This is a genomic window from Gordonia effusa NBRC 100432, from assembly GCF_000241305.1.
GTDB lineage: Bacteria > Actinomycetota > Actinomycetes > Mycobacteriales > Mycobacteriaceae > Gordonia > Gordonia effusa.
Genome location: NZ_BAEH01000094.1, coordinates 1 through 57202 on the forward strand (window position 1 = coordinate 1; position 57202 = coordinate 57202).

Sequence of the window (57202 nt, forward strand, 5' to 3'; positions counted from 1 at the left end):
ATCGTCATCGCCGAATCGGACGACGCCGCGGCCGCCGCGGTCGCCGACCATCTGATCCCGATACCCAAGACGCCAACCCTATTGCAGCCGTTGGTATCTACGGTGCCGCTGCAGATTTTCGCGGCAACCGTTGCCGCGACTCGTGGGTACGACGTCGACAAGCCGCGCAACCTCGCCAAGTCGGTCACCGTCGAGTAGGCAGCTGCCATGTCCGTCGGCTTTTTCTCCGCGTCGGCTGTCCGAGCCGCCGAGGTGGCGACCGGTGACCTGTTGCGTTCCGGTGTACTGATGCAGCGCGCCGCCGCAGGAGTAGCCAATGTCGTTGCGGCACATCTAGTTTCCTCTGGCGGCTGCTATGGCAGTCGGGTGGGGCTGGTGGTTGGCTCTGGGGACAACGGCGGTGACGCGCTATTCGCCGGTGCGCGCCTGTCCCGGCGCGGGGTGATGGTGTATGCCGTACTGCTCAACCCTTCTCGTGTGCATGCCGCCGGACTGGCCGCGCTGCGGCGTAGCGGTGGCCGGGTGGTAGACACGCTGCCTACGCGCCTCGACGCGGTCGTCGACGGTGTGGTGGGAATTGGCGGCACCGGGCCGTTACGGGCCAGTGCCGCAACGATTTTCGCTGAGGTGAGCGCGCCGATATTCGCCGTCGATCTGCCGTCGGGTGTCGATGCCGACACGGGTGTGGTGCATGACCCGGCAGTTGCCGCCGACGTCACCGTTACTTTCGGCATCCGGCGCAGGGCACATCTACTGGCCGCGGCGCAGTGCGGACGTGTCGAGGTGATCGACATCGGGCTCGGCGACATCGGTGGCGCCGAACTGCTGAGTTGGACCGACGACGAGGTCGGCCGCCGCTGGCCGGTTCCCGGCCCAACCGACGACAAGTACACCCAGGGTGTTGTCGGCGTTGTTGCCGGCTCCCCGCATTATCCGGGAGCCGCCGTCTTGTGCACCGGCGCGGCGATCCACGCGACGTCGGGAATGACGCGATACGCGGGATCAGTTGGTGCAGAGGTACTTTCGCGATTCTCCGAAGTGGTTGTCAGTCCGACACCGCAGGAGGCCGGACGGGTGCAAGCCTGGGTGGTCGGGCCAGGCCTCGGCACCGACCACGACGCGCGTGACCGGCTACGCACCGTACTGGCCACCGATGTCCCGGTTCTCATCGACGCCGACGGTCTGACCTTGGTCGCGCAGTCGCCGGATCTGCTGTCTTCGCGCACCGCGCCGACATTGCTCACCCCGCACGCGGGCGAATTCGAGCGACTTGCCGGGCATCCGGTCGGGGACGACCGGGCTAGGGCGGTCCGCGAACTCGCACAGCGCCTCGGGGTCACCGTGTTGTTGAAGGGCCGCACGACGTTGATCGCCGGACCTGACTCAGGGGCACCTGTCGTCGGCAATGACGCGGGCTCGTCCTGGGCGGCGACCGCAGGTTCGGGTGATGTGCTCGCCGGCGTCGCCGGCGCCCTGCTCGCCACCGGTTTGAGCACGGTTGACGCCGCCGCGATGGCGGCTCGCGCACACGCGGTAGCCGCGCGGGTCGGAGCCGAGGATGCGCCCCTCGGTGCATCGCGGCTGCTCGACTCGATTTCCCCGGCGATCGCGCGGCTGCGCCGGTCGGCTGGTGTAGCGGTAGTGAGACAATGCGATTGATGAATTCGCCCGATCTGACCGCCACCATCGACCTCGCCGCGATAGCGCATAACGTCGGTGTGCTTCGCGACACCTCCGGCGCCGACGTACTGGCCGTGGTCAAGGCGGACGCCTACGGCCACGGCGCGGTGCCGGTGGCGCGAACGATGCTCGCGGCCGGTGCGGCCGGACTGGGCGTCGCGCGGTTGCCCGAGGCGCTGGTGCTGCGCGAGTCCGGCATTGACGCCCCGATCACCGCGTGGCTGCATACCGGTTCCACGGACTTCGCCGCGGGCGTCGCGGCCGGGATCGACATCGCGGTGTCGTCACCGCGTCAACTCGACGCCGTGGTGGCCGCCGCCCGCGCGGTGGGGACCACCGCCACCGTGACGATCAAGGTCGACACCGGCCTTCGGCGCAGCGGTGTCGCCGTTGAAGAGTGGTCGGACTTTGTCGACGTGTGTGCGAAGGCCTTGGCGGACAACTCGATCCGCCTGCAGGGGATGATGACTCATCTGGCGTGCGGGGACGAGCCATCTAATCCACTGAACTCGGCACAGGCCGCTGAACTCGACGCCGCGGTCGCTGACCTGGCCCGGTTGGGTATTACGCCACAGGCTGTCCATATTTCGAATTCCCCTGCGGCGCTTAGTCGTAGAGATCTGTCTCGCGATATCGTGCGTCCGGGCATCGCGCTCTACGGTCGTACGCCACTGCCCGCGATCGGCGACTTCGGGCTGATTCCGGCGATGACGCTGTCGGCTGAGGTGGCGTTGGTCAAGAAAGTCCGGACCGGCGAGGGAGTTTCGTACGGTCAGACCTGGATAGCTCAGCGAGACAGCATGATTGCGGTCATTCCGGCCGGCTACGCCGACGGTGTTCCGCGGACGTTGTCCGGCCAACTCCGGGTTTTCATCAACGGGCAGCCGTTCGCCGGGGTCGGACGGGTATGTATGGATCAGTTTGTCGTCGACCTCGGCCCCGACGGCGGGGGCGTTGTCGAGGGGGACCGGGCCGTGCTCTTCGGCACCGGAGCCGATGGCGGGCCGACGGCGCGGGAGTGGGCGGATGCCACCGGCACCATTGACTACGAAATAGTGTCCGGGATCGGCACTCGAGTGGTTCGCCAGTATGTCGGTGGCGCACGATCGGAAGTGATCGACGATGGCCGCGCGTGAACGTAAGAGGATGTGGCGTGCCGGCACCGGCAGCGTGGGATCGCTAGGTGCCGCAACCGCTTCCGGGGTGACACGTCGTGCGTCCAACTGGCGGCGAGCCCGCCGCGATCCCCTTGTTGCCGATCCGCAAGCCGGTGAGAACTTCCGCGCGATATACGACGGAGAGTCGTTGTCGGTGCGTACCGACGACGGTCTGCGACTGGAGGTTCGTCGGATCGGACCGAAAAACCCCGACCTGACCCTGGTGTTCGTGCATGGGTTCAGCTTGCGGATGGCCAGCTGGCATTTCCAACGCTTCGCGCTCGAAAAGCGTTGGGCGCAGGAGGGATTGTCGGTTGCGATGGTCTTCTACGACCATCGTGGCCACGGCAAGAGTGATCCAGCACCCGATGAGACTTGCACGATTTCTCAGTTGGGCGACGACGTCGCGGCGGTCGTCAGACAGATGGTGCCGTCCGGACCGGTTGTGCTGCTAGGTCATTCGATGGGCGGGATGGCCATCATGGGCGCTGCTCGACGACATCCGAAGCTATTCGCCCCCCGCGGCAGGATTGTCGGCGTGGGACTGATCGCAACCGCCGCACGGGGATTGACCGAAGCCGGACTTGGCGAGGGGTTGTCGAATCCGGTTGTCGACGGCTTTCGGCTCGCGGTGCGTCGCGCGCCGCGATTGGTGCAGGCGGGCCGCGGCAGTACTCGCAAACTTCTTGAGCCGGTCCTCTTGGCTGCCAGTTGGGGCTCCGACTTCTACAGTCCGGCAACCGATCGCGCGGTCGAGTCGATGCTGCAGAACACCCCGATTCACACCATCGTCAATTTCTTGCACGCGTTGGAGTCTCACGACGAGTCGGAGGCGCTGGCCGTGCTCGCCAAACTCCCGACCATCGTCGTGTGCGGCGATGAGGATCGGATGACACCGTTCTACAACTCCTACGATCTGTACGGCGAACTTGGCTCCACGACGCGGTTGACGATCGTGCAGGCCGCCGGGCATATGGTTTTGATGGAACAACCCGATTCGGTGACCGAGCCGATCGTCGAACTGGTTCATCGAGTGTTCGCACAGCTACCCGCGACCAAGCGTAAAGTTCGAGTCGGGCGGTGGATGTGATGGGGCAGACTCGCATATTGCCCGATGTGGTCGACACCGAAGCCCTTGGCGCCGAACTGGCTTCGACGCTCGAGGCCGGCGATGTGGTGATCCTCGACGGACCCCTTGGTGCTGGCAAGACGGCGTTGACCCGGGGAATCGCCGCCGGGTTGGGAGTGCAAGGCCGAGTATCCTCGCCGACTTTCATCATCGCGCGCGTTCACCGGCCCGGAGCAGCGGGGCGTCCCGGGCTGGTGCATGTTGACGCGTACCGACTGACGGATTCGGCGGTGCCACTCGATGAAGAACTCGACGCACTGGACCTCGACACCGACCTTGCCGATTCGGTCGTCGTTGTCGAATGGGGTGAGGGTGTTGCCGAACGGCTTGTATCGCGATATCTCCTGGTTCACCTTCGGCGCCAGCCTGATTCGGATGTGCGAGAGGTGTCCTGGGAGTGGCGTGAGGCGCCGCAATGACTAGCAGGGAGTCCCGGTGAGGGTTTTGGCAATCGACACCGCAACCGACGCGGTGGTCACCGGCATTGCCGAGGTGTCGGCCGATGGTCGCGTGGCCATTCTCGCCGATCGCACCATCACCGATCATCGCCGGCACGCGGAAATGCTCACCACCCTGATCGCCGAATCACTAACCGAGGCAGGGGTAGTCGGCGCTGAACTCGACGCGGTCGTTGTTGGCTGCGGCCCCGGTCCCTTCACCGGGTTGCGTGTTGGGCTCGCGACCGCGGCCGCATACGGAGATGCACTCGCCCTACCGGTGTATGGAATATGTTCACTCGATGCCCTGGTGGCCTCCGAACTTTCCGACGGCGCGACCGGGATGTCGAGGGTATTGGCGGTAACTGACGCGCGTCGGCGCGAGGTGTACTGGGCGTTGTACAGCGGGCGCGAGCGTATCGCGGGACCGGATGTACTTGCGCCACAAGCATTAGCCGATGATCTGGCCGAGAAGCCAATCGATCTCGCCGTGGGCGCGAAGGGGTTTGCCGATCGATTCGGCGCTCCGGTCGGCAACACCCAGCGTCCGTCGGTCGCCGGACTCGTCGCAGTGGCCGCCGATGCCATCTTGGCGAGGTCGGTACCCGATCCCCTTGTCCCGCTATATCTTCGGCGGCCCGATGCCGTGGAACTCAAAGATCAGAAGAAGCGTCGATGATTCGTATCGATGCGTTGCGGCTAGCCGACGTCGATCGGTGCGCGGCACTGGAGGAGCAGATCTTCGCCGGGGATTCTCCTTGGCCCGCAGCGGCTTTCCGAGCTGAGCTCAATGCGCCGTATAACCGCTACTTCGCCGCCCGGGAGTCGGCGGGCGGCGAGGTCATCGGCTATGCGGGCGTGTCGATTCTCGGCCCCGAAGGCGCGCAAGAGTGCGAGATCCATACGATCGCGGTCGCGCCCACTCACCGCGGCATCGGATTGGGGTGGGCGTTACTCGCCGAAATGCTGGCGGTAGCCGATCATCTTGCGGCACCGGTGTTTCTGGAGGTTCGGGTCGACAACGACGCGGCTATCGCGCTTTACGAGCGGAACGGGTTTGTGACCTCCGGGCTGCGGAAGGGGTACTACCAGCCGTCGGGAGCCGACGCGTACACAATGATCCGCCAGGCTGCTGGGATGGCCGCGGTGGTAGTCGGCGGTGAGGAGTCATCATGATCGTATTGGGAATCGAAAGCTCTTGTGACGAAACCGGAGTCGGCATCGTGCGCTGGAACAGCGACCAGACGACGAGCCTGCTGGCCGACGAGGTGGCGTCGAGTGTCGAGGAACATGCCCGCTATGGAGGTGTAGTTCCCGAAGTGGCGTCCCGCGCGCATCTGGAGGAAATGGTGCCCACGATGCGGCGCGCGCTGGCAGCGGCGGGGATCGACAAACCGGATGCGATCGCTGTAACCATCGGGCCGGGCCTAGCTGGAGCCCTGCTAGTTGGGGTGGCGGCGGCGAAAGCCTATGCACTGGCGTGGGATGTGCCGCTATATGCGGTCAATCATCTTGGCGGACATGTCGCGGTGGACACGCTGGAACACGGTCCGATGCCCGAATGTGTTGCGCTGCTTGTCTCCGGCGGACATACGCACCTGCTGCATGTCACGGACTTGGCGCAACCGATCGTCGAGCTGGGGACCACCGTCGATGACGCGGCAGGTGAGGCGTTCGACAAGGTCGCGCGACTGCTGGGGCTGGGCTATCCCGGTGGCCCCGTGCTCGATACCCTTGCGCGCGAAGGTGATCCGACGGCGATCGCGTTTCCGCGCGGGATGACGGGCCCGCGCGATGCCCGTTACGATTTCTCGTTTAGCGGGCTGAAGACGGCGGTCGCGCGCTATGTGGAGAGATGCGATCGTGACGGCGTCCCGGTGCCGACTGCCGACGTGGCGGCGTCGTTTCAAGAGGCCGTTGCCGATGTGCTGACTATGAAAGCCGTCCGCGCGTGCACCGATCTCGACGTCGACACCTTGGTACTTGGCGGTGGCGCGACGGCGAACTCGCGGCTCCGCAGCCTCGCCGAAGAACGTTGTGCCGCAAAGGGAATCACATTGCGCGTGCCTAAACCGCGGCTGTGTACCGACAACGGGGTGATGATCGCCACGCTCGGTGCGCATGTGATCGCGGGTGGTGCTCGGCCATCGGCGCTGACGGTGCCGACCGACCCGGGGATGTCGGTTCAGGTGAGCGTGGCTTAGGCAACTGCTGACGGGGAGAATTCCAGGGAGACTAGAGCTTTGCCGTCACCAATAGTTGCTGGCAGCCAACGGACTGTTCGTTCAGCACTCGACGTTGCGTAGGCCGTGCTTCGGAATATCGCCGCACGCCCGCATCGGTCAGCGCGGCGAAGACCGACCGGCGGTCCTTGTCGCACATGCTGCGAGTGACCAGGCCGTCGGCTTCCAGTCGGGCGACAACTCGTGACGTCGCGCTTTGGCTCAGGTGAACATGATCGGCCAGATCGCTCATTCGGACGCAGCCGTCTTCGCCGCGAATCAGCAGTTCCAGAACCTCGAACTCGCTAGAGGTGAGCTGGTGATTCGCCTGTAGTTCCCGGTCGAGCGTGCACTGAATGCGGTGGTAGCGGACGGAAAGGTCTTGCCATGCGGCAGCCAGTTCGTCGTCTTTGACTTCGTCCGCCTTGGAACCCATGCCCGCATACTATCACATGCAAGCGCAATATATCCATCGGAATTAAATGTAGACGCATTAGATGCGAACGCATATAGTTGCCGACGTGACTTCAACACAGGTTGTCTCCGCGGAACTGTCCACCGTCGAGACGCAGACGCGTCTCGACCAGAGAATGCACATCACCAGCGGTTCGGGATGGTCGCCGAAGGTCTGGCTCCTGCTGGTCGTGTTGGCCGGCGCGCTATTCCTCGACGGTCTCGACATCTCCATGGTCGGTGTCGCTTTACCGTCGATCGGCGACGACCTCGGCATGACCTCGTCGCAACTGCAGTGGATCGTCAGTGCCTATGTTCTTGGTTACGGCGGCTTGTTGCTGCTGGGCGGGCGCGCCAGTGATCTCTTCGGTCGGCGGCGCGTATTCCTGTCCGCGCTAGGGGTGTTCGGCGTCGCGTCGGTGATCAGTGCGGTCGTCGACATCAACGGACTGATCATCGCCCTGCGTTTCGTTAAAGGCATCGCCGCGGCGTTCACCGTTCCGGCCGGGCTATCGATCATCACTACTACGTTCGCCGAAGGGCCAGCGCGCAACCGGGCCCTAAGTATCTACACGGTCTGCGGCGCGAGTGGTTTCTCGCTCGGCCTTGTCTTCGGCGGTCTGCTTACCGAATTATCCTGGCGCGCAACGCTGTTGTTCCCCGGGCCGGTGGCATTGCTGTTGTTTGTCGTCGGTATGCGCGTGATCCCCGCGGTTGCCGCACCGTCGTTCCGATGGGCGCAGTTCGACGTCGTCGGCGCGCTGACGAGTACCGGATCGCTTCTGCTACTGGTGTTCGGCGTGGTTCGCGCACCCGACATCGGCTGGGGCGCACCGGCTTCCATCGTCACCCTGGCCGCCGCCGCGGTCTTGATGGTGGTGTTCATCGTCGTGGAGATGCGGCATCGACATCCGTTGCTGCGCTTGGGGATTCTGCGCTCGGTGTCGCTGGTCCAGGCGAATATCTCGGCCGCGTTGATGTTCGGTGGCTACGTCGCCTTCCAGTTCGTGGTAACGCTATACCTCCAAAAATCGCTTGGCTGGTCACCGTTGGCGATGGCGCTTGGCTTCCTGCCCGCCGGGCTGATCGTCGCATTGAGCGCGACCAAGATGGACAAGGTACTCGACCGAGTTCCCACCCAGCTACTGCTGGTCGTGGGATTCGCGGCCTTCCTCGGTGCGTACGTGTGGTTCGAACAATCACATGAGAGCGGGGATTCGTATGCGAGCTTCCTGCTGCCGACGATAATCCTGCTCGGTATCGGATTCGCGGTGACGTTCCCGTCGGTCATGTCGCAGGGGACCGCTGGCGTCGATGACGACGAGCAAGGGCTTGCCTCCGGGCTGGTCAACACTTTCGCGCAGGTCGGCGGTGCGGTCATGATGGCGGTCGTGACAGCCATTTTGGCGTCGTCACACGAAGCGGTCGTGCCCGGACAACCGTTGCCGGGTATGTCGACGGCGATCTGGGTGGTCAGCGGACTCTCGCTGGTCGGACTCGTCGGTGCGCTCGTAGTCGGCGCGAAGACGCGGGCTCTGCGCGCGCTGAAGCCGTAGGGTTCGTGGCTGTCACCCGTCGCCCTTGAGTGCTGGCACTCTCCTGTATAGAGTGCTAGGTGGCACTGTGAGAAATCCTCGTTCACCCGCGACGACGAGGCGATCACATCAGGGCCGCAAACTTTACTTCTCCAACGAAAGAAGAGGACTCACATCGTGGCGAGCGTGAACATCAAGCCGCTTGAGGACAAGATCCTGGTGCAGGCCGTCGAGGCTGAGACCACCACCGCGTCGGGCCTGGTTATCCCCGATACGGCCAAGGAAAAGCCCCAGGAGGGCAAGGTCATCGCTGTTGGTCCCGGCCGCTGGGACGAGGATGGCGACAAGCGCATCCCGCTCGACGTCGCTGAGGGCGATGTCGTGATCTACAGCAAGTACGGTGGCACCGAGATCAAGTACGGCGGCGAGGATTACCTGATCCTTTCGGCCCGCGACGTGCTCGCTGTCGTCAGCTAGCACCCGCGGTACAACCAAATCCGCCCCGGCCTCCATCAAGGAGGCCGGGGCGGATTTTTGTCTAGCAGCGCTGGGCCGCTCGATGACGTTCGGTGGGTTTACGCTAGCTGACCATTCGGCGACGGCCGCGTTTGATCAGCATCGCGCGCTCTGCTTCGGACAAGCCGCCCCAAATGCCGTAAGGTTCGGCCACGGCCAGGGCGTGTTCCCGGCAAGATGCGAGCACCGGGCATTGGTTGCATAGTTGTTTGGCACGCCGCTCACGCTGCGCGCGGGCGCGACCACGCTCCCCATCGGGATGGAAGAACACCGACGACTCGACGCCGCGGCACATCCCCTGCATCTGCCAATCCCAGATATCGGCATTGGGACCGGGTAGCTCATGTGGCAACGGCATGGCGTGCTCCTCTTCGGAAAGGGCTGCTGTCTCAGCGACTATCGAGTGCAATGCACACATTAGGCAGCGTCGAGAAATAGAGTCAATTCGGCTAATTCGTATCGAAAAATGTGTTTGTTTCCCGATTGTTAACGGTTTTGTCGACTTTCGATCAAATGCCTTCCAGGGGTTTCCTGCTGCTTCCTTAGGTTGATCTGAGCTGCGAAAATAGAGCTGACCAGCGTTGACGGGCGAGTCTAGGCAGACGAATCACGATGGTGTCTACGCGATCTTCGGGTACGTGGATTAACATCAGGGAAATAGTCGTGCCATCCTCTGGTGACTAGTGTGACGAATATCGGCGAGAATTCGGCAGGTTAAATTCATGCAAACTCCAAACCCCGCATTTGTGCACCAGTGGTGGGATGGCCCCGTGTCGCTCGGTGCGCAAGGTTATGTATGCGCAGGTGAGGGGAGATTGCGGCAATTGTCGGATGCGGGCAGTGGTGCCGATTCGACGGCTCTGTCACTGTGCGCCAGCACACGTGCGTCGTGGATTCGGCAGGCTGGCGGACACTCGATTGCCGCGGCCGTCGACGGTGCGGCGGCGACACTGGCGTTCGCGGCCGTGGATGCCGATCCGTCGGAACTGGCCGTCGCAGCGCTCGGGGACGCGCTTACCGGGCTAGCGGCCGACAACCTCGGCGTCGGCAGATTTGACGTCTCTGAGCGGCTTCTCGACCGAGTCGCCATAGAAATACTGCCGGCGGCCCACGTCGAAGCGGGATTCATCCTCGCCGAGCGCATCGGCTTGCGTTGGCACTGGGTCAGCACCGAGCTGGCGCTGTATCGCGGCGATGCGGCGGCGGCAGCCGTCCTTAGTTCGCACGGAATCGAGGCTGCGCGTTCGGTTACATCCGAACGCCATCGGATCAAGACTGACTTAATCGCCGCGGCGGCCGCGGCAGCGGTCGGCGATAGAGATACCGCACACACTTTGGCGTCGGCATGTGCGCGACGCTGTGCGGCCGCGGGGCTATTGCCGCTGCGATGGGCGGCCCTGACCATGTTGTCCGGGCTCGTTCGTGACGCTGACGGGCGACAACGAATCGCTGACGATCTCGCCAATGTCGTGATCGAGTTGCGGCGTCGGGGCATGTATATCTGATGGATTTGCGTTACGGATGTGACCTGCGTTTTCGCTGTGGCGTAATCATTCGACTGAACGGGCGATTCGGGTCGCCTGCACCGACGCCGCTAGAGTAAGTCCCGGGTCGGACCCGGTGGACGACCGTAACCGAGCAGCCGATGGCCGCGACGTGCAGAAGTCCGCCACAGCTAAGCCCTTCGACCTGCTCGTTTGACACCGACCGCAACAGCCGATGTAACACAGGGGTCTTCCTTACCGATGAACTTGACGGGTGCTGAATTGGACGCCGCAGTCCTTGCCGCAGGGCAGGGTGATCGCGCGGCTCTGGAATCAGTGCTCGAAAGTGTGCAGGAACCGATACTTCGGTACTGCCGAGGACGCATTGGAATCGGAGAACGACACCTGTTCTCCGCGGATGACATCGCGCAGGAGGCTTTGATGGCGGTGATGACTGCTCTGCCCCGATATCGGGATCAGGGACGACCGTTCATGGCTTTCGTCTATGGCATTGCCTCCCACAAGGTTGCCGACGCCATGCGTGTGGTGGGCCGGACTAAAGCAGACCCGGTCGATCTGGTGCCCGAGACACCGTCGGTCTCCGGCGGCCCCGAGCAAATGGCTATTGCCGCCGACACCAGTGAGCGGATGAAGCAACTACTGGAGATCCTGCCGGAGAAGCAGCGCGAGGTGCTCATTCTGCGGATGGTTGTCGGGATGTCTGCCGAGGAAACCGCTCAGATGGTGGGCAGTACGCCCGGCGCCGTGCGAGTGGCCCAACATCGCGCCCTCACCAAGTTGAAAGACGAACTAAACAGGTCCGGAGGTATCGATGAGCGACGAGCTTAGCCGCCGCAGGTTGGGGTCAGTACCCAACCAGCCGTCGAATGACGCGGGTGACTCGTCGGGCTGGCAACACCACGGCACCGAAACGCCGCTGGACATGCATGCTGTCCGCGCCGACGACGAGTTTCTTGAAGCGCTCGCGCGGGACATGCCGGTCTCGACCTCCGACGACGCTGAATACCAGCTAGCTGGTCTGCTCGCCGGATGGCGACACGATCTGCTCAGTGAGCCCGCACCAGAGTTCCCCTCGATCGATGAGGTGGAACGCGCGATCATCGCGTCCCAGCCACGTCCGGCGCGCAAAGCGGCGGTCCGCCATCTGCGACTCGCTTCCGGTGCGGCAGCCGTCGTGGTGGTCGCCGCTGCCGGACTCACCGTACTTTCGCAGGGCGCCGCGCCTGGCGATCCGCTGTGGGGCGTGAAGAAGGTTGTCTTCGCCGAACAGGCCAGCCAGACGCAGGCGGCCACCAACGCGCAGCAAAACCTTGAACGTGCTGAAGAAGCGCTATCGCGCGGCGAGACGCAGCAGGCTCAATCGTTGGTCAACCAGGCAGCACAGGACCTCAAGCCCGTTCGCGACGAAAAGACGCGTAAGCAGATGGACGATTGGATCGACCGCCTGCGTTCGAGCGCGCCCAATACGGCCGCGACGTCGAAGTCGACCGCACCAACGGATACCAAGACGCAGTCACCGGAGAGCAGCGATCCGGCGACGATTCCGCCGGATATTCGCAACCAGATGCGTTCGTCGCAGACCACCGAGCCGTCAGAGACCAACGAGACCGTGCCCAGCACGGTGCCGGTAGTGCCGAGTACCACCAATCAGACCACGCTGCCGACGCCGTCTACCAAGACAGGTACTCCGACGACGCGTCCCGGCGGAGGTCCGTTACCGCCGATCAGTATCCGTCCGAACTAGAAATTTCGACGGGGTTCGACACTAAGGTGGCCGGGCTGGAACCGGCTGTTGATCTAGCCTTCTTGCGCGTCCGCGTACCCGCGGCAATAGTCCCAGGTGACATATGCGTCCGGGCGCGGATCGACGGCTGGTTCGTGCGGACGGATGGTCCCATCGATCAACAGCTGAAGTAGATTGGCGCGCAACATATCCCAGTCGTGATAGTGATCGTCGTGGCAGTCTTCGCACACGACGACGAGACCGCGGACACCGCGCCTGGCCAGCAGCGCTTCGTAAACAGCGAGGTCGGCGAGATCTTCTTCCACAGCGAGCCGCTCGGTGGGATCGAGGGGTACGCCCGGCTCGACGGAGTCGAGCGCCATGGCTGGATCGCTCGGGTCGTCGGCAAAGGGGTCCGGCGGAAGGCCGGGTGGAAAATGATCGCGCACATACCCACGGTAGCCGATGACCGCGGCGATGCACCCCTCGGTGAGTTCGCGCTGTGCGTAATTCTGTTGCCTGTTGACGCGTTAGCGGTGACCGCACTTGCGTGATACGCCACAACAGGGAACATGTCGCACCTCGGTGGTGTTGTGCGATTGCACTGGTAGGCGGGTGTATCTCGGGCGGATGCTCCGCATCTTTGACGTGTGACGCGATTCTTCGTTGAAAAGAGCAACTCGATAGGATGATCAGATGACGAACGTACGCACCGGTGGCGACGATCCCGGCAAGGTTGCGATGCTCGGCTTGACCTTCGACGACGTGTTGTTACTACCGTCAGCATCGGACGTTATTCCCAGCGAAGTCGACACTTCGACGCAGGTGACGCGCAATATCAGACTGCGCGTTCCGTTGGTGTCCTCAGCGATGGATACGGTTACCGAATCGCGGATGGCGATCGCGATGGCCCGTGCGGGTGGCATGGGCGTGCTGCACCGCAACCTCTCCATCGAGGATCAGGCCGGGCAGGTCGAAACGGTAAAGAGGTCCGAGGCCGGCATGGTCACCGATCCGGTCACCTGTTCGCCGACGGCGACACTCGCCGAGGTTGACGCGATGTGTGCTCGCTATCGCATCTCCGGACTGCCGGTGGTCGACGAGCGCAATGCCCTCGTCGGCATCATCACCAACCGCGACATGCGTTTCGAGGTCGACACCGATCGTCCGGTCGCCGAGGTGATGACCAAGGCGCCGTTGATCACCGCCCAAGAAGGCGTTTCGGCTGAGGCCGCGCTAGGACTGTTGCGCCGCAACAAGATCGAGAAACTGCCGATCGTCGACGGCAATGGCACACTGACCGGACTCATCACCGTCAAAGACTTCGTCAAAACTGAACAGCACCCGCTGGCGACCAAGGATGCCGACGGACGACTCCTGGTCGGCGCCGCGGTCGGTACCGGTGGGGAGCAGTGGACCCGCTCGATGGCGCTTGCCGATGCGGGAGTCGACGTCATCATCGTCGATACCGCCCACGCTCATAACCGACTCGTCCTCGACATGGTCTCGCGCCTGAAGAAAGAGGTCGGCGATCGGATCGACGTCGTCGGCGGCAATGTCGCCACCCGCGAAGCGGCACAAGCGTTGATCGATGCCGGTGCGGACGCTGTCAAAGTCGGTGTCGGGCCGGGGTCAATCTGCACCACGCGCGTCGTGGCCGGTGTCGGAGCCCCGCAGATCACCGCCATCCTCGAAGCGGTCACCGCTTGCCAGAAGGCTGGCGTTCCGGTCATCGCCGACGGCGGGCTCCAGTACTCCGGCGATATCGCCAAGGCGTTAGCGGCCGGTGCATCGACCGCGATGCTCGGTTCGCTGCTCGCGGGTACCGCCGAATCGCCAGGCGAACTGATCTTCGTCAACGGTAAGCAGTTCAAGAGTTACCGAGGCATGGGATCGCTCGGCGCGATGCAGGGCCGTGGCCAGGGAAAGTCGTATTCGAAGGACCGCTACTTCCAGGACGATGTCCTCAAAGAAGAAAAGCTGGTCCCGGAAGGTATCGAGGGACGCGTGCCGTTCCGTGGGCCGCTGTCGCAGGTGGTTCATCAGCTCGTCGGCGGTCTTCGAGCGGCAATGGGGTACACCGGGTCGTCGTCGATTACTGACCTGCAGCAGGCGCGGTTCGTGCAAATTACCGCGGCGGGACTCAAAGAATCGCATCCACACGACATCACCTTGACCGCAGAGGCCCCGAACTACTACACGCACTAACCGGTATCCTTCCCTGTCGGTGTACCAGCAGCTTCAACGAAAGGCGCAAAGGTGCGTGACCTCGTCGATATCGGGATGGGCCGGACGGCCCGTCGAACCTTCGAATTGGACGATATTTCGATAATCCCGTCCCGGCGGACTCGCTCCTCGAAGGATGTGTCGACCGCATGGCAGATCGATGCCTATCGATTTACCTCGCCGATCCTGTCGCATCCCACCGACGCGTTGGTCTCGCCGGACACGGCGATCGAACTCGGCAAGCTCGGTGCACTCGGCGTGCTCAATGGCGAAGGTCTGTGGGCCCGGCACCGCGACGTCGGGGACAAGTTGGCCGCGCTGGTCGATGTTGCCGAAAACGATCCGGATCCGCGGGCCGCGGTGCGTTTCCTGCAGAAACTGCATTCCGCGCCGCTGGACCCCGAGCTACTCGGTGCTGCCGTCGCTCAGGTTCGCGATGCCGGTGTCACGACCGCGGTCCGCGTCAGCCCTCAGAACGCTCAACTGCTGACACCCGCATTGCTCGCGGCCGGCATTGAACTCCTCGTGGTGCACGGCACCATCATCTCGGCGGAGCATGTTTCGGCCGACGATGATGACGAGACCGACCGCACCCCGCTCAATCTCAAGACTTTTATCGCCGAGCTAGACGTCCCGGTCATCGCCGGCGGCGTACATGATCACCGCACCGCGTTGCATTTGATGCGTACCGGTGCGGCCGGCGTCATCGTCGGCTACGGCTCGGCTGCCGGCGCTACGTCGACGAATGAGGTTCTGGGCATTGGTGTTTCGATGGCAACCGCCATCGCCGACGCCGCTGCCGCACGTCGGGAATACCTTGACGAGACCGGCGGTAGGTACGTGCACGTGCTCGCCGATGGTGATATCCACTCCTCAGGTGACCTGGCGAAGGCGATTGCCTGCGGTGCCGACGCGGCGGTGCTCGGCACGCCGCTCGCGGCGGCCAGTAGCGCTCCAGGGCGCGGCTGGTACTGGTCGTCGGCTGCGGCGCACCCGTCGACGCCGCGCGGCGCGCTGCTACAGGTCGAAGCGGGAACCGACCGCCCGAGCCTGGAGCAGATTCTCAACGGACCGTCGGATGATCCGTACGGCGAGCTGAACATCGTCGGTGCGCTACGTCGGTCGATGGCTAAGGCGGGCTACTCCGACCTCAAGGAATTCCAGAAGGTCGGGCTGAACGTCCGGGCGTGAGGTCGGTAACTGACTGATTTCTGCGCTGTGAGGCGCGGCGAGGGAAGGTCTCCCTCGGCGCGGCTGTTGGCGCAGATTGCAGCCCGGAAGAGTCCACTGCGGCGTGCGAGTGGCGTAGATATTCTCCCGACTATGTTGGCGATCCCGTTATGTCGGAATGTCAGCCGCTGACTTTCTCGGTGACACGTCACTGGCGAGCACCAGGGGAACGATGACCATGCCGAGTATCGGATTGAGAAACATCGAGATTGGGATACCTGGGTCGCTCCACGGGTAGTAAAGCGATACTTCCAGTAGTTGCCACAGCGGCAGTGCGACGACAGCTGGCCACAGGCTCACACCGAGTCGCCACGCCGCGACGGTCAAGATGCTGCCGCCGACCGCATTCAGATACGCCCACGGTGTAAGGCAATTAGTAAACATCCCGGTCAGGGATAGCGTCGCAACAGCGCAGGCAATCCCTCCGCGTATTAGCCATGGGGATAGCGATGGTGTCATGTCATCTAGTAGATAGGTGATGCGAGGCGTGAGTGATCGGTAAGTACCCGTGATCGGGGTAAGTAGAATTACGCCTTAAGTGGGCCGCTTAGCCCCAACCTCGACAACGCTCATTGTCGACTTAGGGTTGCCTGCCTTACCGGGCGACTTGCTCGTCAGTACGATGTCCCCATGTCGAACAGCCACTATGACGTCCTCATTATCGGCAGCGGTTTTGGTGGCAGTGTCACCGCGTTGCGCCTGGTAGAGAAGGGTTACCGGGTTGGCGTCATCGAGGCGGGACGTCGCTTCGAAGACCGGCAGTTCGCAAAGACGAGTTGGCGACTGCGCAAGTTTGTGTGGGCGCCCAAACTCGGACTCCTCGGCATCCAGCGGATCCATCTGCTCAAAGATGTGATGATCCTGGCCGGCGCCGGAGTGGGCGGCGGATCACTAAATTACGCGAACACTCTCTACAAGCCCCCGACGCCGTTCTTCACCGATCCGCAGTGGAACCACATCACCGACTGGGAAGACGAACTCTCCCCGTACTACGACCAGGCGCGGCGGATGCTCGGTGTCGTATCCAACCCGACCTTCACCGAATCCGATCGCGTGATGAAAGAGGTCGCCGACGAAATGGGTGCGGGCGATACCTTCGTCTCGACACCGGTCGGGGTATTTTTCGGCAAGAAGACCGGCGGTCAGGGCGCACCCGGCGAGACCGTATCCGACCCCTATTTCGGCGGCGCGGGTCCGACGCGAACGGCCTGCACCGAGTGCGGCGCGTGTATGACCGGATGCCGAGTGGGCGCCAAGAACACTCTGATGAAGAACTACCTCGGCCTCGCGGAGTCGAAGGGGGCAACCATCCACCCGCGGACCACGGTGACGCAGGTTCGTCAAACATCAAGTGGCGGTTGGGAAGTCGACACCGTTGGGTCATCGGCGTGGGGGCCACTTGGCAAGCGGCCGCAGACGTTCACGGCCGATCATGTCGTGATGGCCGCCGGCACGTTCAATACTCAGAAGCTGATGCACGCGGCAAAGGAATCGACGTTGCCGATGATTTCCGATGCCATGGGAGTGCTGACGCGGACCAATTCCGAATCGATTCTCGGTGCGATGTCACGCAAAGCCGATCCAGCACATGACTTTTCGCGCGGCATCGCGATCACGTCGTCGTTCCATCCCGAACCCAATACCCACATCGAGCCGGTGCGCTACGGCAAGGGGTCCAACGCGATGGCGTATTTGCAGACCGCGCTCACCGACGGTGGATCGCGGCGGGAACGGTTCGGTCAGTTGGTGCGCCAGATCGTCCAGAATCCGTTCCTACTTGTTCGACTGATCCTTGTACGCAAGTGGAGTGAACGGACCGTCATCGCGCTGGTGATGCAGTCGACGAATAATTCGCTGACCACGTTCGTTCGCAAACGAGGTCCGTTCAAATACGTCACATCCAAGCAGGGGCATGGCGAACCGAACCCGACGTGGATTCCGGCTGGCAACGAGGCGACACGTCGTATCGCGGACAAGCTCGACGGCGGGATCGCCGGCGGAACCTGGGGCGACATCTTCAATATCCCGCTTACCGCGCATTACCTGGGCGGCTGCGTGATCTCCGACGATCCGACGTCGGGTGTCATCGATCCGTATCACCGAGTGTGGAACTACCCGACGCTTTACGTCGTCGATGGTGCGTCGATCACCGCGAATCTCGGTGTGAATCCCTCACTTTCGATCTGCGCGCAGGCCGAGCGGGCGGCGGCGATGTGGCCGAACAAGGGTGAGGCCGACACCCGGCCGCAGCAGGGCGTGGAATATCAGCGGATCGCGCCGGTCGAGCCGAAATCGCCAGTGGTACCGGCCGATGCCCCCGGTGCGCTGATTCTGCCGATGCCAACGGTCCCGGCGAAGACCGCGGTCCGTAAGGCAGCATCCGAAGACAAGGCGCAAGAGTCGAAAGACGTTCGCGCCACCGGCTAGCTACGCGACGTCGTCGCGAAACCTGCGGGTCGTCATCGCCGCGCAATCTAGCCCCACTAGACTTGCCACTGTGACAGACACTTTCGCCGCTGACCTGTCCGGCGCGCCCCGTCCAGTCCTGGTCGTCGACTTTGGTGCGCAGTACGCGCAACTCATCGCGCGAAGGGTGCGCGAGGCGCGGATTTTCTCCGAAGTTATCGCGCATGACGCGCCGATCGAGGAGTTCCGGGCTAAGAATCCGGTGGCGCTGGTTTTGTCGGGTGGCCCCGCGTCGGTCTTCGCCGACGACGCCGCGACGCTCAATCCCGCGATCCTCGACCTCGACATCCCCGTTTTCGGTATCTGCTACGGATTCCAGGCGATGGCGCAGGCGCTCGGTGGCACGGTCGCCAACACCGGCGGTCGTGAATTCGGGCGAACGACGTTGACGCCCAACGGTTCTGGCGTCCTACATGAAGGTCTGCCCGACGAACAGCCGGTGTGGATGAGTCACAACGACGCCGTGCAGTCAGCCCCAGAGGGGTTCACCGTCACCGGGTCGACGCCGGGCGCGCCGGTCGCGTCGTTCGAGAATCTGGATCGTCGGATGGCGGGCGTGCAGTATCACCCCGAGGTCTTGCACAGCCCACACGGCCAGCAAGTCCTGACGCGGTTCCTCTACGAGGTGGCTGGGTTGGAGGCGAGTTGGACGCCGGCGAATATCGCCGATGCGCTGATCGACGCGGTGTCCGACCAGGTCGGTAATGGCCGAGCGATCTGCGGTCTGTCCGGCGGTGTGGATTCCGCGGTTGCGGCCGCACTGGTGCAACGAGCTATCGGCGATCGTCTGACCTGTGTATTTGTCGATCACGGTCTGTTGCGGGCGGGGGAGCGCGAGCAAGTGCAGCACGACTTCGTCGGGTCGACCGGTGCGCGGCTGGTGACCGTTGACGCCGAGGAGAAGTTCCTTTCCGAATTGGCCGGAGTCAGCGATCCGGAGGAGAAGCGCAAGATCATCGGTCGCGAATTCATCCGCTCCTTCGAGGGCGCGGTGAGTGATGTACTCGGCGAAAGTGCCGAGTCAGGTGAGAAGATCGACTTCTTGGTGCAGGGCACCCTGTACCCCGACGTCGTGGAGTCCGGCGGCGGGGCGGGTACCGCCAATATCAAGAGCCACCACAATGTGGGCGGGTTGCCCGATGATTTGGAATTCACCCTCGTCGAACCGCTGCGTCTGCTGTTCAAGGATGAAGTGCGGGCGGTGGGACGTGAACTTGGCTTGCCCGAGGAAATCGTTGGGCGCCAACCTTTCCCAGGTCCCGGGTTGGCTATTCGCATCGTTGGTGAGGTCACCGCTGACCGCCTCGCCCTGCTACGCAAGGCCGATCTCATCGCTCGCGAGGAATTGACGGCGGCCGGGCTCGACGGTCAGATCTGGCAGTGCCCGGTGGTGCTACTCGCCGACGTGCGCAGTGTCGGAGTGCAGGGTGACGGTCGTACTTATGGCCACCCGATCGTGCTGCGGCCGGTGTCGTCGGAAGATGCGATGACCGCGGACTGGACTCGGGTCCCCTACGAGACGCTGGAGCGTATTTCGACGCGGATCACCAACGAAGTGCCCGACGTCAACCGCGTGGTACTCGACGTGACGAGCAAGCCGCCAGGCACCATCGAGTGGGAATAACCCGGTCGACGACCCGGTGTCACCTCTCGACGGCGTATCCATCGTCGAGGACAATCGCTCGATCCAGCGCCGCGATCGTCGAATCGCGGTGCGACACAACGAGAACTGTCGTGTCTAAGAACTGATCGGCGATCAGGGCTTCGATGCCGGCGGCCGAGACCGGGTCCATCCCCGCGGTCGGCTCGTCCATCAGTACCAGGCCCGGCGACCCGGCAATGGCCCGGGCGATCCCGATCAGGCGGCGGGCGTTGCCCGGAAGTTCGCGACCGTCGGCCGACACCACGGTGTCGTAACCGGCCGGCAACGCCGCGACATAGACGTCGAGGCCGCATCGGGTACCGACCTCTCGAACGCGTTCGACCGATACGTCCGGGCGCATACATCTGATGTTCTCGGTTACCGTTCCGGTGAATACCCACGGCACCTGTGGCACCACAGCGACCCGCGCCGCGAGACTGTCGCGGTCCACACCGCTGATACTCTGCCCCGATATTTGAATCGTCCCGGTGGTGGGGTGCAGCAGTCCGAGCAGTAGCCGGATCGCCGTGCTCTTGCCCGCACCGCTTGGTCCCACGAGCGCGGTGTGCGATCCGGCGGCGAGACGCATCGAGAATCCCTCGAGTACGGGTGCGTCGTCGCCATAGCTGAAGAAGACCTCGTCGAACGAAACTGGCAGGGCGCCGGGCGTCAATTCGACTGCGCCCGAAGCGATCTCGGTCGGTGCTGAGTCACCGGCGCGCAGGACCGCGAGTACGCGGCGCGCGGAAGTGGCCGCTTGCTGTAGTGAATGGAGCAGGTCGGTGAGGACTCCAACCGGGTTGGTGGCCTGCCGGTAGTACTGAATCGTGGCCTGTACTTCGCCGACGGTCAGGGACCCCGACGCGATCCGGAACGCGCCGATCACCACGACGAACACAAACCCGATGCTTTCGAGTATCGATGATGCGGGACCGGCGGCACCCGCGAGCCGGGTGGAATGGAAAGTACTCGCCGATAGCCCCTCGTCGACGTCGGCGAGTTGGGTGAGCAGCCCCGCCGAGTTGTGTCCGGAGCGATAGACATCCCGCCCGATGTAGGCGTCGAGGACCACGCCTGTGAGGCTTCCGTATTCCTGCATCTGTTGCTCGAAATAGGGTCGCGCCCGCTTCGCCAACAGTCGGCCGACGGCGGCGACCGCGATAAGCGTTCCGATCGCCACGAGTGGGAACCAAACGTCGAACCACAGCATGACGGCCAGCGATCCGAGAATCGAGACGATGGCCGTTGCCGCTGCTGACAACGACATGGATGCGGTACGCGTGAGTGCGTCGAGATCGTTGACGCAGCGCGACAAGAGGTCGCCCGGCACCATCTCGTCGAGGCCACCCGGTGATCGGTTGAGGATCGCGACAATTCGTGCTCGCACCGAACTGTCCCAATCCTCGGTCAGCTTAATAAGTTGCCGATCGCGCGTGTAGCTGATGGCGGCACTGATAAGCGCTACCACCGCAACTCCGCTGAGCGGGACGGCGAGGTCGCGACCCCTCAGCTCGCCCGTCGAGAGACTACGAATGACCGCGTCAGTGGCGGTGCCGAGTAGATACGGAACGACGACCGAGGAGCCGACGAGACTCACCGACAGTGTGAGGACCAGCGTGACACGCCATCGAAAGCCGCGGACACCGGGACCGGTGATGGCGAGCAGCGTTCTGATGCCAGCGTCGTCCGGCTTCTCGGCTGGAGTACTCATCCGGGTGTCACCCCTTCGGCGTTGTCGGTTTCGTGGTCGTCGGCCACCAAAAGGCGATAGTCGTAGTGCCTTTCCATCAGCGCTCGGTGTGGGCCGACGTCGATGAGCAGGCCGTACCGCAAATACACGACGTGGTCGCATCGCGAGAGGATGTCGGTGTCGGTCGTGGTGATAATGACCGTGCCGTGGTCCTCGGTGAACAGTCCGTCAAGAATCTGTGTGCGGGTAGTGGGATCGACAGCCGAGATGGGATCGTCGAGCACCACCAGACCTCGCGAATGCAACAACGCCACGGCCAGGGCGAGACGTTGGCGTTCACCAACCGAGAACTCCTCGCCACCGCCGGTGACCGGTGAGTCGAGTCCGCGTCGACGAACCAGGCCGTCGATCGCGGCGACACGCAGTGCCTTCGCCATTCCCCCGAACGTCTGCTCGGCATCACCATCGCGAAATAGATTCGATCGGATCGTTCCGGTCGCGAGGTATGGATCTTGTCCTTGATAACCGCAGACGGACAGCGGCTCTATGGATTCGGTTGCGGCACTTTGTGTTATGGCGATCCGTCCGTCGTCAGGTGAGATAAGTCCGGCGATTGCCCGCGCCAACACAGACTTTCCAGCGCCGGTCGGACCGGTAACTCCCACGCGGCTGCCCGCCTCGACCCGCAGGGTGGGAATGTCGAGGACCCGCCGGCCACTAGCGCGGTCGATGACAGCGAGGTTTTTGACAGACAATGAACAGTCGTGCCCTTGGCCCAGGGGCCGGGCTTCGGTTGGTGGCCCGGCGGTGGCGGCGCCCAGCACGTCGTGAAGACGGTCGACGCTTGCCAGGTTCAGGGGCAATGACAGTGCGCTCAGAAGCAGTAGCGTGAGGCCGACAGCGGCCTGGAAGAAGATGGTGAGTGCCGCCGACAGTTGACCAATCTGCATCGCGCCGCTGTCGACGGAGATGGCTCCGACCGAGACGATGGCGATAGCGCCGGTCGTGGTGATGATGGTCGTCGTCGGTGCCATCATCGCCATCGTCTTACCCAGGTTCACTTCGATGTCGCGCAGCGAGCGGTTGGTTCCGGTGAACGGGTCGGTGACGGCCTTGACATGAGGCATCGCCCGGAGACTCTCACTACCGCGGATCCGGTCGGAATAGATGGTGTTTATCCGGTCCTTCAACGCCATAATCCGCACGACACCAGGGCCGAGTCGCCGCACGTAGACGAATCCGAGAACTGCGTATCCGACCAGGATGGCGAGGGCATACGGTGCTGCCGCCGGCGCGATGACGAATAGTGTCGACAGGCCGAAAACGGTGATCGCGATGGATAGGTACCAGGGGCCAAGAGCAGTCGACAGTAACGCCTGGATCTGCATAACGTCGCGGGTCGTTCGCGTCACTATTCCACCGGCTTCGATATCGGCGACGTCCTCGCTGCCCGCGACGACCACTTCGATCAGTCTGCGCCGCAGAGTAGTGCCGATTGCGATGGTGACTTGCGCGATGAGCCGGATGGCAAGATAGGCGAGTAGCGCCTGAGCGCCTACCGCGCAAACCATTTCGAGACCGATGATCAGGGCGTGCGATGCGTCGCCGGTGAGTAGGCCACCGTCAATTAGGCGGCCATACATGATGGGCAGAATCAGTTCGAACGCGATTCCGGCCGATTGCAGCATGATGATCGCGAGTGCCAGTGCCGACAAACGACGGTCGAAACACAACCTGCCGATAGCGATGAGGCTGCGGTGCAACGCGGGACGGGTGCGACCGGAGCGGCTCACCGTTGGTTCAGCCTCACGCCTCGAAACAACTTCTGCCCGTCGATGGTGAATGGCACCCCTCTGCCGTCGATTTCACAGTGCAGGTGCAGATGAGGCTCCGAGGTGCGGCCGGAGTTGCCGACCCGGGCCACCACTTGGCCGGCGGTTACTTGATCGCCAGTATTTACGGCAACGGAACCGCGTCTGAGATGAGCCATCAGGACTGTTACATCGTCGGTAGCGATAGAGATGAAGTTTCCGCGACCGTCGGAATAGCGGGGCGAGGTGGTTAAGTCGATATTGTCCGAGCGACCGTCGGCACAGTCGACGACGACGCCGTTACATGGCGCATAGACGGCGAGATCGAAGATGACGCATTGTTCGGCGCGGGTCGCGACGATCGTCGATGCTCGTCGGCCGCCCGGGCCTAACGCCGATAGGTCCGCCGCCCATCGCTGGGCGATCACCGACTTGTGATGATTACCGAATCGGCCCGCTTGATTCGCGAATAACGTGGCCGGCACTGGATGGCGCAAGTCCACTACCGCCGTTCCCGTCGACTGGGTGACAAAGCGGACAATCACCACCAAGATGCCTATACCGATGGCGAAGGACAGCAACGTGAGGCGATCTGAGTGGTCACTCCACACTCGAATCACCGATACCGATAGCGCGAGAATAACCCCACATCGCAGTGTGACCACGAGGCGCTCTCCGTAGACCCACCCTGGTGGAATCGAGATGACCGCGAGAATCAGAATGCTTCCCACGCCCACTGTCACAACCTGCGTCCAGCTATTGAATGAGTCCGCTGTCCACGCCTTGACCAGCCAGAAGCATACGACGATGGTCCAGGGTGCGATACCCATTACCGCTATCAGCAGTGGACCGCGGAACTCCTTTCCGTTCATTCGGACACCGGCCTTGTCTCGAATCGATTAGGTGTCGTCGCCGCGCGGGGCGTGAGTTCGAAGCTATCGGAGATAAATATCGGTACCGCCGACGGTGTATCGATGCTGGAATGGGCTTCGACGATCATAAACTCCCTTATCTCTGACGTATGGGACAATGGGGAAAGGTTCCGCAGATAGTGAACGGTGAGCGCGTATATAGGCATTTCCCGGATGGCCGGAACGGCATTATCGAGTTCGGTGCACACCGTGCGGAGTTCCTGCGCGAGATCGACATAAGCTTTACGGTCGCGCCCGGGCGGTGGCCATACGATGTCGCTTCCGCGATCACGATGAATATCGACGGCTTTCCATTCCGTGGCGTCGTCGCGAGCGCGACTCAGATCGCGGTACATGATAATTAGGTCGGTCGTCGCAGGTGTCGGCGCGAAGAACTTCCAGGTGGGCAGCGATAAACCGACACGTTTGAAGGAGCGTTGCAGTTTATTTTGATCGCCCGGCATATTGAAAATCAGCGTGCCCGCGATCCACACCCACTGGACTATCCGCGACCCGATTGCGACGATTTCTTTATTCATGAAGATCCTGTCGCCCGTGGGAAGGATTGGTGAATTCGACGATGGAAGACACAACATTGCTGAGCGCGCTCATCGATGTCAGAGTTGCTTTGAGACGTGCGGCCTCCAGTCTCACTATCGCCGATCCCTCGATCTCAAGACTTTCCGCGAACCGCCGCTGCTGGTCGGCGTAACCAGCGGAATTGGGAAATGCGAACTCGGAATGGATTAGGAGCGCTGACATCGGCGGACGGATCGGCTCGATCAGCAAATCGTGTTTGACGACGAAATTGAATTCACGCCGTGCGTTCAGCGCGTTGCGCAGGTTGTGGCGAAATGCCTTACAACGCTGCCGAACCTGGTTTGGGTACCACAGGTAGGCGCGTTCGATCGGGTCGGCGAAACGGCTCATCCCCAAACCCACTGACAGCACCGAAATATCTAGAGCACGACGCATCCTGCCCAATTCGAATTCGTTGGATCGGAGTTCGGAGATCATCTGCGGCGTGACCGGGTCGAGCAGGATGACGGCGTCGGCTACGCGGCCCAGCTGCCGGAATGTGCCATTGAGCATCGCCATCGGCGCGCCGAGCGAATGTGCCAGGTAGATCAGGCGTTCGGTTTCGATCGCCAACCGTGCGGCAACCTCTAGTTCAACTACGTTGGCATCGCCGGTGGGCCGCCACATATATCCGGAACGGATGTGCACGAGGCAAAAGATGCCTTCTTCAGTCAATTGATCAACTAGAAGTTGCCAGTACTCGGGTGCTTCGCCTATGTCGGATTCCAGTACTAATACCGCGATAGGCTTCTCGGCTGGCATAGGTGTGAGCCGGCAATACGATGCTCGACTTGGTGAGGATACCGCAATCGGCGTCATCGAAGGACCGATCGTTTAGCGTTGTGGCGTCGCGATATTGCCCAGAACACTGCGGGGTATGCGGCCCCGAAGGCATAGACGAACTGGGGCAACGACATCTTGGCCGCCGCGAACAAATGAAACCCCATACCGCCGATAGCGAGAGTCCGTGCGGCATGCCGATTGGGGACTAGGTAGATTAACGGGTAGAGGAGCTCGGCGACGGCGACCGCCCGCGTGATGAATTTTCCGGCCTCGCGATGATCGGTTAGCCATGAATATAGCTTGGGATCGCCGAAGGACTCGGTACTCATGACCATCCGAATGGCTTCGCCGCTATTCCACTCATATGACACAATCTTTGCCAGTCCGGCCATCACATATGCGAGAGTGAGTTGAACGTTGACGGCCTTCAAATAGGCTGTATGTGCCGACTCGGCGTCGCGCTCCCCGGCGCTGAGTAATGCCAGCATCGACAGCGTATCCATCATGTCGTCGGCACCCTCGCGACCGAAATTCGACCGGGCGGTGAGCATGCGGCCCACCCCGATATCGACCGCGGCGAGCAGGCCTTGCCGACGGTAATCCTGCGCGTTGATACACATTCCGATGCCGACCAGTGTCCGCAGAGCCTCGGCAGTGATAGCTGTAGCCGGAGCGTCAATGGTCGCGGTGAGCCGCGGCCATCGGTCGCTGATGTCGGGGTGACTATCGGCGTACCGTCCTGCGAGGAGTCCGGTACGCCGATAGGCCTTATGTGCTCGCAGACCTGCGCAGCCATCGACTATGCGAGCCACGCCCGCTAGTAGTCGCGAAGTCGAGTAGCTATTTGTCATGCCTGCTTCCCGTAGTCGAGTCGGTCTACTCAGTAGCCGCCGACGCTTCGACTGTTGCGGTTGAACGACATGCAGGAGGCCATCATGCTGGCCAGCGAACATGACATCGACAGTGTCGCCGCCGCATCGGACAGCGCGGTTCGCTGCGGAATCGCGTTGGCGAGCGAACCGGCATTGCTGAACGACGGCGCGACGGGCTGGACACCCCGGCCGTTGATCTGGTCTTCGATTTCCCACATCTTCATGTGATTCGTTTCCTTTTTTTGTTGGGGTACAAAAACGCTGGTGCGTTTTGTATTTCCGCGAGGGGAGTCCTCGAGGTTTCGGTGAGCGGCTCTGAGTTATCGACCGCGGTTATCGGCGAATCGGAATTTCAGAGTCGGGCGACACGCCCGTAGACGGCGTTCTGATCGTCGACCTCCGTGGTTCTAATCGATAGAACCGAGAAGCTGCGGATATTCGCCGTGCCGATGCAGCCATCGACGGTGATATGTCCCGAGCGGACGGTCACGCTGGTCTTGGCCGATTCGAGCGGCTTCTTGCCAAGAGACACGATGATTGACTTGCCGGGCGAAAGTGAGACCGAAATTCCCGGCTGGACCAATGCCTGGGGGTTGAAGAGCACGACGGGCAGTCCCTGCGAGCCACCCGTTCCGCTCAACCCAAAACTTCCACCGAGGCTCGGCGTTACCTCGTTCATCGAGGCCATACAGCCGATTTGGTAGCCGGACTCCAACGTCGCGGTGATCTTCGCGCCAGGTTTCGGGGCGGTGGCCCGCGCGATCCCCGCCCGGGCTCGAAGGGTGACATATGCCTCCCGCGTGAACCCCGAGGCCGTTAAGGGCTGCACTCGCAAGATCTGCTCTTTATCGGCAGAGACGGTGGCTCGCCATCCATCATCTGTCGTCCAGACCCGTTGGTGCCCCGGTAATTTGATCGTGTCCGCCGCCGCGTGTGTAGCCACGCACGTCGCAGCGACCGCTGCCGTACTGGCCGCTACGAGAACTTTCTTGCCCCACGCCATGTGTTTGCCTCCCTGCACAACAAGTTGTGAAACATGTATACCTGTGCAAGGCATTGTCCGCAAGTGATACGAGATCGACGATTGTCGGTGGCCTTTACGAGGCACGGAAGATCGAGTGGAGACTTCCGTCATTCGGGTAGTGGATCACCCGTGTTCTTGCGGACTATCAGGGGTCACACTTAGACCATGTTCGCAGCCGTAACCTGACGAAAGGTGGCCCGCCATGACCGATCGACGCTTCTGTTCTGCTCGATGTCGTTGGCGTGCAAGGCTATTGCCGATTGTCGGGCGCACGGACGTGGGCGCGCGTGGGACGCCATGGCGACCCGGCTACGCGATCCGCTGTCCGCACTGCGCACAACCGTTGTCGACGCTCGAGCAGCTTTTCGCGGACTTGGACAACGCCCGACGGGCGCGGTCGGCGGCGGGTTAGTCGCCGGAGGATCCAGAGCGCGCGCCGAGCACGATCAACCCGACGCCGACAACCACGGCGAGCCCGACGAGCACCCACACCGGACTAATCGAGTCGGGTAGTGATGTGCCGCCGGAGAGTCCCCAGCCGGAAACTCCCAAGGCAATCAAGCCGATGAGGATCAGCGCAGGTGCGCGTCGTGGCCGCTGCTCGGTCTCGTGCTCACTCACGGATCATCCTCACTTGTCCCATGCCGGTATGTGCGTTCAGCTGCAGTACGGGTCTATTGGCCGGACCACTCAATCCGGTTGGGCACTGCACGCTCCCGACGCCGGCTTCGCAGGTGGACTTGACCGACATCGCTGTGGGCACACGGATAATGATCTCCCCAATTCCGGTGTGCACATTCACCTTTCGGTCCTTGGTCAACGTGACCGAGCGCAGGTCGAGCGTTTGGCTGCCCACGCTCAGGGTGTACGACTCATCGAGGCCGTTCTCCGACGTTGGCGCCCACACCCGCTCACCAACGCCTCCCGATGGCACCGAGATACCGGCCGACGAACTGAGCCCGATGACAGCAGCCATCGCGAGGATCGCCAACGGCACCAAGCCGGGCGCGTGTTTGCCGGTCGTGCGGCGCAGACCGCCGATGACCAGGCCGATACCCAGGACCGCGAGCGTCAGCGATGCGATGCGCGCTGGGGTAAACCACTCGACGTCGGCCAATGCGGCCGCGCTCGCACCGGTGGCGGTTAGTACCGCTACTCCGACGGTCACCAGGGTCACCGGTGAACGTTGTTTGGTTTGCGTGGCGAGCTCGGCCCGGGGCGCCGGTTCGGGCAGATCCCACGCGAATCGCGCCGTTCCCAGTGGATCCCACGCCGGTGGAACTGCTTGCGCGACAGGCGGAATGGCCGCCGGCGTTGATGCCGGCGCGGCTCCACCGGATTTGCTCAAGTCGATGTGTTCGGTGGAGTCGGTGGTAGGAGCGTTCGGGGCGGTGGCATCGGTTGGCGGCTGGGCAGCCGACGTTCCGGCGATGAACTCGGTGCCAGGTATTGGAGTACTCGGGTCAGCCGTCGGCGGGGTGAGCGCACGCTGATACGTGTCGACACTGGTCCCCGCCGGTGGAATCGGCGTCCGTCGATGCAATAGCCACCACCCGATCGCCAACAGTGCGACGCCGACTAGGCCGCTTGAACTCCATGTTGAATTGGGGCCGAACGAACTGGCCGCAATGACGGCGAGCACTATTAGGCCGATGACGTGTCCGCGCCGTAGGCCGTGACGCGCCAGCCCGTTGAGGGCCGGCATCTGCAAATGTGCGTGGTCGCGACGCCACTGGTCGTAGTGCAGGTGCGCATGGTCGGCGTACCATTGCGCCGTCGCTGCTTGCGCGGACGCACCGGTCAGGCGACGTTGCGACGGTAGTACCAGCCAGGCCGCGATGTAGACCAGAATGCCGCTGCCGCCGAACATGGCGGCGACGACGAAGGCGACCTTGACCAGCGTCGGATCGACTCGATAACGGTTTCCGATGCCGACGCAGACGCCGGCGACTGTCCGGCCGGTGGCCGGCCGGATGGGTCGTGTCGACCACAATCCTTCGACGGTTTCCCGTAGCTCCGCACGCCCTGCCTGCTTGGTGTCCATGTCAACAATCCTGCTGCGGCGGGTGCGGCGGGCCAATCGGGTATCACCCTGAGTTTTGCCTGGAGATCTCCGCGATCGCGCAGGTGTGTTCCCCGATGGGAAGTACGGGCCGGACGTGCCAGTATCGATAGTGTGAGTCGTTCCCTGCCCGTGCTGCCTGAGCAGCCGTCGCCGCCGAAGGTATATCGGCGCGACGGCGGTCGAGTCGTCGCCGGCGTCGCCGGCGGTATCGCCGACTATTTCGGTATCGACGTGTTCCGCGTGCGGGTGGTCTTCGTGGTATTCGCGGCACTTGCTGGTGCGGGCGTGATGGCATATGCGTTGTTGTGGTTCTTCTGTCCCCAGGGCAATGACACCGCGCCGCCATCGCAACGTGAACGTCAGCAGGCATACGGCCTAGCGGTGCTCGGGTTGGTTGCCGCGTTCCTCGTCGGGTTCGTCGCGTCGGGTACCCCTGCCGCGCAACTGGTTCCGTTGGTGGTCATCGCTATCGGTGCCAGCTTGGTGTGGCGTGAATTCGACAAATCCCGCACGGCGCCGCGGAGTTTGCTGCTCACGTGGAGCCGACTGGTCGGCGGCGCTGTCTTGGTGATCGGGGGCCTGGCTGTTGTCGTGTGGGCCGGTGATATTTCGTTCGGTGGCCTCAACTCAACGATCGTTGCCGTCATCGCAACCTTGATAGGTGTTGTGCTGCTTACGGTTCCACTCTGGATGAGGTTGTGGCGGGCGCTCAATGAGGAGCGCGCGGCAGCGATTCGCATCGCCGAACGCGAGGAGATCGCGTCACATCTACACGATTCGGTGCTGCAGACCCTTGCCCTTATTCAGAAGCGGTCGGACCGTCCGGACGAGGTAGCACGTCTTGCCCGGCGTCAAGAACGCGAGTTGCGCGGTTGGTTGCTCGGTGACACCCGCGGTCGGGTGGATTCACTGTCCGGAGCGCTGAAATCCATTGCGGCAGAGGTCGAAGACACCTACGACATCGACGTCGACGTGGTGAGCGTCGGTGACTTGGATCCGGCAGGTGATCGGCGGTGGAACGCGTTGGTCGCGGCCAGTCGAGAAGCGTTGGTCAACGCTGCCAAGCATTCCGGGCAACGTAAAGTCGATATGTACTGTGAAATCGAAGACGAGCAAGTGGAAGTCTTTGTGCGCGACCGCGGTACCGGATTCGACGTTGACGCTGTCGCCGAAGACCGGCAAGGCATAGCTGGTTCGATCAAGGGCCGGATCGACCGCGCGGGGGGTGTCGTGACGATCACGTCGTCGCCAGAGCGTGGCACCAACATCGGGATGCGGATGCCGCGCGACGCGGATAATCGAGTTGACAAGAGCACCAAAAAGAATGCGGTCCACGAACCGCAGAAATCTACTGAGCGAGGATGACTTTCACGTGACTAGTGAATCGGAAGCATCGGCGGCACGTGGGTATCGTGTCTTCCTGGTTGACGACCATGGTGTGTTCCGCTCCGGTGTGCGAGCCGAATTATCCGGTGAGCCAGGGCTTCTCGTCGTTGGCGAGGCGGGGACCGTCGCGCAGGCGGTGGAGGGGATCAACGCGACTCGCCCTGACGTCGTTCTACTCGACGTCCATATGCCCGATGGCGGCGGGGTGTCGGTGCTGCGTGGCGTAACTGACCGACTTGGTGGGGATGCACCGGTCTTCCTTGCGTTGTCAGTATCCGATGCCGCCGAAGACGTCATCGCGACGATCCGGGCCGGGGCACGCGGTTATGTCACCAAGACCATCGACGGTCATGGCCTGGCCGATGCGGTGCGCCGCGTCGCCGAGGGAGACGCGGTTTTCAGCCCACGGCTCGCCGGATTTGTGTTGGATTCGTTCACCGGCAAGTCAGCGGTTGGAGAGCCGCCCTTAGATCCTGAACTGGATTCGCTGACCCGCCGCGAGTTGGAGGTGTTGCGGCTGTTGGCGCGCGGCTACACCTATCGTGAGATCGCCGAAGAACTGTTCATCTCCATCAAAACCGTTGAGACACATGCGTCGAACGTCCTCCGTAAGACGCAGCAGTCCAATCGGAACGCATTGACGAGGTGGGCGGCTACGCGGCATATCGGCTGAGTCGTCGACCCCGCTCCCGAAAGCCGCACGGATAGCCGCTACCGAGGGCGAGCTGCCCTCGGTAGGTCTTTTGTGTGCTGTTTTCGGGGGCTACCGCACCATCAACACGACCAGCACCCCGATAGCGGCCAGCACGGCGAAGAACAGCAGTACGGTTATCGCCAGCGCGGCTGGGGATGTTTGTCGCGACGATGGTTGCGGCTGATAGGGATTCGACGTCGGCGGTGAGCTGTACAGGTGTGACTGACCGCTGGCCTGAGGGTAAGACTTTCCCGAAAATGACTGTGCACCAGCGGAATACGGCTGCGGAGTTGCTGTTGGAGCAAAGCTTGGACTCGACGGCAGCGGTGGTGTTGGCGGTGTTGTCCGGCTCGACGACTGTCGGACCGGCGGGTAGTTGCCGGTCGCTCCGCCGCGTGTTGCCGGGGGAGTTCGCAAGACCCACAATGGAACTCCGCCATCGGGTTTCGACAGCGGACGGGTCAAAATCTGCTCGGTGGTGGCATGTGAACCTGCGGCGACGGCGGCGAGTTCGTCCCTGGCCTGCGCCATCGTCGGGCGGTTGGCCGGGCTCGGTTCGAGTAGATGCAATAGTACCGATTCGAGAACGCCGGCCCGGCGCATCGGATTGATCTGCGCACGAGCGACCTTGTGCAGCAAGACTAATGCGTTGTCGTCGACACCGAACGGTGGTTGCCCCTCGACCATCGTGTACACCGTCGCGCCGAGCGAGTACACATCCGACGCCTCGGTCGGTTCGGCGCCACGGGCCACCTCGGGTGCGAAGTAGGCGGGAGTTCCGGTGATCATCCCGGTCTGGGTGAGGTTGACATCGTCCTTGGCGCGGGAGATGCCGAAATCGGTGATTTTCACCAGCCCCGCGCTGCGCGGAGCACTGGAGATCAAGATATTTCCGGGCTTGATATCGCGGTGCACAATGCCTGACTCGTGAGCCTCGGTCATCGCGTCGGCAACCTGTGCACCAATCTGCGCGGCCTGGGCGATGTCGAGGGTGCCGACGGCGTGCAAGATCTGCGCGACACTACGTGAGGGTAGATACTCCATCACGAGCCACGGAGAGCCACCGTCGAGCGCGACGTCGTGCATGGCAATCGCGTTGCGGTGAGCCAGTTTTGCCGCGATACGTCCTTCGCGCATAGCGCGCTGACGCATATTGTCGGCGGTCTCGTCGCTCATGCCTTCGGTCGAGATGACCTGTTTGACGGCGACTTCGCGGTCGAGGAGTTGATCTTTGGCCAGCCATACGGTGCCCATGCCGCCGCCACCGATGCGGGATCGGAGGCGGTAACGACCGGCGACCAGGTAATCCGGGCCTGCAGCGGGGCGCTGCGCGGTTGGGGGCATATGCCGATGATAGCGGGTGGAAGCGGGGTAGATATTGACAAGTATGTCGAACATGTGTTCGCATACAGGCGTGCGATGGTCCGAACAGATGATCGAAGCATCCGATGGTGCCCTTCCGGGGCTGGATCGAGCGGGTTTGGTGCGCTCGGTGCAGACACCGGAATTCGAAGGAGTCACGTTCCACGAGGTGGCGTGCAAATCTATCCTGAACAAAGTTCCGGAGAACGCGGCGCTTCCGTTTCGCTTCACCGTCAACACTTTTCGCGGCTGTACTCATGCGTGCCGGTATTGTTTCGCGCGACCGACCCACGAATATCTCGACCTCGATGCCGGGGCGGATTTTGACTCGCAGGTAGTGGTGAAGCTCAACGCCGCCGCGGTATTGCGTAAGGAACTTCGGCGCCGCTCGTGGCAGCGCGACGTCGTCGCGCTGGGTACCAACACCGACCCTTATCAGCGGGCGGAAGGGCGCTATCGCCTGATGCCGGGCGTAATCGGGGCGCTGACCCAGGCGTATACGCCGATGTCGATCCTCACCAAGGGCACGTTATTGCACCGGGATCTGCCGCTTCTTCGTCAGGCCGCGAGTCAGGTGCGGGTGGATATTTCCGTGTCGCTCGCATTCACGGCAGCCGATGAGGGGGCGCGGTTACTGCAGAAGCAGATCGAGCCGGGCACGCCGAGTTCGGCGGCCCGGTTGAATTTGATCCGCGCCATCGCCGATTCCGGGTTCGCTCCGCATGTCATGGTGGCACCGGTGATTCCGTTCTTGACCGACGGCATCCCGGTGCTCGATTCGCTACTCGGCGAGCTCGCCGATGCCGGAGCCGTCGGGGTGACGGCGTTTCCGATGCATCTGCGCGGCGCGACTAAAGACTGGTTTCTGTCGTGGGTGGCACAGGAGCATCCGGCGCTGATCAAGCGCTATCGGAGCCTCTATGGCCGAGGCGCGTATGTGAACCCCGAGTATTCGCGCTGGTTGCGCGAGCGGATGGGCCCGTTGGTGGCTAAACACGGGCTCGCGGGGGCGAATCGGGACCGCGCGGTGCCAGCCAAGCCGGTAGTCGCCGAGCCGGAGCTAGCGCGAGCGCTGACGCTGTTTTAGTCGGTGTAGGTATGCGGTTATCGGAAGTCAGGTTTCGCGCGAAGTATGCCATTGCGAGTATTGCCGGCCCCAGTCGGTCATGGATTGTAGGAGGGTCTGGGCGGACTTTCCGACATCGGTGAGTTGGTATTCGACGCGGGGTGGAACTTCGGGGTAGACGGTCCGGGATATTAATCCATCGTGTTCCAGTTCGCGTAGCTGCTTGGTAAGTACGCGAGGCGAGGGCCCGCCGACCATTCGACTGAGTTCTCCGAATCGGAGAACAGCGTGTTGTTCGAGTTCGTGGAGGATGGTTGGTTTCCAGGCGCCTCCGAGTATCGCGACTGTTATTTCAGCTGTGCACGACGTTGACCAGTCTTGGACAACTTTGTCGGTTCTTGGGCGCGCACCTTTCTTACCTGCATTGCTATCCATATAGTTAGTATGTCACCAAAGATTCAGTACTTGTTGTACATGTAGATAGCGCTCATGCTCGGAGCGTGGCTATTGAATGTGAGTCAGGCGAGCGAATCTATACGCGGCGCCGCTGGGGCGCGATGATGCCGCTTTTAGTGGCGATCCTGGCTGGCAGCTTGGCGGTGAGCATGGTCAACACTGCTCTGCCGCGCATCGTTGCCGATCTGGGTGTCGGGCAAGCGGCACGCGCGTCGATCGTTCACGTGTACCCACTTGCGCTGGCGGTGAGTATCGTCGTCGCGGCACGAGCGGGTGATCGTTTCGGGCGAAAGGCCATGTTGCTCAATGGATTGGGTGGGTATGCGGTGATGAACGTCGTGGCCGCGGTGTCGCCGAATCCGTTGGTATTGATCGGCGCAAGGGCTCTGCTCGGTATTGGTGGCGCGCTGATCGTGGCAAATGTCGTATCGACCATTGCCGTCCTGTATCGCGGGCGTGCTCGAACCGTGGCGAACGGTCTGTGGGTGGCGACATTCGGGGTCGCGAATGCGGTCGGACCGGGATTAGGCGGGGTGCTCACTCAGCGCGTCGGTTGGCAGGCGATCTTTTTAGTTTGTGTGCCCATCGCCGCTGTGGGGTTTGGTTTGACCTTGTGGTTGGTGCCAGAAACGCGGGAATCACGAAGCGAGAGTTGGGATCTAGCGAGTGTTCTCACCTCAGCTGTCGCGTTGGGGGCGATCGTGTTCGGTGTTCAACGCACTACCACGCAGGCAATTGCTGGCATTGCGATAACTGGGGTAGGGGTCGTCCTGCTCGTGGGGTTCGTCCGAAAGCAAAGAAGGATGCCCCATCCGTTGGTGGCTGTCGATCTGTTCGCTAGGCCGGGGTTCGGCGTGGCGTTTGTTCAACTGCTCGTATCGGCGGGCGCGTCGGCGGCGAGTATCTACTTGGTTAGTGTCCATCTCCAGGACTCAGTCGGAATGAGTCCCGCCAGTGTCGGCGTGACGTTGATATCGCAGGCGGCGGCTATTGCTGTGGGAGGTGGTGTGGCGCCGATTCTGTCTCGCGTACTTTCTCGCGGCCGTACGACGGCTCTGTCACTTATGGCTCAAGCCGCAGGCCTCGGTATTGTCGCCAGCCTGAACTACTACGTATTGGGCTTGGCGCTAATTGGGCTAGGTTTCGGTATAGTCGGGACACTCTGTGCGGCAATGCTTTTCGATGCCACTCCCACCTCGCAACTTTCGCATGTCGGCGCATTGCAAGAGATCGCTTTCGCCGTGGGTAGCGGCGTGGGGGTCGCGGTGCTGGGCGCGGTGGCCAGCGCATTTGGCAACTCCGGTTTCGTGTGGGCAGTCGCCGTCGCCTCGGGTGTTGTCTTCACTGCCGCGCTTCTACCTGTGCGCTCTGACCTGCCCGGTTGACCGATGTCATACCCCAGCCCTACGCTTGCGTTATCGAACAAAAGTTCGATTATCGATGTGGGCAACTTCCCGGCCCCCGAGGTGGAGGATACGCCGTGGGTGACCGGGCCGATGTTGATCTTAGTGTCTTGCGTAAGCAGATGGCAGCGTTGTCCGGGCGGGCCGGGCAACGTAATGCGGGTAGTGCCGATGAGCGGCCGGTCGAATTGCTCGCCGTGCCGCGAGCTTTAGCTGAACTGTTGCCGCACAATGGGATTGCGCGCGGGTCGGTGGTGACAGTCGAGGGTGCTCGGTCGATGGTCGTCGCACTAATCGCCGCGGTCAGCGGTGCGGGCGGACAGGTCGCGGTGGTTGGCATGCCGCAGTTGAGCATGTTGTCGGCGGTCCAAATGGGTGCTGACCTGTCAGGTATTGCGGTAGTTGACGATCCTGGGCCAGATCCCGTGGAGATCGGTGGCATTCTGCTCGATGGTATGGACCTCGTGGTGCTTGGACTCGGTGGTGTGGCGGTGCCGCCGGCGCGGGCGAAAGTGCTTGCTGGACGAGCGCGGAAGCAGTCGGCGGTGCTGATAGTGACCGGCGGGCGCTGGCCGGGCGCGCAACTGCGACTGAGTACTCGGGTGGTGGCTTATCAGCAAACCCCGGCAGTGCGGCAAGAAGGACTACGAGTGACCGGCTACGGCAGGATTCTCGGGTGGCGATTACAGGTCTGTGTCGAAGGTCGGGGACAACGTCCGATGATCTCTGAAATCGATTGCCGCCCAGGCGATGGCGGCGACGGCTCGGTTCGGCTCAGTGTGGTCGAGCAGTCTTTGGCGATGTCGCTGGCGGTGGCGAACTGATGGCCGGCTCAGCTCAGGTGCAGGCATCGCCTGCTGGCCCGATCACCGAACCGAGCCGTCGGATCCTGGCGCTATGGGCACCGGATTGGCCGGCTGCCGCGGCTGGCGCCGAATCCGATCTGGCTCCCCATGAACCGATCGCGGTGTTGCGAGCCAATCGGGTGGCCGCGTGTTCGGCATCGGCCCGACGCCAGGGGGTGCGGCGCGGCATGAGTAAGAGGCAGGCCCAGGCCAATTGCCCGCAACTGCATGTCGCCACCGACGACGTGCACCGTGACGGCCGACTCTTCGAGCCGGTGGTCGCGGCGGTGGCTCAGCTCGTGCCGAATGTCGAGGTGCTGCGGCCCGGACTGTGTGTGCTGCCGATTTCGGCCGGCGTGCGCTACTTCGGCTCGGTTGAGGTGCTCGCCGAAGCGCTCGTCGATGCGGTGTCGGCGCTGGGGGTTGAATCGTCGGTCGGCGTGGCCGACGAGATGTTCACCGCGGTGCTGGCCGCCCGGCAGGGGATCTTTGTGCCAGCCGACGGCGACGCGGACTTTCTCGCCGGGCGGCCGATTGGCGAGCTGATGATCGAACCGAGTCTGTGCGGGGAGCGGCGCGGTGAATTGGTAGAGTTACTGTGGCACTTGGGAATTCGCACCATCGGTGCTTTCGCGGCGTTGACATCGACCGATGTGGCTACTCGATTCGACGACGATGCGGTGCTCGCGCATCGGCAAGCGCGGGCCAACCCGTCAAGGCCGCCGTCGGGTCAGTCATTGCCAGCCGATCTGACCGTCGAGCACAGTTGCGATCCGCCGATTGAGCGGATCGATGTCGCGGCTTTTCTCGGGCGTCGATTGGCCGATGAACTCCATCGGGGATTGTCGGCGGCGGCGGTTGCCTGTACCCGCCTTGCGGTGCACGCGGTAACTGAACGCGGACAGGAACATTCGAGAATATGGCGATGTGCGCAACCGTTGACCGCCGATGCCACCGCGGATCGGATCCGGTGGCAGTTGGAGGGTTGGTTGACCGCAGCGGCGGGGCGCGGCGGAGGTATCGAAAGACCCGATTCGCCGATCGCGACAATCATCTTGGAGCCGGTTGAGGTGGTATCTGCCGGCGCGCTGCAATACGAGTTCACCGGAGATCGAGAAGTGGTCGAGCGGGCCAGGCGCGCGCTGGCGCGGGTGCAGGGGCTACTCGGTGGAGATTCGGTGCGGCTCCCGGTCCGTAGTGGTGGCCGTGGTCCAGCGGAGCAGGTGACCATGATTTCGCTCGGCGACGAGCTGCGTCCTACGTTCGACCCCGCGGCTCCGTGGCCCGGACAGTTGCCGCAGCCGGCGCCAGCTGTGACTCTCACCGACGTTCAGGTGTATCTCGTTGACGCCGAAGCTGATTCGGTTACGGTCACCCCGCGTGGTGCGTTCAGTGCCGAACCGACGCAACTTCGACTGAACAAACACACCTACGAGGTGAGTTGGTGGGCTGGGCCGTGGCCATCGGGGCTAGATTCCGACGATGCCGTACAAGCGAGAGCCCAAGTGCTGCTGGATGATTCGCGGGCATTGTTGCTGTTGTACCGGTCGGGGCGCTGGTGGGTGGAGGGGGTCTACGAGTGATCCGCGCGCACCGCAAACCCCACACCATCGGTCATTCCCAACACCTAAAAGTGTTGGAAATGACCGGAAGTGTGGGGTTTGCGAGCGGTCAGCCTTTCGCTGCCTGTGATTCGCCGACCAAGAGATATTCCTGATGGAGTAGCCGGTTCGTCAACCGAGGTGTGAAGTGATGGCCGAAGTCGACCAGATGTCCCAAGGACGAACTGATTCGACGCGGTCGTTTCACGATGCCGCGCAGTACGCGGCTCGCGGCCTTGTCCGCACTCCATACGCCCGGGGCAGCACCGTATGCCTCGGTCGGGGCGATCATCCTGGTTCGGGTCAGTGGAAGTCGCACATTGGTGAAAGTGACGTGGCTGGAAAGGGTTTCGGCTGCGGTCGAGTCGCTGAAGGCTTCCAGCGCGGCCTTCGACGCCGCGTATGCACCGAATCGCGGACCATGTGTCTGCACGGCGATCGAGGTGACGTTGACGACATGCCCACTCTGGCGCGCGATCATATGCGGCAGTAAGGCGAGCGTCAGATACACCGCGCCGAAGTAGTTGACCGCCATCGTGCGCTGGTAGTCGTGTGGCCGGTCGACCGAGTGAATAGTGGATCGCCGAATGGAACGGCCAGCGTTGTTGACCAGTACGTCGACATGGCCGTGTTCAGCGAGAACGGTCTTCACCAGTGCCGTGACATCGTGTTCGTCGGTGATGTCGCAGCGGTAGGACGACACCCGACCCGGCGGAATTCCCGCCTTGGTTTCGGTCGAATTCAATTTGGCGGTGGCCGCGGCAAGATCATCGTCGTTGCGCGCGACGATGATGACATTGGCACCGCGCTGCACGCACATCCGTGCCGTTGCTTTGCCGATGCCGGAGGAGCCGCCGGTAATCAGAACATTCTTACCGACCAATTCACCGCGCCGATCGATCCGCCGATGCCGAGCGGGATCAAGATTGGCGGCCCAGTAGGTCCACAGCCGGTGGCCGTACTCGGTGAGATCAGGCAGCTCGACACCCAGTCCGCGCAATACGGCGACACTGGCGTCGGCGATAAAGTCGACACGAAATGCCAAGGTGTCCAACACAATCGGCGGAATGCCCTGCTGCTTGGCGACCAAATTCCGTCCAATCCCCAGCGGTCCCACCCGCGACAGAGTCATCGCCGCATCGGTGACGCGATAAGGGATCACGTTGCGCCCGCGCGGGCCATTGAATGCCGGAGCCAGGGCGTTGTACATCCCGGTGATCGAACGTCGCTTGGGGTCGCTGAGATGAAAAGTCAGACCCGATTTATCGGGCTGGTAACCGAGCAACGCGACGATGGCGTCGGAGACGTAGTCGACCGGCACCATATTCGTCCGGCCCAGGTCGGCCATCGGCAACGGCAGCCACGACGGCACGTAGCGGAGTAATCCCAACTGGCCGAAGAAGTAATACGGGCCGTCGACCTTGTCCATCTCACCGGTACGTGAATCACCTACGACAACCGACGGTCGGTATACCCGCCACGACAGACCAGGCTGTTCCCGGACGAGTCGCTCGGACTCGAATTTCGTCCGGTGATACGGCGACGGGAACCCCTGTCCTTTCGCGAAATCGTCTTCGGTGAATACTCCGGCGAAGTCACCGGCCACTGCGATAGACGAAATGTGATGCAACATCGCGCCGCGGGCCAGTGCGAAGTCGATGACGCGTTGCGTTCCCTCGACGTTGGCGCGCTGCTGGGAATCGGCGTCCGCGGTCATGTCGTAGATGGCGGCGAGGTGGATGACATGGTCGATGGGGCTGTCGAAGTCATCGAGCCCGAGCCGTGGCGCCGTCAAATCTCCGACCACCGGGATGACTCGATCAGAGTTGATCAGCTCACTGAATCGGCTTACCGATGATTCGCGGACCAAAGCGAAAATCTGGGCGTCGGGGTCGGTGTTGAGGATACGAGCTATGACGCGGCGGCCGATGAATCCGCTGCCACCGGTGATGAAATAGCTGGTCATAAGGGTTTCTCCAGGTTTGTCACGGGCAAGTCGGCGCGAAGGCGCAAACATCTGTTACTCAGAGTGACACTTACATCGCCGCATAGCAACGCTTTGCGGGGAGGAAAATATTCGGCGGGTCGCGGTTACCGGGACCCGATAGCCACGGTCGCGCCCAGCTCATAGTCGTCGACGATGCGCGCCCGGAAGCCGGTCGAGCCCAGAATCGCGGCAGCCGTCTCCGCTTGCTGGTCGCTGACCTCAAAGAGGATGTGGCCGTCGGGATGGAGCCAGCCGCGCGCGGCGTCGACGACCCGCGCCGCGACCCGCAACCCGTCGGGGCCGCCGTCGAGAGTGGTGATCGGCTCGTAATCGCGGGCCTCGGCCGGCAGGAGTTCGATCTCGCCATGCGGCACGTAGGGCACATTGGCGACGACGACGTCGACACGTCCCCGCAATACCGCCGGCAGCGGAGTGAATAGGTCGCCGACGTAGACCGACGCGGCGGCGTGTGCCAGATTGCGTCGTGCACATGCCGTTGCTCGCGGGTCGATGTCGACCGCGTAGATATGTGCGCCTGGCTTAGCCGCGGCCACGGCCGCGCCGATGGCGCCGGCTCCGCAACACATATCCACCACAGCGGCGTCGTCGGGGGTGAGCGAGATGGCTTGGTCGGCAAGGAATTCGGTGCGACGGCGCGGAATGAAGACTCCGGGAGTGACTTCGATTCGCAGTCCGTGAAACTCAGCCCGTTCGACGATGTACTCCAAAGGCTCACCGGCGCAACGACGTTCGAGCATCCTTGCCAACTCGCCGTCGGAGCGGGCGTGGGCGCGCAGGATGGTTGCCTCTTCTTCGGCGAAGATACATCCCGCGGCGCGCAGGGTGGCGACAAGTGAGTCGTCAGACTGTGAGGGGAAGGCCACGGTTAGACGTTAGTTGGATCGAGGGCGCTTGTCTTGTAACCAGACTTGTTCGACGGAGAAGGGGATTGCCCGAAGGGGCGTCAGGCCGATTGCTTGCGGCCGACGATGTGAAACGCGCGACTGAGTTGGCGATAAGGGTCTCGCTTGCTCGCTTCCAGCTCGACCGCCGCTGTCTTGGCGACGCGGGCCGAGTCGGCTGGGTCCAACTCCACACCGGTGAAATCTAGCCAATCGACGAAAAGCCATGTCCCATACCAACGTACGGGCGGAACCCCGCGGGCCCGCAGAAGTTCACCGAGCTCTTCTGGGGTGTCGGTGTGGCCGGGCAGGCCCAAGACGCCGAGTCCAGATCGAGTATCGAATGCGGAAAGTGCGTCGTCCCACTGCTGCTTGAGTGCGGGAAGTACAGCCGTGGCATGCGCATTGCTTGTCATGATCGATACGACGCCACCATCGGCAGCGCACGCGCAGAGCTGATCGATAAAAGGTTCGGGTTGATCGAGATATCCAAGAACGCCATGACATAGGACGCCGTCGAATTGCCGGTTCTGGACGACTTGGCTGGCGCGCGCGCCGTCGCCGTGGAGGAGAGTGATTCGTCGGCGGGCTTCGTCCGGCAGGGAATCGAGCCGTTGCTGCGCCTTTTCCAGCATCGCCGCCGATGAATCCAACAGGGTCACGTCATACCCGGCTTGTGCCAATGGGAACGATTGATGACCGGCGCCACCGCCAACATCGAGCAAAGAAGCTGGCGGGGGAGGTAGATGTTCTAGCAGATGTTGATGGATCACATAGGTGCGCACTAGGCCCTTCACGGTGGCGTAAGCCTCGTCGGCGAAGCGGTTAACCAGGCTGGCCCATATGTCGTCGCTCATTGCTCGACCCTAGCAGTTACTAGTTACTAACTACTAACAAATAACTGATAGGCTGATCACTATGTCGGCACGGATGAGCGGTTCGCAGCGACGCGCGCAAGTCTTGGAGATTGCTGGGCGCGAATTCGCGAAACATGGACTACATGGTGCGTCGACCGACGCGATCGCGCGTGAAGCGGGAATCACTCAGGCATACATTTTCCGTATGTTCGGCACCAAGAAGGCGCTGTTCCTGGAGGTCGTTGGTAGCGCGTTCGACTACTTCAGCGAGGGGATGCGGCAGGCCGCCGGGGATGCCAAAGGTCTTGCGGCACTGGAGATGATGGGATCGCGTTACCATGCGTCGCTGGTGAAGCGCACGACGCTCTTGCTGCAACTGCAAGGTTTCGCGGCCTGTTCGGATCCGGATGTTCGTGAACTCGTGCGAGCGCGGATGGCTCATATGTGGGACGTGGTCGCTGATGCGACTGGTTTGGAACCTGTCACTGTGAAATCGTTTCTCGCGTTTGGGATGCTGCTCAACAACGTCGCGGCGTTGGATGTTGACGACGTCGATGAACCCTGGACGCGCGGCGTGCGAACTCGCATACAGCCTGGGCTGTTCGAACACATCACTCCGGCAACTAATCAACGCCGAACTTGAACCGGCTGATGGCGCCCCGAGGTGCTGATAGTTCTGACCAGCACGCCGGCGGGCGGTGGCGGGGCGTGGCGGGTTGAAAGCTGAACGGCAAACGCATCGCCGAGAGCTGGTCCGGATCTGTGATCACAGTGCATGTTCGTTCGTCGGTGACCTGTCGGGACAACCAACTCGTGCGATCCGCCAGCTCTTACACCCGCGGCGGTCATGACGCGGGGCCGAAAAGTCGGTCGAGATGCCGGTCAATGGCTGCCCAGGCTGCTGGCGGTTCGATAACGTTGAGTTCGAGAAGGGGGGCTAGGCCGGTCAACGCGAGCACGAGGTCTGTTTCGATGACCGGATCGCAGTCGTTACGAATGTGTCCCTGGCTCATCGCCTCCCGGATGAGGCTTTCGACCATCGCGCGGCCATCTCGCAGCCCGAGGCTCACCTGGTGACGCAATGATGGGTCGTGCATGGCTTCGAGCACGTACGCCGCGTTCATACGGCTGGTGGCACGGGAGTCGGGTTGCAGAGGAAGCATCTCGGTGAGGACTACTCGCAATACGTCACGAGGATGCGGGGGTTGATCGAGCGAGGTCAGGCGGCGCGCGATTCGGCGAGATGTCTGGTTCGAGGCGAACTCCATCGCGAAGGCCAACATCTCGGCGCGTGAGGAAAAATAATGCTGCAGCTGGCCCAGGGAAACTTTCGCCTCGCGGGCGACCTCGCGCATGGTCGCTCGCTCCCAACCGTGCTGGTCAACGACGCACCACAGGGCATGAGCGATCGATTCACGTCGCTGGTGGTGATCAACCTGCTTCGGCACCCTATCGCCTTTCCAATACACGTGACATAATACATATGACCTAAGAAATATCTCCGAGTTGGAGTGCCGATGATGCCTGAGCACCAACTGCCCCTCAGGTTCTGCAACCCTGCCGCCTTCGCATTCGGCGCCGAAACGGCGATCGCGCTGCTTGCCGACATGCATATCCGCAAAGCGATCGAACGCGGTGATTTCGACGACCTGCCCGGCAGCGGCAAGCCACTGGACCTGTCTGATGCCGATGACCCAGATTGGTGGCTCAAGAGGTTCATGAAACGTGAGGGGATCGTCTTCCTCCCGCCGTCGATTCAGTTACGCAAGGACGACGCCGCCCTAGACCAGCAGCTCGATCAGTTGCCGAACGAGAAGGCTGTTCGACACGAAATTGAGCAGTTCAACGAGCGGGTGAGACACGCTCGCCTCCAACTGCCATCAGGGCCGCCACTGATCACCATGCCACGGGACATCGAAGCAACGGTGGCAGCGTGGGCCGACCGCAAGGCTGCGCGAACAGACCGAGCGCGCACCCCGGCGCGTGAAGAAGCCACGCACAAGCGTTTTCGCAAACCCTTTGTGCGCAGACTAAGCCGGCGACAGTCGCGACGAACCAGCGTAAGCAAGGCTTGAACTCGTGGCCGCGTGATGCGATTGCCTGTGCAACCTCAGCGGTCGATGAGAGTGTCGCCCATTGCGCGCTCGGCGGCGTGGGAGATGACTTGAGCCGGATGTATCACTCACACATCCATCCGAATGTATGTTCGATACACTTGCCATGTGGGCTGGCATAACGGACCTCCGACCTGGTCGGAGATGGAGCGGGTGCTCTCCGGTCGCGCGCCAGCGGGCGGGCGGCCCGGGGAGACGTTCGCGCCGCCTTATCCGCAGCCCAAAGAGGGTGAGCCTGGCAGGTTAGCCGACGACGGCGTTCCCGACGGCGGCGACGGCCCCGCCTGGTCTCGTAAGCGCGAGGCGTATCACGCAGATGAGTCGATCAAGCGCGTTACCTCGACGGTGCCGTATGCGGAACTGCACGCACATAGTGCCTATAGTTTCCTCGACGGGGCGTCGATGCCCGAAGCGATGGTCGAAGAGGCACAGCGCCTGGATCTCAAAGCCCTCGCGCTGACCGACCACGACGGCTTCTATGGCATCGTCCGGTTCGCCGAGGCTGCCCGGGAACTCGGTATGCCGACGGTGTTCGGAGCGGAACTATCGTTAGAACGTGATGCGGTCCGGACTGGGGTGAATGATCCGTCCGGCGAACATTTACTGGTGCTGGCCCGCGGGGATGAAGGCTATCGGCGGTTGTCGCGCACTATCGCCGACGCGCATATGGTCGGCGGCGAGAAGGGGATTCTGCGCTACGACGTCGACGGTCTGTCAGATGCCGCGGCCGGGCAATGGCTGATTCTCACTGGCTGCCGTAAAGGGGCAGTGCGTCGGGCGTTGGATCGCGGCGGACCGCTCGCGGCCGGTAAAGCGTTGGGGGAGTTGGTTGATCGCTTTGGTCCCGACAACGTCGTCGTCGAGCTAACCGCTTATGGCCAACCCGACGACGATGAACGCAACGCGGCGCTGGCGACACTCGCCGCGGCGTCGAGAGTATCGACGGTCGCCACCACCGGAGCGCATTTCTCCGGTCCGCATTGTCGCAGGTTGGCGATGGCGATGGCGGCGGTACGTGCGCGAACCGATGTGGACACCATCGCCGGCTGGCTGCCCGCGGTAGGTGGTGCGCATCTGCGTAGTGGCGACGAGATGGCTCGGTTGCTCGCCGCGCACCCCGAAGCTATCGCCAACGCTGTTGACCTAGCCGATGACTGTTCCTTCGAATTGGGTTTGATCGCACCGCAATTGCCACCCTTCGACGTCCCCGAGGGGTATACCGAGGCCACTTGGCTGCGGGAGTTGACGATGGAAGGTGCGGTGCGCCGGTACGGGGCTCAGCCGTCGAATCCCAAGGCGTACAAGCAGATCGAACATGAATTGGCGATCATCGAGTCGCTGAATTTTCCCGGTTACTTCCTGGTGGTGCACGATATCGTCAGTTTTTGCCGCCGCAACGACATCCTGTGCCAGGGGCGGGGCAGTGCGGCCAACTCGGCGGTCTGTTACGCCTTGGGTATTACGTCAATAGATCCGGTAGGCAACAACCTGTTGTTCGAGCGATTCCTGTCGCCCGAGCGTGATGGTCCGCCCGACATCGACGTCGACATCGAGTCCGATCGTCGTGAGGAAGCCATTCAGTTCGTCTACCAGAAATACGGTCGGCGCTACAGCGCGCAGGTGGCCAATGTGATCACCTATCGCCGACGCTCCTGCATCCGGGATATGGCTCGTGCGTTGGGATATGCCACCGGACAACAGGATGCGTGGAGCAAGGCTCCCGAGCAGGCGCCCGACGACGTCAAACGGCTTGCCGATGAAATAGCCGGGTTGCCAAGGCATTTGGGTATCCATTCCGGCGGTATGGTGATCTGCGATCGACCGATCGCCGACGTCTGTCCGACCGAGTGGGCGCGCATGCCGAATCGGAGCGTGCTGCAGTGGGATAAAGATGACTGTGCCGCAATAGGTTTGGTGAAATTCGATTTGCTCGGCCTCGGTATGCTTTCGGCATTGCATTACGCGATCGACCTGCTCGCCGAATATAAAGGGATCGAGGTGGATCTAGCGAAGATCGACCTCACCGAAGAAGCCGTCTACGACATGTTGTGCAAAGCGGACTCGGTCGGCGTGTTCCAGGTGGAATCGCGGGCACAGATGGCGACGCTGCCCCGGCTGAAGCCGCGCAGCTTCTATGACCTAGTCGTCGAAGTGGCGCTGATCCGTCCCGGCCCGATTCAGGGCGGGTCGGTGCATCCATATATCCGGCGGCGTAACGGTGATGAAAAGGCGAACTGCGATCACCCGTCGATGGAAAACGCGCTGGGACGAACACTCGGGGTGCCGTTGTTCCAGGAACAGTTGATGCAGCTGGCTGTCGACGTCGCAGGATTCAATCCGGCCGAAGCTGATCAACTGCGTCGGGCGATGGGATCCAAACGATCGCCGGAGAAGATGGAGCGGCTTCGGGAACGCTTCTACGAAGGAATGGCGCAACTGCACGGCATTACCGGAGAACTCGCCGACCGCATTTTCGAGAAGCTATCCGCATTCGCGAATTTCGGTTTCCCGGAAAGCCATTCGCAAAGTTTCGCCTCACTGGTGTTCTACTCGTCGTGGTTCAAGTTGCATCATCCGGCGGCGTTCTGCGCGGCTTTGCTGCGTGCGCAGCCGATGGGCTTCTATTCGCCGCAGTCGTTGGTCGCCGATGCGCGGCGGCACGGGGTGACGGTGCACCGGCCCGACATCAACAAGTCATTGTCTTGGGCGACACTGGAATCCGATGGAACCGAGGTGCGGCTGGGATTGGCGAGTGTGCGCAGCATCGGCGACGAGGTGGCACAGCAGATCGTCGATGAACGTGACGTCGGAGGCGAATATGTCAGTGCCGCAGACCTTTCCCATCGCGCGGGGTTGACCAAACGGCAATTGGAGGCACTGGCCACCGCTGGGGCGTTCACCCGGTTCGGCGGAACTCGGCGCCAAGCGCTGTGGGCGGCGGGCGCGGCGGCGGCGGACCGTCCCGACCAATTGCCGTTGGCTGCGGCAACCGACACCACGCCGCCGATGCTGCCCGGCATGTCCGACATCGAGTTGGCCGGTGCGGATGTCTGGGCGATCGGAGTGACGCCGTCGAGCTATCCGACACAATTCCTGCGACCCCGGCTCGATGCTCTTGGTGTGGTCGCCGCGGATCGGCTGCTGTCGGTGCCCGATGGAGCGAGGATCATCGTCGGGGGAGCGGTCACGCATCGACAGCGGCCGGCTACGGCATCGGGGGTGACATTCATCAATCTCGAAGACGAAACGGGCATGGTGAACGTGGTCTGTTCGGTAGGGCTGTGGTCGCGCTATTCCGAACTCGCGCGCTCGGCGTCGGCGTTGTTGGTGCGTGGCAAGGTCCAGAATGCCGAAGGGGCGGTGACGGTGGTGGCCGATCGCTTACAGCGATTGGATCTGAAAGTGGGCTCGCGGTCGCGGGATTGGCATTGAGCCGTACGACTGCTGGTGAATCAGCCCAGGAGTTTTGCGCCCGTTTGGTCCAGGATCATCGACGCATCCTGTGCCGAGAGATTCTCCTCGATATACGTCGCCGATCGCACATATCGAGCGCCGCCCTGATAGGGGAAATCTGAACCGAACAGCAGCCGGTCAGCGCCGAGTGTCGAGACAGCGGCGTGCAATGCGGGTGCGTGGTCGTGCCCGACGGTGTCGAACCAGATACGTCGGGCAGCATCTTTCGGCGCTTCTGGGCACTCCGGTGCCTCCCACTCCATGATCTGCCGGTTTGCCCGCTCCAAGACCATCGGCAACGCACCGCCCAGGTGGCAGGTCACAATCTTCATATTCGGATACCGAGATGGGATACCCGCCAAGATCAGGTGCATGATCGCGACGGTGTCCTCGATCGGCGCGCCGATCGACCATGTCAACGAGTGATCGGTGATCAGTGGGGATAGGGCGCCGCAACCGGCGGGATGTACGAAAAGTATTGCGCCCCTTCGATCCAACTCCGCGTACAGCGGGTCGAAGGTAGGGTCTGCGATGGATTGCCCGAGCACCGAGGTGGTAATCGCCACGCCGTGCATGCCCAGATCGTCGAGCGCCCGATTCAGTTCGACCAACGCTGCCGAAATATGAGGTAGCGGCAACGACGCCAGTGCCCCGAATCGTCCGGGATGCTCCTCGGTGAGTTTCGCGTACTCGTCGTTGACGAACCGCGCGCTCGTCACGGCAGCGGCTTCGCTCTCGAAATGCGGGGAAGCCGGTGTGGCAGAAAGGATTTGTAGATCAACGCCCGCCTCGTCCATAAGTCCGAAGCGGCCCGCTAGATCGGAGGCCGAGGCCGTAGCCCCAAGGCCCCGATGGACATCGGTGCCGGTTCGCCCGTGCTGATCAAGTAGAGATAGGTAATCCTCTGACCACAAATGGGCGTGAATATCGATTCGCACAACCCCCATGCTAGGAATCGGCCTGTTCTTCAGTCACCAGTATGTCGGACGATCGACGGACATCGACTGGAAATGTCCCCGTACGAGGCGCAGGCGCTATATCGCCGGCCGCCTCGCTCACGGGGACATTTCCAGCGGTGCCAATCCCCAGATATTAAACGGCGCCGTCGAATTCGTTCTGCCGCCAGGCTTCGTAGATCGCGATGCTGGCCGAATTGGCGAGGTTATGTGAGCGTCGGTCGGGCAGCATTGGGATGCGTATTTGCGCGGTGATGTGCTCATCGCTCAAGACGTCGTCGGGTAGCCCGGTGGGTTCTGGCCCGAACAGCAATACGTCGCCGGGGCGATAGGAAACGTCGGTGTGGAAGCGTGTCGCGTGCGCGGTGAATGCGTAAACCCGTTGCGGTGCAAGCTTTTCCCACGCGGCACCCAGATCTGGATGGACAGTGACGGCGGCCATCTCGTGATAGTCGAGTCCCGCGCGTTTCACCTGAGTGTCGTTGATCTGAAAGCCAAGTGGCTCGATGAGATGCAGTTCGCATCCAGTATTGGCGGCCAACCGGATCGCGTTACCCGTGTTGGGCGGGATGCAGGGCTGGTAGAACATGATGCGGAACATGGAAATGCAGGCTAGCAGGGGGAGTCACGATGGAAGGCGAAGCCAACTCGTGAATGGGATCAGACGCCTCATGCATCGCACAACAAGACGCTGCCTAGCGGTCCCAAAGCTATTTGCCCGTTCGATCGATTCGACCACTGACTGAACCAGCGGCCGTCTAATGAAACAATGGAGCCGTGACGGCGATACGACTTGACGGCAAAGCAACCCGCGACGACATCTTCACCGACCTCTCGGCTCGCGTCGACAAACTCCGCGAGCACGGCATCGTGCCTGGTCTGGGAACTATTCTCGTCGGCGACGATCCGGGATCGCAGTCGTATGTCAAGGGGAAGCATGCCGACTGCGCCAAGATCGGCGTCGAGTCGATTCGCAAGGATCTGCCCGCCGACATCACCCAGGAACAGCTCGAGGAAGCGATCGACGAGCTCAACGCGGACCCTGCCTGCACCGGCTACATCGTCCAACTGCCCCTCCCCAAACACCTGGACGAGAATGCGGCGCTTGAACGCATCGCGCCGGAAAAAGACGCCGACGGTCTGCATCCGATCAACCTCGGCCGGCTGGTACTCGGCAAGGAGTCGACGCTCCCATGTACGCCGCGCGGTGTGATTCACCTGCTGCGCCGCTACGACATTCCGATCGACGGCGCGCATGTCACCGTCATCGGGCGCGGCGTCACTATCGGCCGCCCCATCGGCCTGCTCTTGACCCGCCGTAGCGAGAATGCGACAGTCACCTTGTGCCACACCGGGACTCGTGACCTGGCTGCCGAGGTGCGTCGCGCGGATATCGTCATCGCGGCTGCCGGTGTCGGACATCTCATCACCGCCGACATGGTTAAACCCGGCGCCGCCGTGATCGACGTTGGCGTAAGCCGCACCGATGCCGGTCTTGTTGGCGACGTGGCCCCCGATGTGTGGGACGTCGCCGGGTATGTCTCGCCGAACCCCGGCGGTGTCGGCCCGTTGACTCGGGCGTTCTTACTAGTCAATGTCGTCGAAGCCGCGCAAGCTCAGCTCGCCGAGGCATAGAGGCTTTCGATCATGGCCGAGCAACCCACACTTGACGATCGCACCGATCGGATCCGCCGCGCCCGGCAGTTGCGCAGATACATCATTCAGATCCCGTATTTCATCGTCCTGGGCGTCATCGGCGTTGCCGCGATCTTGGTTATGTTTGGGTTCTGGCGCAAAGGCGCGTTGGTATTCAGCGGAGCGCTCCTGCTTGGGGCGACGTTTCGTGCCCTTCTCCCAGTGGGCCGGATTGGGTTGCTGCAGGTGCGGGGCCGCCTATTCGACGTCTCAGCGATGGCAACGATGGGTCTGTTGATGCTTTGGTTGGCCTCGTCGATCGCGGCGCTTGGTACTGATTGATCCGATGGCCTATGCCACACTCACTGTCGTAAAGATAACGTTTTGGTATACAGTGGGTGCGAATAGTTTTTAGCCAAGCAAAGCGATGGGTTAATCGACATCAGTTCACCCGAGTTGCGTACCGATAACGCCGACGTGAGTGCGACGTTGGGCGTGTCAGCAGGTCGCGGCATGATCCACGTGGCCAAAGTCGGATTTGATCCGGCAGGTCGGAGTGTCATCGACAGCAGGGTCCTCGACGTCGATCCTGAAGATGGTCTGAACCAGGCGAGCAGGGTTAACTCCGCCATCGACGTGATGCAGGCGGCGAGCGCAGACGCCGCGGACACCCCGGCGACCTGTGTCGCGGTGCGGCGCAGCGACGAGTCCACGGAATTGCACCGGGGGACCGGCCGCCGACGACGAGTGCGTGTTGTCGATGAAAATCTCGCCGTTATTAGTTACCTGTCCAGCACGGGGCTGCTGGGTTCCTACGAGTCAGTAATGGTCATCGACTGTGGTGACTCGGGTATGACGATGTTCACCACCTCCCCGCGGGCTGAGGACGCAACCGATGTGGTGCGTACGGGAGCGCTCTCCGGTCAGGAACTCGACAAGCGAATCGCGGCAACTGTCGCCGATGAACACGGATGGCTCAGACGGCCTACCGACGAGCAGGTCGCGGCGTGCCGGACCGCCAAGGAAGAACTTTTCAGTACCGAGGAACGTCCATCCGTAGGGCATGTCCGAGTGCGTATAGATGACGTGTCTAATGCGGCGCAGCCGCTGATTGCCGCAGCGGCACAAGAGGTTTCGCGATATGTGGGGCGTGGCGGAGCCGAGCCGCAGTTGATAATAGTCGTCGGCGGTCTCGCCAATATTCCACAGGTTGTCGAGGGGCTGGGTGAAGCGGCTGGCATTCCCGCCGTGGCCGCGCCGTCGCCGGAATTGGCCGCAGCTATCGGCGCGGCACTGACTGCTCGCGAAGCCGATTCTGGCATAACGAAATTGACGATGATCGGCGGTCGTCGCAACCGTGACTGGTTGTCGACTGCCCCGCTGATAGTGGTCGGGGTATCCATTGGAGTGATCGCGATGTCGATCTACGCCAGTGGTTCATTGACCAGCAGTGAAAGTCCGTTCGTGCCATCCAACCCCAGTCCGCCAGTTGTCAGCGACGCGTCGAATCTGACGACACGGACCACCGCGGCCGGTGACTTTGGTCCGCAGGGCGAGGCAACGCTGACCCCCGACGCTCCCAACACAGGGGCGGGACCAGGTTGGGCCACAACGCAATTGAATCCGACGACGTCGGTGCGGACGCGGACTCTGGTGCCAACGACGCTGCCCACCGGACCGTCGTCGAGTAGTTCGGGACAGTCGTCGTCCAAACCGTCGACCAGTGGTCCATCTACGTCAACTACGACATCGCCGTCGTTGCCATTTGTGCCGCCGGGAGTTCCGTTGCCGCCCTATCTGATTCCGTCGGGGCTATTTCCGTCACCGTCACCCGCGCCGCGGCCGCAGAATGCGCCCGCAGACAGCGACCAGCCGCAGTACGCGCCTCGCACCCCGCCGCCAGCGGTGGTTCCGCAGCGTTAGCTGTCGGTCTAACTCTCAAAGTCGGGCGAGTTCCATTGTCCGCTTGAGTAATTCGGCGATTGAGTCGAATTCGGTGAGAAACCCGTCGTGTCCTTTGTCGGACTCGATGGTCTGCAGGCCGCCGACGCAGTTGCCCAACTTTTCGGCGAGTTCTTGCGGTAGTCGAATCGGGTAGAGACGATCGGATTCGATCCCACCGACGATTACCGGTACCTTGCAGCGGGCGAGGGCGGCGTCGATACCACCATTGTTTCGTCCGACGTCGTGGTGGTTGAGCACTTCGGACAGGATCACGTAACTGCCGGGATCGAACCGGTTCACCAGTTTGGCGGCCTGATGTTCCAGGTAGCTCTGGGCGGCATAGCGTCCGCCCGTCAGGGGCTGTTCGTCGCCTTGGGGACGATTGCCGAACCGTTCGTCGAGTTCGGATTCCGCGCGGTAGGACAGATGTGCGATACGCCGGGCGATACCTAAACCTGCTCTGGGTATATCTGAAGTACCGTAGTAATCACCGCCTTGCCACGCGGGATCGGCCTTGATCGCGGCGATTTGTGTTGTCTGCGTACCGATTTGGTCGGCGGTCGCCCGCGCGCCGACGGCGAGTACCAACGCTGAGCGCACTCGGCCGGGATAGGCGACGGCCCACTCGAGGGATCGTGCGCCGCCCATCGACCCGCCGAGAACGGCTGCGACCGAAGGGATGTCAAGTGTGTCCATCAGCGCGACCTCCGCTCGCACTTGGTCGGCGACGGTGAGTTGAGGAAACCGGGAACCATAGGCAAGCCCGTCGGCGGGATGACTGCTGCCGGGGCCCGTTGACCCGTCACAACCGCCGAGGACGTTCGCCGCGATGACACACCATTCGTCGGTGTCCACAGCGCAACCCGGACCGATCAGGCCATCCCACCAGCCGGCCATCGGGAAAGCGTCGTTGGCCGGACCGGTGACGTGGGAATTGCCAGTCAGTGCGTGCAGTGCCAGCACCACATTGTCCCGTGTCGGCGACAACGTGCCCCAGCGCTGGAACGCCAGGGTCACGTCGTCGATTTTCGACCCGTTGTCGAGCGGTATCGTCCCAACATTGACGCTATGTAACACGGCGTCGTCGGACGTTTCCCAATCGTCGAATATGTTGTGCCCCAATGGGGCAGCGGGCAGGTCGATACTCACTGACAGCGGTGGTCTTTCTCGGTAGAGCCGTGGTGGCCGGGGCCTACTGGGTCGCGGCGAAGCCCTGTTCGAGGTCGGCGATGATGTCATCAATGCCCTCGATCCCGACCGCGAGTCGCACCAAACCGGGGGTGACACCGGCGGCCAGTTGCTCCTCGGGAGTGAGCTGGCTGTGCGTGGTTGACGCCGGGTGAATCACCAGCGAGCGGACGTCGCCGATGTTGGCGACGTGGCTGTGCAGAGTCAGGGCGTCGACGAACTTCTTGCCGGCATCCACGCCGCCGGATAGTTCGAAGCTGATCACCGCGCCAATCCCTTTGGGGGCCAGCCGTTTTGCGAGTTCGTAGTACTTCGACGATTCGAGACCGGCGTAGTTGACGGTGACGACCTGGTCGTGGCCAGTGAGGAAGGCCGCGACCTTCTCGGTGTTCGCGACGTGGCGCTCGACGCGCAGGCTCAACGTCTCCAAGCCTTGGGCAAGGAGGAAGGCGTTGAACGGCGAGATGGCCGCACCGGTGTCACGCAACAGTTGGACGCGTGCCTTGAGTGCATAGGCGGGAGCGCCGAGATCGGCGAAGACCACACCGTGGTAGCTCGGGTCCGGCGTGGTGAAGCCGGGGAACAAATCGACGCCGTCGCGCTGGCCACGCCAGTCGAAGGTGCCACCGTCGATGATGACACCACCGATGGCCGTACCGTGGCCGCCGATGTACTTGGTCGCCGAATGCACGACGATGTCGGCGCCGTGGGCCAGTGGGTTGAGCAGGTACGGCGTGGCGACGGTGTTGTCGATGATCAGTGGTACACCGTTGCGATGTGCGACGTCGGCGACGGCCGCGATGTCGAGGACCTCGATATTCGGGTTAGAGATCGATTCTCCGTAGAAGGCACGCGTATTTGGGCGGACCGCGGCCTGCCATGACACCGGATCGTCGGGGTCGTCAACGAATGACACCTCGATGCCGAACTTGGGCAGGGTGTAGTGGAAGAGGTTGTATGTACCGCCGTATAGCCGCGGACTGGAGACGACGTGACCACCGTTCTCGACGATGTTCTGGATCGCGTAGGTCTCGGCGGCTTGGCCGGAAGCTACGAGCAGCGCCGCGACACCTCCTTCGAGGGCGGCCAGGCGCTGCTCGACGGCGTCCTGTGTCGGGTTCATGATGCGGGTGTAAATATTTCCCGGCTCGGCGAGTCCGAAAAGGTTCGCGGCGTGCTGAGTGTCGTTGAAGACATACGAGGTGGTCTGATAGATCGGCAGCGCGCGGGCGTTGGTGGTGGCATCGGCCGACTGTCCGACGTGGATCTGCTTCGTTTCGAAGCTCCAGTTGGCGGTTTCGTCCACAGTGGTGTCAGGGGTGTCAGACATTTTCGGTGACGTCTCTTTCTCGGTCGGTGGGGATTGCCCCGTTGTGAGGGTCCGACCTTCGGACCCGCGCTTGCCGTAAGCCGCACATCGTCTCGATGCGTGGCGCACAACCCGGTCATCACCCGGAGCACCCCACCGCGGAGGAGGGTTGCTGATCAGCTAGCCGGGGCTTGTCGCTGATGCTCATGACCTGGCGTCAAGGGTATAACACCGATCGCCCGTGAACTGAACCCTCTGGATCATCGAGAGAAAAAACTTCGGTGACCTCCGGTGGCCAGGTAGGCACGCGGCGGCGGGTCTCGGCGGGTAGGGTGGCTCGATGAAGTAGCTGCCGTTCTGGTTCTGACGAGTATCCCGGTGGCGCAGATGTGCCCGGGAGGCTTGATGAATGTAGAAGGCTGTTGGTCAACGGTCATCTGTAATGCGTCCGAGCGTGCCGCGGTGGGGTATCTCGGCAGAGACTGGGCGTTGCAGTGCCGGCTCTCGTCTGGGCATGACGGCAACCATGCGACTGACGGTGATAGCGGCGCTGCACCAAGCCGCCGTCGCTGGCTGGAATGGACCGACTTCAGCGAGTATCCGCACTCACTTCTCGAGCGTGATCCGTGCCCGGTGTATGGGCGTACCGGCGCCGCGTGCGAATTGTTCTCTGGGCACGGCGGCCTGCACTTCTACGCGCCGGCTCCGTCGCGAACAGCGGACCAACAGTCCGAGCCCGCATCGCAACCGCCTGCGATGCCGTCAACTCCGGCCACGACGACGGTGCCCCGCAGTCCCGACTATCGCGGTGGGCATCGGATGACCGACACATCGCAGCCACAACCCGCGCGGGTGCAGACGCCAGAACTCAACGGGGTGGAGTTACGCCGCGCGGACACATTCGATCGGATCGACGCGACAATCCGGGAGAGCATGGAGTTGCTTGCTTCCGAGCGGCGCGCTGTCATCCCCGATGCTTCCACCGAGGTCGACTCGGCCGGTGCCGCGCTGATCAGCGACGCATTGACCGACGTCGCGGCGGCGTTCGAACGATTGGCACAGGCGTACCGCTCCGTCGGTAGGTAGGGCTCGGCCTACACCGATACCAGGCTGTGTAGTGGACGGCGGGGAAGTTTCGCGCGGAGGGCGACGAGGTCACGTGCGTGCCTTTCGAGAGCGATGTCCTCGTCGGTGACCGGAACCCAACGTCGGACCGCGGTGGCGTCGCCGTCGGCGTCGACGGCCGCGACGATCGTGAGTGAATGCGCGCAGTCGCGCAGTACGCCGGTATGCGGATCGCCGGCCCGCACATGCACCGAGATATGCATCGTTTGCTTCCCGGTGTGAATCAGCCTGGCGTCAAGCTCCACGACGTCGCCGATGTGGATGGGTGCGTAGAACCGGATGCCGCCGACATACGCGGACACACAGCGGCCACCACACCAGCGCGCCGCGGTGAGATAGGCGGACTCGTCCATCCATTCCATGACTCGTCCGCCGTGGGCGTTGCCGCCCCAGTTGACGTCGGTCGGTGCGGCGAGAAAGCGTGTCTGAGATCGGGGAGCGGTGCCGGCATCGGAATAGGTCATTGTCGACATCGCGGATTCGATCCGCTTACGTACCGGAATTCGCGATGTCGCGTACGCTTCGGTCGCGCGGTCGGTGTCGTTGTCGGGCACCCACTGCCGCACCGGACGTGGACGCTTGTCCTCACCCATCGCCACGAAGATAACCAGGCAATCGCTGGCAACCGTGAACACGCCCGTGTAGGGATCGGCCGATCGCACCGTGCAGGCGATGTGCATGCTCGACGTTCCGGTGTGCACCAGCGATGCGGTGACTTCGACGATGTCGCCGGGCTCGATTCCACGGGTGAAGGTGATGTTGCCGACGTAGACGGTCACCGAATAGCCGCCCGACCACGCGGCGGCGCAGGCGTAGGCGGCTTTGTCGATCCACGACAGCAGGCGCCCGCCGCGGACCGCGCCGCCCAATGTCGTGGCATCGGTCGGTGCGGCGAGGAAACGAAGTGTGATCTCGCGCGGCGGAGTGGCTGACATGATGTCTCCTGACGTGGGGTAATGATTCAGCGATCATGGACTGACCGTGAATCTCGCAACCGCTCGGTATGTCGTTGTGAGAATGTCGCCACACCGCGTTTACATCCTGGCGGCCTCACCTGCGCGTCAGTCGACCGCGGATAGGTCGATGACGGTCCATCGCACGGCACTTACCGCGGGTGCGACGATCACATCGGCGATCGCTGCTTCGATCTCGCGGTCATTGCGTTCGTCGGCGAGCGCGGTGACCGTGATCCGGACGCCCTCGTCGTCGGGGAGGTCGATCGCGGCGATCGACTGAACGGTGAGGTCGGGCCGTGAGATGGCG

General features: G+C 62.5%; 55 protein-coding genes, 1 pseudogene and 1 riboswitch (1 of these 57 cut by a window edge). Of the genes and pseudogenes, 30 read left to right on the top strand and 26 right to left on the bottom strand.

Translation table 11 applies throughout. The features are described 5' to 3' along the window. The 8 genes and pseudogenes from GOEFS_RS16305 to tsaD form a co-directional block, all read left to right on the top strand. Nucleotides 1-198, top strand: a pseudogene (locus GOEFS_RS16305) (glutamine--fructose-6-phosphate transaminase (isomerizing)); the annotation flags it as partial. 9 nt (nt 199-207) lie between these two features. Next, the gene (locus GOEFS_RS16310) at nt 208-1659 is read left to right on the top strand and encodes a bifunctional ADP-dependent NAD(P)H-hydrate dehydratase/NAD(P)H-hydrate epimerase (protein ID WP_007319038.1); all 1452 of its coding nucleotides are present in this window, start codon (nt 208-210) and stop codon (nt 1657-1659) included. Continuing rightward, nucleotides 1659-2816, top strand: coding sequence for an alanine racemase (gene alr / locus GOEFS_RS16315; RefSeq protein ID WP_040525310.1), 1158 nt, complete (start codon nt 1659-1661; stop codon nt 2814-2816). Before GOEFS_RS16310 ends, alr begins: the two co-directional genes overlap by 1 nt. Further along, a complete protein-coding gene (locus GOEFS_RS16320) occupies nt 2803-3927 on the top strand; it encodes an alpha/beta fold hydrolase (RefSeq protein ID WP_007319040.1) in 1125 nt (374 codons plus the stop codon). The genes alr and GOEFS_RS16320 overlap by 14 nt, the downstream gene beginning before the upstream one ends. Next, the gene (tsaE, locus tag GOEFS_RS16325; protein WP_007319041.1) at nt 3927-4385 is read left to right on the top strand and encodes a tRNA (adenosine(37)-N6)-threonylcarbamoyltransferase complex ATPase subunit type 1 TsaE; all 459 of its coding nucleotides are present in this window, start codon (nt 3927-3929) and stop codon (nt 4383-4385) included. Before GOEFS_RS16320 ends, tsaE begins: the two co-directional genes overlap by 1 nt. Before the next feature lie 16 nt (nt 4386-4401). Next, on the top strand, nt 4402-5082 hold the full coding sequence (gene tsaB / locus GOEFS_RS16330; RefSeq protein WP_007319042.1) for a tRNA (adenosine(37)-N6)-threonylcarbamoyltransferase complex dimerization subunit type 1 TsaB: 681 nt from the start codon (nt 4402-4404) through the stop codon (nt 5080-5082). Next, the gene (gene rimI, locus GOEFS_RS16335) at nt 5079-5579 is read left to right on the top strand and encodes a ribosomal protein S18-alanine N-acetyltransferase (RefSeq protein ID WP_007319043.1); all 501 of its coding nucleotides are present in this window, start codon (nt 5079-5081) and stop codon (nt 5577-5579) included. Before tsaB ends, rimI begins: the two co-directional genes overlap by 4 nt. Then, on the top strand, nt 5576-6607 hold the full coding sequence (gene tsaD / locus GOEFS_RS16340) for a tRNA (adenosine(37)-N6)-threonylcarbamoyltransferase complex transferase subunit TsaD (RefSeq protein WP_007319044.1): 1032 nt from the start codon (nt 5576-5578) through the stop codon (nt 6605-6607). Before rimI ends, tsaD begins: the two co-directional genes overlap by 4 nt. A gap of 31 nt (nt 6608-6638) precedes the next feature. Here the strand turns inward: tsaD and GOEFS_RS16345 are convergent, their stop codons facing one another. After that, on the bottom strand, nt 6639-7061 hold the full coding sequence (locus tag GOEFS_RS16345; protein WP_007319045.1) for a MarR family winged helix-turn-helix transcriptional regulator: 423 nt from the start codon (nt 7059-7061) through the stop codon (nt 6639-6641). Between the two features lie 154 nt (nt 7062-7215). Here GOEFS_RS16345 and GOEFS_RS16350 point away from each other — a divergent pair, with 154 nt between their 5' ends. Further along, a complete protein-coding gene (locus GOEFS_RS16350) occupies nt 7216-8634 on the top strand; it encodes an MFS transporter (protein WP_245549879.1) in 1419 nt (472 codons plus the stop codon). Nucleotides 8635-8790: 156 nt separating this feature from the next. Next, nucleotides 8791-9090, top strand: coding sequence for a co-chaperone GroES (gene groES / locus GOEFS_RS16355; RefSeq protein ID WP_007319047.1), 300 nt, complete (start codon nt 8791-8793; stop codon nt 9088-9090). A gap of 103 nt (nt 9091-9193) precedes the next feature. On the opposite strand, the gene GOEFS_RS16360 is transcribed toward groES, so the two are convergent. After that, on the bottom strand, nt 9194-9487 hold the full coding sequence (locus tag GOEFS_RS16360; protein ID WP_007319048.1) for a WhiB family transcriptional regulator: 294 nt from the start codon (nt 9485-9487) through the stop codon (nt 9194-9196). Nucleotides 9488-9851: 364 nt separating this feature from the next. On the opposite strand from GOEFS_RS16360, the gene GOEFS_RS16365 reads away from it, so the two are divergent. The 3 genes from GOEFS_RS16365 to GOEFS_RS22580 all read left to right on the top strand — a co-directional run bounded on the left by GOEFS_RS16365 (nt 9852) and on the right by GOEFS_RS22580 (nt 12378). Beyond that, a complete protein-coding gene (locus GOEFS_RS16365; RefSeq protein WP_007319049.1) occupies nt 9852-10634 on the top strand; it encodes a hypothetical protein in 783 nt (260 codons plus the stop codon). 240 nt (nt 10635-10874) lie between these two features. After that, a complete protein-coding gene (locus tag GOEFS_RS16370; RefSeq protein ID WP_040525303.1) occupies nt 10875-11462 on the top strand; it encodes a sigma-70 family RNA polymerase sigma factor in 588 nt (195 codons plus the stop codon). Continuing rightward, the gene (locus GOEFS_RS22580; RefSeq protein WP_007319051.1) at nt 11446-12378 is read left to right on the top strand and encodes an anti-sigma-D factor RsdA; all 933 of its coding nucleotides are present in this window, start codon (nt 11446-11448) and stop codon (nt 12376-12378) included. The genes GOEFS_RS16370 and GOEFS_RS22580 overlap by 17 nt, the downstream gene beginning before the upstream one ends. A gap of 53 nt (nt 12379-12431) precedes the next feature. Here the strand turns inward: GOEFS_RS22580 and GOEFS_RS16380 are convergent, their stop codons facing one another. Then, the gene (locus GOEFS_RS16380; protein ID WP_040525304.1) at nt 12432-12806 is read right to left on the bottom strand and encodes a DUF5319 domain-containing protein; all 375 of its coding nucleotides are present in this window, start codon (nt 12804-12806) and stop codon (nt 12432-12434) included. 247 nt (nt 12807-13053) lie between these two features. On the opposite strand from GOEFS_RS16380, the gene guaB reads away from it, so the two are divergent. Beyond that, nucleotides 13054-14565, top strand: a complete 1512-nt coding sequence (gene guaB, locus GOEFS_RS16385) for an IMP dehydrogenase (RefSeq protein ID WP_007319053.1) — start codon at nt 13054-13056, stop codon at nt 14563-14565. Between the two features lie 51 nt (nt 14566-14616). Next, nucleotides 14617-15774 (top strand): GuaB3 family IMP dehydrogenase-related protein, encoded by a 1158-nt coding sequence (locus GOEFS_RS16390; protein WP_007319054.1) that lies wholly within the window; start codon nt 14617-14619, stop codon nt 15772-15774. 147 nt (nt 15775-15921) lie between these two features. On the opposite strand, the gene GOEFS_RS16395 is transcribed toward GOEFS_RS16390, so the two are convergent. After that, nucleotides 15922-16272 (bottom strand): hypothetical protein, encoded by a 351-nt coding sequence (locus GOEFS_RS16395; protein WP_138918041.1) that lies wholly within the window; start codon nt 16270-16272, stop codon nt 15922-15924. 171 nt (nt 16273-16443) lie between these two features. On the opposite strand from GOEFS_RS16395, the gene GOEFS_RS16400 reads away from it, so the two are divergent. Further along, nucleotides 16444-18240, top strand: coding sequence for a GMC oxidoreductase (locus GOEFS_RS16400; protein ID WP_007319056.1), 1797 nt, complete (start codon nt 16444-16446; stop codon nt 18238-18240). Nucleotides 18241-18310: 70 nt separating this feature from the next. Then, nucleotides 18311-19903 (top strand): glutamine-hydrolyzing GMP synthase, encoded by a 1593-nt coding sequence (gene guaA / locus GOEFS_RS16405; RefSeq protein WP_007319057.1) that lies wholly within the window; start codon nt 18311-18313, stop codon nt 19901-19903. Nucleotides 19904-19922: 19 nt separating this feature from the next. Here guaA and GOEFS_RS16410 read toward each other — a convergent pair whose 3' ends face one another. The 10 genes from GOEFS_RS16410 to GOEFS_RS16455 all read right to left on the bottom strand — a co-directional run bounded on the left by GOEFS_RS16410 (nt 19923) and on the right by GOEFS_RS16455 (nt 29635). Further along, nucleotides 19923-21632 carry an ABC transporter ATP-binding protein gene (locus GOEFS_RS16410; protein WP_007319058.1) on the bottom strand — a complete coding sequence of 570 codons (1710 nt, stop codon included), beginning with the start codon at nt 21630-21632 and terminating at the stop codon, nt 19923-19925. Next, entirely contained in the window at nt 21629-23404 is a 1776-nt protein-coding gene (locus GOEFS_RS16415) for an ABC transporter transmembrane domain-containing protein (RefSeq protein WP_007319059.1), read from the bottom strand. Before GOEFS_RS16415 ends, GOEFS_RS16410 begins: the two co-directional genes overlap by 4 nt. Then, nucleotides 23401-24294, bottom strand: a complete 894-nt coding sequence (locus tag GOEFS_RS16420; RefSeq protein WP_007319060.1) for a M23 family metallopeptidase — start codon at nt 24292-24294, stop codon at nt 23401-23403. The genes GOEFS_RS16415 and GOEFS_RS16420 overlap by 4 nt, the downstream gene beginning before the upstream one ends. Continuing rightward, nucleotides 24291-24827 carry a hypothetical protein gene (locus GOEFS_RS16425; RefSeq protein ID WP_245549877.1) on the bottom strand — a complete coding sequence of 179 codons (537 nt, stop codon included), beginning with the start codon at nt 24825-24827 and terminating at the stop codon, nt 24291-24293. Before GOEFS_RS16425 ends, GOEFS_RS16420 begins: the two co-directional genes overlap by 4 nt. A gap of 37 nt (nt 24828-24864) precedes the next feature. Next, nucleotides 24865-25674: an alpha/beta fold hydrolase gene (locus tag GOEFS_RS16430; RefSeq protein ID WP_007319062.1), complete on the bottom strand. Its 810-nt coding sequence runs from the start codon at nt 25672-25674 to the stop codon at nt 24865-24867. Nucleotides 25675-25727: 53 nt separating this feature from the next. Continuing rightward, nucleotides 25728-26546 (bottom strand): HTTM domain-containing protein, encoded by an 819-nt coding sequence (locus GOEFS_RS16435; protein WP_007319063.1) that lies wholly within the window; start codon nt 26544-26546, stop codon nt 25728-25730. A gap of 29 nt (nt 26547-26575) precedes the next feature. After that, nucleotides 26576-26791, bottom strand: coding sequence for a hypothetical protein (locus tag GOEFS_RS16440; protein ID WP_007319064.1), 216 nt, complete (start codon nt 26789-26791; stop codon nt 26576-26578). 128 nt (nt 26792-26919) lie between these two features. Then, nucleotides 26920-27570, bottom strand: coding sequence for an MspA family porin (locus tag GOEFS_RS16445; protein ID WP_007319065.1), 651 nt, complete (start codon nt 27568-27570; stop codon nt 26920-26922). Between the two features lie 429 nt (nt 27571-27999). Beyond that, the gene (locus GOEFS_RS16450; RefSeq protein ID WP_007319066.1) at nt 28000-28212 is read right to left on the bottom strand and encodes a hypothetical protein; all 213 of its coding nucleotides are present in this window, start codon (nt 28210-28212) and stop codon (nt 28000-28002) included. Next, nucleotides 28205-29635 carry a PspC domain-containing protein gene (locus GOEFS_RS16455; protein WP_007319067.1) on the bottom strand — a complete coding sequence of 477 codons (1431 nt, stop codon included), beginning with the start codon at nt 29633-29635 and terminating at the stop codon, nt 28205-28207. Before GOEFS_RS16455 ends, GOEFS_RS16450 begins: the two co-directional genes overlap by 8 nt. A gap of 132 nt (nt 29636-29767) precedes the next feature. On the opposite strand from GOEFS_RS16455, the gene GOEFS_RS16460 reads away from it, so the two are divergent. Both GOEFS_RS16460 and GOEFS_RS16465 read left to right on the top strand, forming a co-directional pair. Beyond that, entirely contained in the window at nt 29768-31021 is a 1254-nt protein-coding gene (locus GOEFS_RS16460) for an ATP-binding protein (protein WP_007319068.1), read from the top strand. Nucleotides 31022-31028: 7 nt separating this feature from the next. Beyond that, nucleotides 31029-31715: a response regulator gene (locus tag GOEFS_RS16465; protein ID WP_007319069.1), complete on the top strand. Its 687-nt coding sequence runs from the start codon at nt 31029-31031 to the stop codon at nt 31713-31715. 90 nt (nt 31716-31805) lie between these two features. Here the strand turns inward: GOEFS_RS16465 and GOEFS_RS16470 are convergent, their stop codons facing one another. After that, nucleotides 31806-33080 (bottom strand): serine/threonine-protein kinase, encoded by a 1275-nt coding sequence (locus GOEFS_RS16470; protein ID WP_040525321.1) that lies wholly within the window; start codon nt 33078-33080, stop codon nt 31806-31808. A gap of 70 nt (nt 33081-33150) precedes the next feature. On the opposite strand from GOEFS_RS16470, the gene GOEFS_RS16475 reads away from it, so the two are divergent. After that, entirely contained in the window at nt 33151-34185 is a 1035-nt protein-coding gene (locus tag GOEFS_RS16475) for an Rv2578c family radical SAM protein (protein ID WP_040525305.1), read from the top strand. Between the two features lie 27 nt (nt 34186-34212). On the opposite strand, the gene GOEFS_RS16480 is transcribed toward GOEFS_RS16475, so the two are convergent. Continuing rightward, nucleotides 34213-34599, bottom strand: a complete 387-nt coding sequence (locus GOEFS_RS16480; protein ID WP_040525306.1) for a winged helix-turn-helix transcriptional regulator — start codon at nt 34597-34599, stop codon at nt 34213-34215. Between the two features lie 65 nt (nt 34600-34664). Here GOEFS_RS16480 and GOEFS_RS16485 point away from each other — a divergent pair, with 65 nt between their 5' ends. From GOEFS_RS16485 to GOEFS_RS16495, 3 genes are all read left to right on the top strand, one after another. Next, entirely contained in the window at nt 34665-36005 is a 1341-nt protein-coding gene (locus tag GOEFS_RS16485; protein WP_138918042.1) for an MFS transporter, read from the top strand. A 95-nt stretch (nt 36006-36100) separates the two neighbouring features. Further along, nucleotides 36101-36847, top strand: coding sequence for a DnaE2-dependent mutagenesis accessory factor ImuA' (gene imuA', locus GOEFS_RS16490; protein WP_007319074.1), 747 nt, complete (start codon nt 36101-36103; stop codon nt 36845-36847). After that, nucleotides 36847-38451 (top strand): DNA polymerase Y family protein, encoded by a 1605-nt coding sequence (locus tag GOEFS_RS16495; protein WP_007319075.1) that lies wholly within the window; start codon nt 36847-36849, stop codon nt 38449-38451. The genes imuA' and GOEFS_RS16495 overlap by 1 nt, the downstream gene beginning before the upstream one ends. A gap of 88 nt (nt 38452-38539) precedes the next feature. Here GOEFS_RS16495 and GOEFS_RS16500 read toward each other — a convergent pair whose 3' ends face one another. The 3 genes from GOEFS_RS16500 to GOEFS_RS16510 all read right to left on the bottom strand — a co-directional run bounded on the left by GOEFS_RS16500 (nt 38540) and on the right by GOEFS_RS16510 (nt 42215). Next, complete coding sequence (locus tag GOEFS_RS16500) at nt 38540-40435, bottom strand: SDR family oxidoreductase (protein WP_007319076.1); 1896 nt, start codon at nt 40433-40435, stop codon at nt 38540-38542. A gap of 125 nt (nt 40436-40560) precedes the next feature. Further along, entirely contained in the window at nt 40561-41340 is a 780-nt protein-coding gene (locus GOEFS_RS16505) for a putative protein N(5)-glutamine methyltransferase (protein ID WP_007319077.1), read from the bottom strand. 80 nt (nt 41341-41420) lie between these two features. Continuing rightward, on the bottom strand, nt 41421-42215 hold the full coding sequence (locus GOEFS_RS16510; protein ID WP_007319078.1) for a class I SAM-dependent methyltransferase: 795 nt from the start codon (nt 42213-42215) through the stop codon (nt 41421-41423). A 61-nt stretch (nt 42216-42276) separates the two neighbouring features. Between GOEFS_RS16510 and GOEFS_RS16515 the strand changes: the two genes are divergently transcribed. Next, on the top strand, nt 42277-42858 hold the full coding sequence (locus GOEFS_RS16515; protein ID WP_007319079.1) for a TetR/AcrR family transcriptional regulator: 582 nt from the start codon (nt 42277-42279) through the stop codon (nt 42856-42858). Nucleotides 42859-43060: 202 nt separating this feature from the next. Here the strand turns inward: GOEFS_RS16515 and GOEFS_RS16520 are convergent, their stop codons facing one another. Then, entirely contained in the window at nt 43061-43663 is a 603-nt protein-coding gene (locus tag GOEFS_RS16520) for a TetR/AcrR family transcriptional regulator (RefSeq protein ID WP_040525307.1), read from the bottom strand. A 72-nt stretch (nt 43664-43735) separates the two neighbouring features. Between GOEFS_RS16520 and GOEFS_RS16525 the strand changes: the two genes are divergently transcribed. Beyond that, the gene (locus tag GOEFS_RS16525; RefSeq protein WP_050949942.1) at nt 43736-44290 is read left to right on the top strand and encodes a DnaJ family domain-containing protein; all 555 of its coding nucleotides are present in this window, start codon (nt 43736-43738) and stop codon (nt 44288-44290) included. A gap of 147 nt (nt 44291-44437) precedes the next feature. Beyond that, nucleotides 44438-47761, top strand: coding sequence for an error-prone DNA polymerase (locus GOEFS_RS16530; protein WP_007319083.1), 3324 nt, complete (start codon nt 44438-44440; stop codon nt 47759-47761). A 20-nt stretch (nt 47762-47781) separates the two neighbouring features. On the opposite strand, the gene GOEFS_RS16535 is transcribed toward GOEFS_RS16530, so the two are convergent. Continuing rightward, nucleotides 47782-48720, bottom strand: a complete 939-nt coding sequence (locus GOEFS_RS16535) for an amidohydrolase family protein (RefSeq protein WP_040525326.1) — start codon at nt 48718-48720, stop codon at nt 47782-47784. Between the two features lie 154 nt (nt 48721-48874). Further along, nucleotides 48875-49339, bottom strand: a complete 465-nt coding sequence (locus tag GOEFS_RS16540) for a tRNA (cytidine(34)-2'-O)-methyltransferase (RefSeq protein WP_007319085.1) — start codon at nt 49337-49339, stop codon at nt 48875-48877. A gap of 176 nt (nt 49340-49515) precedes the next feature. Between GOEFS_RS16540 and GOEFS_RS16545 the strand changes: the two genes are divergently transcribed. From GOEFS_RS16545 to GOEFS_RS16555, 3 genes are all read left to right on the top strand, one after another. Beyond that, on the top strand, nt 49516-50373 hold the full coding sequence (locus tag GOEFS_RS16545) for a bifunctional methylenetetrahydrofolate dehydrogenase/methenyltetrahydrofolate cyclohydrolase (protein WP_007319086.1): 858 nt from the start codon (nt 49516-49518) through the stop codon (nt 50371-50373). A 12-nt stretch (nt 50374-50385) separates the two neighbouring features. Beyond that, complete coding sequence (locus tag GOEFS_RS16550; RefSeq protein ID WP_007319087.1) at nt 50386-50715, top strand: DUF3017 domain-containing protein; 330 nt, start codon at nt 50386-50388, stop codon at nt 50713-50715. Between the two features lie 114 nt (nt 50716-50829). Continuing rightward, nucleotides 50830-52296: a YML083C domain-containing protein gene (locus tag GOEFS_RS16555; protein ID WP_050949938.1), complete on the top strand. Its 1467-nt coding sequence runs from the start codon at nt 50830-50832 to the stop codon at nt 52294-52296. A gap of 15 nt (nt 52297-52311) precedes the next feature. On the opposite strand, the gene metX is transcribed toward GOEFS_RS16555, so the two are convergent. After that, nucleotides 52312-53427, bottom strand: a complete 1116-nt coding sequence (gene metX, locus GOEFS_RS16560) for a homoserine O-acetyltransferase MetX (protein ID WP_245549880.1) — start codon at nt 53425-53427, stop codon at nt 52312-52314. A gap of 82 nt (nt 53428-53509) precedes the next feature. Next, nucleotides 53510-54835 carry a bifunctional o-acetylhomoserine/o-acetylserine sulfhydrylase gene (locus GOEFS_RS16565; protein WP_007319090.1) on the bottom strand — a complete coding sequence of 442 codons (1326 nt, stop codon included), beginning with the start codon at nt 54833-54835 and terminating at the stop codon, nt 53510-53512. Between the two features lie 61 nt (nt 54836-54896). After that, nucleotides 54897-55026, bottom strand: a riboswitch (SAM riboswitch). A gap of 193 nt (nt 55027-55219) precedes the next feature. On the opposite strand from GOEFS_RS16565, the gene GOEFS_RS22585 reads away from it, so the two are divergent. After that, entirely contained in the window at nt 55220-55900 is a 681-nt protein-coding gene (locus tag GOEFS_RS22585) for a hypothetical protein (protein WP_007319091.1), read from the top strand. An 8-nt stretch (nt 55901-55908) separates the two neighbouring features. Here the strand turns inward: GOEFS_RS22585 and GOEFS_RS16575 are convergent, their stop codons facing one another. Together GOEFS_RS16575 and GOEFS_RS16580 are read right to left on the bottom strand one after the other, a co-directional pair. Then, nucleotides 55909-56874: an acyl-CoA thioesterase gene (locus GOEFS_RS16575; protein WP_007319092.1), complete on the bottom strand. Its 966-nt coding sequence runs from the start codon at nt 56872-56874 to the stop codon at nt 55909-55911. A gap of 126 nt (nt 56875-57000) precedes the next feature. Next, nucleotides 57001-57202: the 3' portion of an MgtC/SapB family protein gene (locus GOEFS_RS16580; RefSeq protein ID WP_007319093.1), read on the bottom strand. Its footprint extends 509 nt past the window's final position; only the last 202 of its 711 coding nucleotides appear in the window; the start codon falls outside the window, past its right edge — the gene reads right to left on this strand; its stop codon occupies nt 57001-57003.

Bases quoted from the DNA above. Each gene is read 5' to 3' on its own strand.
- GOEFS_RS16540 (WP_007319085.1), bottom strand. From the start codon at position 49,339: ATGTTCCGCATCATGTTCTACCAGCCCTGCATCCCGCCCAACACGGGT.
- GOEFS_RS16550 (WP_007319087.1), top strand. From the start codon at position 50,386: ATGGCCGAGCAACCCACACTTGACGATCGCACCGATCGGATCCGCCGC.
- GOEFS_RS22580 (WP_007319051.1), top strand. From the start codon at position 11,446: ATGAGCGACGAGCTTAGCCGCCGCAGGTTGGGGTCAGTACCCAACCAG.
- GOEFS_RS16345 (WP_007319045.1), bottom strand. From the start codon at position 7,061: ATGGGTTCCAAGGCGGACGAAGTCAAAGACGACGAACTGGCTGCCGCA.
- GOEFS_RS16480 (WP_040525306.1), bottom strand. From the start codon at position 34,599: ATGGATAGCAATGCAGGTAAGAAAGGTGCGCGCCCAAGAACCGACAAA.
- guaB (WP_007319053.1), top strand. From the start codon at position 13,054: ATGACGAACGTACGCACCGGTGGCGACGATCCCGGCAAGGTTGCGATG.
- GOEFS_RS16455 (WP_007319067.1), bottom strand. From the start codon at position 29,635: ATGGACACCAAGCAGGCAGGGCGTGCGGAGCTACGGGAAACCGTCGAA.
- GOEFS_RS16575 (WP_007319092.1), bottom strand. From the start codon at position 56,874: ATGTCAGCCACTCCGCCGCGCGAGATCACACTTCGTTTCCTCGCCGCA.
- GOEFS_RS16525 (WP_050949942.1), top strand. From the start codon at position 43,736: ATGCCTGAGCACCAACTGCCCCTCAGGTTCTGCAACCCTGCCGCCTTC.
- GOEFS_RS16470 (WP_040525321.1), bottom strand. From the start codon at position 33,080: ATGCCCCCAACCGCGCAGCGCCCCGCTGCAGGCCCGGATTACCTGGTC.
- GOEFS_RS16310 (WP_007319038.1), top strand. From the start codon at position 208: ATGTCCGTCGGCTTTTTCTCCGCGTCGGCTGTCCGAGCCGCCGAGGTG.
- GOEFS_RS16395 (WP_138918041.1), bottom strand. From the start codon at position 16,272: ATGACACCATCGCTATCCCCATGGCTAATACGCGGAGGGATTGCCTGC.
- GOEFS_RS22585 (WP_007319091.1), top strand. From the start codon at position 55,220: ATGAATGTAGAAGGCTGTTGGTCAACGGTCATCTGTAATGCGTCCGAG.
- GOEFS_RS16420 (WP_007319060.1), bottom strand. From the start codon at position 24,294: ATGAACGGAAAGGAGTTCCGCGGTCCACTGCTGATAGCGGTAATGGGT.
- GOEFS_RS16360 (WP_007319048.1), bottom strand. From the start codon at position 9,487: ATGCCGTTGCCACATGAGCTACCCGGTCCCAATGCCGATATCTGGGAT.
- GOEFS_RS16440 (WP_007319064.1), bottom strand. From the start codon at position 26,791: ATGAAGATGTGGGAAATCGAAGACCAGATCAACGGCCGGGGTGTCCAG.
- GOEFS_RS16370 (WP_040525303.1), top strand. From the start codon at position 10,875: ATGAACTTGACGGGTGCTGAATTGGACGCCGCAGTCCTTGCCGCAGGG.
- tsaD (WP_007319044.1), top strand. From the start codon at position 5,576: ATGATCGTATTGGGAATCGAAAGCTCTTGTGACGAAACCGGAGTCGGC.
- rimI (WP_007319043.1), top strand. From the start codon at position 5,079: ATGATTCGTATCGATGCGTTGCGGCTAGCCGACGTCGATCGGTGCGCG.
- tsaE (WP_007319041.1), top strand. From the start codon at position 3,927: ATGGGGCAGACTCGCATATTGCCCGATGTGGTCGACACCGAAGCCCTT.
- GOEFS_RS16500 (WP_007319076.1), bottom strand. From the start codon at position 40,435: ATGACCAGCTATTTCATCACCGGTGGCAGCGGATTCATCGGCCGCCGC.
- GOEFS_RS16365 (WP_007319049.1), top strand. From the start codon at position 9,852: ATGCAAACTCCAAACCCCGCATTTGTGCACCAGTGGTGGGATGGCCCC.
- GOEFS_RS16435 (WP_007319063.1), bottom strand. From the start codon at position 26,546: ATGACAAATAGCTACTCGACTTCGCGACTACTAGCGGGCGTGGCTCGC.
- GOEFS_RS16410 (WP_007319058.1), bottom strand. From the start codon at position 21,632: ATGAGTACTCCAGCCGAGAAGCCGGACGACGCTGGCATCAGAACGCTG.
- GOEFS_RS16515 (WP_007319079.1), top strand. From the start codon at position 42,277: ATGTCGGCACGGATGAGCGGTTCGCAGCGACGCGCGCAAGTCTTGGAG.
- GOEFS_RS16400 (WP_007319056.1), top strand. From the start codon at position 16,444: ATGTCGAACAGCCACTATGACGTCCTCATTATCGGCAGCGGTTTTGGT.
- GOEFS_RS16565 (WP_007319090.1), bottom strand. From the start codon at position 54,835: ATGTCTGACACCCCTGACACCACTGTGGACGAAACCGCCAACTGGAGC.
- GOEFS_RS16350 (WP_245549879.1), top strand. From the start codon at position 7,216: ATGCACATCACCAGCGGTTCGGGATGGTCGCCGAAGGTCTGGCTCCTG.
- GOEFS_RS16495 (WP_007319075.1), top strand. From the start codon at position 36,847: ATGGCCGGCTCAGCTCAGGTGCAGGCATCGCCTGCTGGCCCGATCACC.
- GOEFS_RS16445 (WP_007319065.1), bottom strand. From the start codon at position 27,570: ATGGCGTGGGGCAAGAAAGTTCTCGTAGCGGCCAGTACGGCAGCGGTC.
- GOEFS_RS16320 (WP_007319040.1), top strand. From the start codon at position 2,803: ATGGCCGCGCGTGAACGTAAGAGGATGTGGCGTGCCGGCACCGGCAGC.
- alr (WP_040525310.1), top strand. From the start codon at position 1,659: ATGAATTCGCCCGATCTGACCGCCACCATCGACCTCGCCGCGATAGCG.
- GOEFS_RS16430 (WP_007319062.1), bottom strand. From the start codon at position 25,674: ATGCCAGCCGAGAAGCCTATCGCGGTATTAGTACTGGAATCCGACATA.
- GOEFS_RS16510 (WP_007319078.1), bottom strand. From the start codon at position 42,215: ATGAGCGACGACATATGGGCCAGCCTGGTTAACCGCTTCGCCGACGAG.